We start from the raw sequence: 56,304 nt of genomic DNA on the forward strand, positions 1-56,304 counted from the left end.
ACCCATCACCTGGAGATTGTCGACCGGCGCCCCCGCGGCGGCGAGCAGCGCCAGCGCCTCGGCCTTGGCGTCGAACGCGTCGAACAGGGTCGCCTTGCCGCTCGCCCAACTCTTGGCATTGCGCTCGCCCGCCAGCACCACGCCCAACGTCGCGCGCTCGGCATCGACCAGATAGCGCCGCCCGATCTCGAACAGCCGCACGCCATCGGCGCCGCGCTTCATGTTGCGCGCCGCCGCCGAAAGCAGTCCCGGCAACAGCGACGGGCGCATCACCTTGAGGTCCTCGCTGATCGGGTTGGCGAGGCGCCACGCCCCGCCGCCGAACGGCGCGGCCTCGGCGTCGGACAGGAAGCTCCACGTCACCGCCTCGTTGAGGCCGCGCGCGGCGGCGGCGCGGCGGGCGCGGCGCTCCAGCTTCTGCTCGGGCGTCGCGGTCGGTTTGGCCACGCCGGGCAGGCGGTCGAGCGGCACCGACGGCACCTTGTCGATGCCCTCGATGCGGATCACTTCCTCGACCAGGTCGGCCGTGCCCTCGACGTCGCGGCGCCAGCTCGGCACGCCGACGTTCCAGCCGCCATCGACGGTGAAGCCGAGCCGTTCGAGAATGTCCTTCTGCCGATCGGCCGGGACGGCAAGGCCACCCAAAGTCTCCGCGCGTGCCGGATCATAGGCGATGCTGCGCGCCTCTACCGGCGGGCTGCCGGCACGGGTGATACCGCTCGCCGTGCCGCCGCAATGCTCCAGCACCAGCGTCGTCGCGATGGCGAGGCCATCGTCGAGGAACGCCGGGTCGACGCCGCGCTCGAAGCGCTGCCGCGCATCGCTGGTCAGCGCCAGCTTCTGCCCCGTCCGCGCGATATGGTCGGGGTCGAAAAACGCGCATTCGATGATCACGTCGGTCGTCGCGTCGGACACGCCCGAATGCTCGCCGCCCATGATGCCGCCGATATCGTGCACGGCGATATCGTCGGCGATCACCGTCATCGAGGCGTCGAGCGTGTAGGTCTTGCCGTTGAGCGCCAGCACCTGCTCGCCGTCCCGCGCCTTGCGCGCGACGAGGTCGCCGCTGAGCTTCGCCTTGTCATAGACGTGCAGCGGCCGGCCGAGATCGACCGAGACGAAATTGGTGATGTCGACCAGCGTCGAGATCGGCTTCTGCCCGATCGCGGTGAGGAAATGTCGCATCCATGCCGGCGCGGCGCCGTTGGTCACCCCTGACACGGCCTGCGCGTAAAATGCCGGGCAGCCTTCGGGGTCGTCGGTGCGCACGTCCGGACCCTGACCCGCCACCGGCGCGATCGCGTCGCGGCGATAGGCAGCGGCCAGCGGCTTGAGCGTGCCGAGCCCGGCCGCCGCGAGGTCGCGCGCGATGCCGCGTACGCCCATGCAATCCTGCTTGTTGGGCGTCACCGACACGTCGATCACCGCATCGTTGAGCCCGGCATAATCGGGATAGGGCGTGCCGACCGGCGCATCGCAGGGCAGCTCGATGATGCCGTCATGGTCGTCGCCCAGCTCGAGCTCGCGCGTCGAGCACATCATGCCGTTCGATTCGACGCCGCGAATCTCGGTCACCTTCAGCACCATGCCGTTGGCCGGCACCACGGCACCCGGCATGCCGAACACGCCTACCAGTCCCGCGCGGGCATTGGGCGCGCCGCACACCACCTGCAACGGACCGTCCCCGGCATCGACCGACAGCACCTGCAGCTTGTCGGCCTGCGGGTGGCGCTCGGCGCTCAGCACGCGCGCGACGCGGAACGCCGCCAGCTTCGCACCGGGATTCTCCACCCCCTCGACCTCGAGCCCGACCCGCGTCAGCGTCTCGACGATCGTGTCGAGATCGGCGATCGTTTCGAGATGCTCCTTGAGCCAGTTTAGCGTGAACTTCATGCTAGAATATCCGTCATCCAGGCGCTGTCCGCATTCTTGAGAAGCACGGGCGCGCCATGAAAAAGAGTAGAGGGGTTCGCGCGGAGGCGCGGAGGCGCGGAGGTGCCTCGGCTGGGGCTGCCGTTGCGATTGATCCCGTAGCAACGCCATTGCGTGCTTCGACACAGCAAACGAGCCTTGGCGACGGGTCGCGCGCGTTCAGCGCAAACTGAATCCTCCGCGCCTCCGCGCCTCCGCGCGAACCCTATTCTTCTCTTTCGATGGGCATGTGCTGTCGCACAGGGGCGAGCGCCGAGCTGAGGACCTTGGCTCACGTCCCAACGCCTCCCGACAAGGTCGGCACATCGAGCGTCGCGAAGCCATAATGTTTCAGCCAGCGGATATCGCCGTCGAAAAAGGCGCGCAGGTCGTCCATGCCATATTTGAGCATCGCCAGTCGGTCGATGCCGCAGCCGAACGCGAAGCCCTGCCATTCCTCGGGGTCGAGTCCGCACGCCGCGATCACCTTGGGGTGGACCATGCCGCTGCCCAGCACCTCCATCCAGCCGCCATTGGGGCCGTTCGGGTCGCCGCCGATCACGCGCTTGCCCTTCTCGATCGTGTAGCCGACATCGACCTCCGCCGATGGCTCGGTGAAGGGGAAATAGCTCGGGCGCAGCCGCAGCACGACGTCGTCGCGCTCGAAGAACGCCTTGAGGAAGGTCTCCAGCGTCCATTTGAGATGGCCCAGCGTGATGCCCTTGTCGATCACCAGCCCCTCGACCTGGTGGAACATCGGCGTGTGCGTGGCGTCGCTGTCGGAACGATAGGTGCGCCCGGGCGCGATGATGCGGATCGGAGGCTTCTGGTTGACCATCGTTCTGATCTGAACAGGGGAGGTATGGGTCCGGAGCAGCATCTTCTTCGCGCCGTCCTCACCTTCCGGGAAATAGAAGGTGTCGTGCATCGCGCGCGCCGGGTGCGTCTCGGGAATGTTGAGCGCGGTGAAATTGTGCCAGTCGTCCTCGATCTCGGGGCCCGTCGCGACCGCGAAGCCGAGATCGGCGAAGATCTCGGCCAGCTCGTCCATCACCTGGCTCACCGGATGCACCGTGCCGGTCAGTGCGGTGGCGGCGGGCAGCGTCATGTCGAGCGTCTCGCGCGCCAGCCGCGCATCGAGCGCGGCGCGCTCCAGCGCCGCCTTGCGCGCGCCGATCGCCGCGGTCACGGCCTCGCGCAGTGCATGGATGCGCGGGCCCTCGCTCTGGCGCTGCTCGGGCGTCATCCCGCCCAGTGTCTTGAGCAGCCCGGTCACGCTGCCGGCCTTGCCCAGCGCGGCAACGCGCAAGGCCTCGATCGCCTCGGGCGTCGTCGCAGCATCGACGGCGGCGAGCAGGTCGTCGCGCAGCTGGTCGAGATCGGTCATCGGGGCCTTCCATCTGTGGTGAGGTCGATCGCCCAGAGATTGAGCGGACCGTCCTCGGGGTCGTCGCGCGTGCCGCTTGGCACAAAGCCGTTCTTTTCGAGCACGCGCGGCGAGCCCGGATTGTCCACGCCGGTCGCGGCGGTCAAGCCGCGATGTCCATCGCCGCGCAACATCGGCAGCAAAAGGGCGATCGCCGCGCTCATCACGCCGCGCCCTTCATGCGCCGGCGCGACGCCATAACCGATCTCGTAACGGCCATCGGCGTCGCGCTTCGTGAAGCTGGTCATGCCGACCACCGCGTCGCCATCGGCGATCAGCCAGGCGAGCGGACGATCGTCGGCGGCGGCAAGGCCAGCGGTGACCCCGCGTAGCATCGCCGTCACCTCGTCCGGCGCAATGCCGCCGTCACACAGGCGCAGGCGGTTGCCGCGCGGTGCCTCGCCCAGCAGCCACGCATAGTCCCGGTCGGTCATCGGATGCAGTTCAACCATCATGTCTCAGCCGTTCACCTCGTCGCCGTCACCAGCCGCCCGTGTCCCTGCGCTCGCAAGAACCCAGAGCCATGCGCGCCGCGCCTTACAACCCCTGGGCTCCTGCCTGCGCAGGAGCACGCGACGCAAACGAAAAGGGGCGCGGGTGTTCATACCGACGCCCCGTTCGCTACAATTCTCCTAAGTGCTTGATGCGGCGCGAGCGTGCGATGACCGTCGCCATGACAACATTAGATATCACGACGTTTCAGGCATTTGCCAATCCAGCCAAATAGAAACCGCAGCGGGATTAAGATTGCCAGTAATATGATATAAGTTGCTGCAAACGAGAACAGAAAAGGCGGCGTGAAATCGAGCAATGATGTTGTCGTGCCATCCGGACCGCGACCTAACGAAACAAGATAGCAATAAAAGACGGCGGCGATTAGGGACGGGGCAACGAGCATGACAAGCCATACCGTGGAACGGGCGAGTTTTTCGAGCACGGTATTGTCCCTTCTTGAAGTTTCGCGTGTATCCTCGTCAGCAAGCAGACTCGGAGGGGCTGGCTCACCAGGCATATGGCACCCCGGCGGGCTGATCGGATACACCCGAGGTCGCGAAGGTGACGGACATATCTGCCGGTTGAGTCAAGCGCCGCCGCACATATGCTGTGAATTATCCTGTTCCCATACTCCGCCGGTCCGTAGATCGCGCGTCCTGTACGTGACGCCGCGGAAATCATTGGGCGGGCAATGGTCGGGCAATTCGATCACACACATCACCACCTTGTCACCGACACGGCTGCGGGCGAATGGTGGGGGTTCCTGCTTCGGCCATGTCTGGTCGAAGGGCTGCTCCAGTCCATTGCTGTAGAGAATGTAGCCATTGAATGGAATCGCGATCCGCCCATGGTCACGGATCGGGTTTGCTTCCCAGGCCCAGTCGTCGTCCCAATAGTAACTGCCCTTTTCCAGCGGCTCCCCATCGGGAAATCTTCCGTCACTGATACGTTCATGGTGAATCGCGATCTCTTTGATATGGCTTGCATAGCAGGTCCCGATCTTCGGAAAGGCGTGGCGCGGCGTCGGGAGGACACTGGCCCGCCATCGGTCGAAGCGCTCCGCCTCCCGGTCTTCGCGCACGCGCCGCGCCACTTCTGCTTTACGCTCTGCGGGCGTTAAAACGAACTCCTCGCCACCCTTGACAGCGTCCTCGTTGCTTACAGCAACGTACTCCCCGAGCGCGTTTTCCTGATGTCCCATGTTTGTTGCCGGATCGCCGCAGCCGGATAGCAACAAGCAGCATGCGAGGATCCGCAATTGCATCTACTTCTTCCATCATGCATCGGGCCAACCAACGATAACGTCAGCCATTTGTTCTGTATATGTTCACGAAGCTGGTGCCGCAAGACATTATGGCATTCTGTCGGGCTAAACGCCCCTTCTTGGACAAGTACCGACCGCACTTACGATTAGATAATTTAGATCATTCATAAAAATTGCGTGTCTCGGAGCATGGATCGTCACGATATTTTTCGAAGACGGCATCGCGAGCGATGACCAGATCGGCGGACATGAGATTGTAATCGAACGCCGGCGCCTGTGCCACGCTGATGGTGTAACCGTCGAAATGGGTGACCATAAGGCAAGGATACGAACGCGCCTTCACGAGTGTCCGCCTTATCCAGGCTGGTCCCTCGCGCCAGCTCGGCAGGAGCTCGCGGATCAATCGCACGGCGACCCGGGTCGACTGCGCCGTTTGCTGCCGAGGAATACGCGGATCATCTGACGCCACGGTCAGCACGATTTTGACCGCTTCCACCCGCGCGTTCGGCCGTTTTGGATAGGCCCATATTGCGATGGACCTCGTTTCACGTGCGTGGCAATTGTTTACCCATATCGCGGGTACACCGGGTACGCATATGCCTGTCGCGCGAAGATGTTTCAGCAAAACATCCACCGGTTGTGCTGCTTGATAAACACTTCGCGCTTCGCCTGGCGTCGGGAAACACATAAAGATCAAGCATGCAAAAGCGATACTCGATGATATCAGTCGTCCTATTATGCCCACTGAATTACTCCGTGTCATTTTGTTTTATTGGTGGGCTTTTTAAAAATGTTATATTTATCAAGTATCGGAATTAGATTTATATGAGGTCTAATTTTTGCCTCCGCTTGATCAAGGCCGGGGACAAGGCCTCTAAATGGATTTAAATAACGAACGCTACTCTCATATGCGGCGCGCTTTGCTGCATCACTCCGCACCAAGGGATACACTTCATTGAATATTTTTACAAACGTCGCAAAATTGCCGCGAGCGTTTCCACTCTTGCCGGCATCGTCGCCGGGCAAGGGAAATGATCGCCAATAAGTCGCCAGCGCGGGCATCGCTCCGGCAAAATCACCTGCCTTAATTTTGTCAGTGATACCATAATGTCGCAGGACATACGCCGCGATCATGTCTTGATCGACGGGATGGAATGACTCGATGCCCAGGTTCTGTACGCCGGTGGCGTACATATGAGTTCTTTCTATCTGATATCTGCCGCCAGCAATTTCCCCTATATTGGGAAACCGGCTGAAGTCCGTTATTTTCGGGTCAGTTTTTTTAAGTTTTCCTTGGATTTGAGCGTAGCCATTCGCTCGATCAGGACCTTCATAATAGGCAATCATATGCAACAAGGTGAGCACCACCGGATCGCGCAAATCCGCCTCTGCCCGCGCCCGATTGCTTGCCTGGCGTTTGGGAGACGCCATATTGACTCGTAAGGCAGCCAAGTCGCTGTCTGATATGATCGGCGTTTGATTTTGCGCGGCTTTCGTCCCACTTCGAGTGCCGTCCATTGCCGTCACCCGTCGTTTTGGGGTCACACCATCCGCTGCGACATCGGTCGGATCGGCGGCTTCGACTGGCGGTGTGCGTGGGGTGTTCGTAACCGGTGTGGGCGAAGGTGTGGGCGCTGGATCTGCGGCGTCGACAACGTCGCTGAGATTTCGATCGGAGGCAAATGCTGATCCCGCGCTCTCGTCGCTGGGAAACGAAATGAGGCTGCCGGAAGTGCCGGCGATATTGTCATCAAGTGCGAGCTGCCCGTCGCTTGGCACGGGTGCAAGCATCGTCGCAACACGGCGCTTGTCCACCTCGTTTAGATTGTCGCCAAAGCGCCCATACCAGTCAACGGCGCTCGCCGGATCGCGCGCCGACAGCGCCTCGATCGTGTCGGCATGTACGCCCGACCTGTAGTCGGCGAGCTGCTGGCCGAGTTCATCGTCCGACGTGCCTCCGATCATCGCCTGCTGGCGGATCGCATTCTCGCCGGTCGCCATATGATGGTCGTGGAGGTCGGGTTGATCAGCATGGGCGACGGCGTCACGCGCCGCCGCCACTTGCAGCGCGCTGCTTCGCGATTGCTGCTCGACCACGCCCTGCTGTCGAACATGCGCCGCCGCGCGCGCGACGTCGCTGCGCAGTCGCTCGCCCAGCGCGGGGCCGACGACGGCGCGCTGGAGCGCATTCAGCGGTGCGGTCGCTTCGTCGTGCGAGTCGGCAAGCGCCGCGACCAGCGCCGGAAAAGCGGCATGGGCATCGGCACCTTCGTGGTTGAGGATGCCATTGTCGCCCTGCAACAGCGCCGCCGCCCGATCGCTATAATCGACATAGGCTTTCTTCGCCGCCGCGTCATCGAGGTTGCGCTGGTGGTGAACGTCGAGATGTGCCGCGGCAATCTCGGCCGCCAGTTCGCGCCGCCGCTTTTCGTCGAGCGCCGTCGCGAACTGTTGTCCGCCATCACCCAGCTTAGCCAGCCCCGCGCCGAGCGCCTCGAGCCCGCTGCCTGACATATCCGGCGTGCGGAATTTGGCGTCGGTGGCCGACGCTAGGCCGGAATGATTTTCTTCGATCGGAACAATGATCATGGGTCGCTCCTGCCGGCATCCGCGCGACATGCGCGGGTAGGAGCGGACTACCCATGTGTACGATTTGTTGAATCAGCGCGTGATGCCGCCCGCCCGTGTTCCTGCGCAGGCAGGAACCCAGAGTCACGCGCGCTGCACCTTGCAACCGCCGGGCTCCTGCCTGCGCAGGAGCAGGTGACGCAAAACGAAAAGGGGCGCCGGTGTTGCCACCGACGCCCCGTATCTCTCGCTCGCTACAGGTCGCTCAGGCGGCCTGGGGCAGAGCCGCCTTCGCCTGCGCGATGATCGCGGTAAAGGCCGGACCCTCGTTCATGGCGATGTCGGCCAGGACCTTCCGGTCGAGTTCGATGCCGGCGAGCTTCAGCCCGTGCATGAACTGGCTGTAGGTCAGGCCCTCGGCGCGAACGCCGGCGTTGATGCGCTGGATCCACAGGCCGCGGAACGTGCGCTTCTTAACCTTGCGGTCGCGATACGCATATTGTCCGGCCTTCTCCACCGCCTGGCGGGCGATGCGGATCGTGTTCTTGCGGCGGCCATAATAGCCCTTGGCCGCATCGAGGATGCGGTTGTGCTTAGCCCGGGTGGTTACACCACGTTTGACGCGTGCCATGTCCTAATCCTCTTTCTTACTTCAGACCGTAAGGCGCCCAGGCCTTTACCGTCTTCGTATCGGGATCGGACACGACCGACGTGCCGCGATTCTGGCGGATATACTTGCCGTTGTGGCTGATCAGGCGGTGGCGCTTGCCGGCCACACCGTGTTTCAGCTTGCCGGTCGCGGTCATGGTGAAGCGCTTCTTCACCCCGCTCTTCGTCTTCAGCTTGGGCATTTTGGTCCTTTCGGTTCGGCGATCACCTCGAACAGCCGCGGCAGCCCACACTGGCCGGGCAGTTTTTCACGAGCAATCGCGTCGGAAGCGGCGGCGCATAGCCTCGGGCTGGCCGAAATGCAACCTTAGGGGCGTCCCCGGGGTTATGCCCCCCGATGGAGACGCAGATTTCCCCGCCGCGGGTCGATGATCCGGCGGACGAAGCGGCGCCCGGCGCGGCGTCGTCGCCGCCCGATTCGCCCCCGCCTGCCGCTACGCCGCAGCGCCGCTGGTCGCCCTGGCGAATCGCGCGCAACGTCGTGCTCGGCCTGCTCGCCTTGGTCTTTATCGCCTGGCTCGTGCTCTATATCACCAAGGGCCGCTTCCTGAAGCATGTGTTCGAGCGCACCGTCGCCGCGCAGACTCACCGCCAGGTCAAGGTGGCAGGGGATTTCCAGCTCTATTTCGATCCGCTCAACATCCACTTCGTCGCCGAGGGGCTGACGATCTCCAACCCCGACTGGGCGTCGAAGAAGAACCTGTTCGAGGCGAAGCGCATCGACACGAGCATTGCCACGCTGCCGCTGATCACCGGCCACCGTCGGATCAAATGGCTCGGCATGGTCGATGGCGCGGCCGATCTCGAATGGTCGAAGGACGGCAAGCGCAACAGCTGGACCTTCTCGGAAGGCCCGGCCAAGCCGTTCGACATGCCGACGATCCGCGAGGCGATGGTCGCCGGCACGACGCTGCGTTACGTCGATCCGCGCATGAAGGTCGCGGTCGATCTGGCGTTCCAGACGATTCGCGCCACCGACACGCGCTTTGCCAGCGCGCTGCGCTTCACCGGCACCGGCACCGCGCGCAACACGCCCTTCTCGGTGTCGGGTGCGCTGCTCACGCCCAATGCCACCGCCGTCGGCGGCAAGAACCAGCTGCAGCTTCACGCCAACGCCTCGCGCACCGTGTTCGACGTGTCGGGCACGCTCGACGGCCCGACCGAGATCGAGGGCGCGAACCTGCAGGTCACCGCGCGCGGCCGCAACATCAACGACATGCTCGCGATCCTCGGCATCGCCGTGCCCGATACGCGTGCCTATGTGCTGCACGCCGCGATGACCAAGGTCGGCAACGAATATCGCTTCACGCGCCTCAATGGCCGCTTCGGCGACAGCGATCTCGCCGGCACGCTGACCATCGCCAATGTCGAGCCGCGCATCAAGCTGACCGCCGACCTCGCGACGCGCAGCCTCGACATCATCGATGTCGCGCCGTTCATCGGCTATAATCCCGACGATGCGGCGCAGGGCAAGGCCGGCATCGTGCATCAGGTCGGCGGCACCCCGCGCCTGTTGCCCGATGCCCCGTTGCGCGTCGACGCGCTGCGCAATTTCGACGCCGACCTCCACTACAAGGTGCGCGTTCTCAAGGCGCGCAACGTGCCCGTCTCCAACATCGACCTCAAGCTCGCGCTCGACAACAGCCTGCTCACGCTGTCGCCGCTGACCTTCGACATGGCACGCGGCCATGTTGCGTCCGACATTGTCATCAATGCGCGCCGCCCCATGGTCCATACCGATTACGACATCCGCCTGTCGCCGACGCCGATGGGGGTGCTGCTCGCCGGTTATGGCGTCGACGAGGCCGGGACGACCGGCACCGTCAAGGCGCGGATCAAGCTGTCGGGCGATGGCGACACCGTGCATGATTCGCTGTCGACCGCCAATGGTCGCATCGCGATCATCCTGCCGGCCGGCAGCTTCTGGACGCGCAACGTCCAGCTTGCCGAGCTCGACATCGGCACCTTCGTGCAGAAGTTGGTCCAGAAAAAACTCAAGGAGCCGGTACGGATCAATTGCGGGCTGATCGCCTTCAGCGTGCGCAACGGCGTCGCGGCGGCCGACCCGATCCTGATCGACACGCAGAAAAGCGTCATCGCCGGGCGCGGCGGCTTCAGCTTCAAGAACGAATCGCTCGATTTCGCGGTGCGCGCCGATGCCAAGACCTTCAGCCTGTTCTCGGCGCAGTCGCCGGTCGGGGTGAAGGGTTATTTCGCCAAGCCCGGCATCAACGTCGTCAGCCCGCAATTGCTGACGCGCGCCGGGGCCGGCATCGCGCTGGGGATCGTCGCCAGCCCGCTCGCCAGCATCCTCGCCTTCGTCGATGTCGGCGACGCCAAGAGTGCGCAATGCGGCCCGGTTTTGGCTGGTGCGACGGCGCAGTCGCAGCGCACCACCAAGGGCAAGCCGCGCGACGATGTCGGCCACGGGACGCCCGCCAAGAAATGAAGCGCTGGTGTTCCTGCGAATGCAGGAACCCAGGGCCAGGCGCGCTTCCAGGGCGTTCGGAGCGCCGCGCCAACCCGCGTTACGATGATTCAGTCTTTCGCCAAATGCGTCATCACCGCTGCTGGTCTTTCTCATCGTCGGTAAAATCAACGCGCATGCGCCTGGCGTTCAAGGCACCGACACGCCGGGCGCGGAACGACGCTGCACGAACATTTTCCTTGCAATGCCCGAGGAATTCCCTGCCAACCCCATCGCGCTGACCCGTATATTCCCTGCCAAACCCAACGGCGAAATCGCTAAGTGTTTGGGATATTGAACTTAAGACGGAAGGCGGCCCGCGTCAAAAAATTCCGGCAGGGAAATCGCGCCGGCAGCGCTGGACGATACGGCACCGACCTCAATGCCCGCGACAGGCCAGCGCTTCCAGAACATCCTCGATCCGCGCCGGGTCGCCCGCGGCGATCACCTCGCCGATGCTGTCGGCGGTCAGCGGATCGCCCTGCCAGTCGCACATCCGCCCGCCGGCGCCTTCGACCACCGGCACCAGCGCGGCGAAGTCGTGGATCTTGAGCCCCGCCTCGACAACCACGTCGAGCCAGCCCGAGGCGACACAGGCATAGTTGTAGCAGTCGCCGCCCAGCACCGTGCTGCGCACCGCGCCGTCGAGATGCTCGAAGGCGTGGAGCTGGTCGTCGCCGAACAAGGCCGGCGAAGTGGTGGCGAGCAGCGCGTCCTTGAGTTCGCGGCACGCGCGGGTCGCGGCGGGATTGCCGTTGAGCGTCGTCGGTTTGCCAATGCTACCGAGCCAGCGCTCACCGAGGATCGGCTGGTCGATCACGCCGAGCACCGGCCAGCCCTCGGCGACGAGCGCGATCAGCGTGCCGAAGATCGGCCGTCCGGTGATGAAGGCGCGCGTGCCGTCGATCGGGTCGAGCACCCAGGCGCGCCCGCTGGTCCCCTCGCGCACGCCATATTCCTCGCCGATGATCGCATCCTCGGGGAAGCGCGCCTCGATCAGCCGGCGCATCGCCGCCTCGGCTTCGCGGTCGGCGAGCGTCACCGGCGAGGCGTCGGCCTTGGTCTCGAGACCGTGCGGCGCGCGGAAATAGGGACGGATCGCCGCCCCGGCGGCATCGGCAAGCTGGTTCGCGAAATCGCGGTCGGTCTGGGTTACGCGCATTGCACCCGGTTAGCCGTCCTGCCAAAGCTGCGCCAGAGGCTGTGCCAGGGGGTGATATGCGGGCTCTTTCCATATTTGGCGTCGGTGCCTGCCTGCTCGCCAGCACCGCGCTGTGCGGCGCCACGCCGGCGGCGGCGCAATTGCGCCCGCTGCTCGATCCGCCGGCTTCCGCCGACGCGGCGAAGCAGGGTGTCGAGGTGTTCCTGCTCAACGAGAGCAGTGCCGCCCAGCCCGCCCTGGGGCCCGCCGAGCTCGAGGTAATGGCTCGTGACGGAATGCATCTGCGGCTGGTCGCCGCGCCTGACGGCGAGGGGCCCGTCGCGCCAGGCGCCTTCGCGCGGGTCCACTATCGCTTGGCGGCTGCCGCCCCGACGTCCGCGCCGGTGGCCGTCGCCGCCGTGGCGCCGGGCGCAACCGAGCAGCCGAACCGCACGTCGCGCGGCACGGCGAGCGGCTTTCTCGATCGCCTCCACCCCTATGCGCCGACCTATGGCGTCATCGGCGCCGGCGATGCCGGGGCGAAGCTACAGCTCAGCTTCGATTTCCGGGTGCTCGGCCGCGACGACGGTCCGCGGCTCGACTTCGCCTATACCCAGACGATGTTCTGGGCGATCGACCGCCCGTCCGGGCCGGTCCGCGCCACCGGCTACAGCCCCGAGCTGTTTGTCGATGTGCCGGTTGGCGCCAATGGCGTGATTGGCGGCGGCTATCGCCACGACAGCAATGGCGGCGGCGTCACCAATTCGATTGACGTCAACCGCGTGCTCGTGCGCGCCGCCCGGGCGTTCGATCTCGGCCATGGCTGGCGGCTCGACGTGACGCCGATGGCATGGTTCTACTTCGGCAATCAGGGGATCGCGCCCGACCTCGATCGCTACTGGGGTTATACCTCCCTCGGCGTGTCTCTGGGGCAGCGCGACGGCCTCAAACTCGCCGTCACCGCGCGCGGCAATCCGGGGACCGGCAAGGGCTCGGCGGAGGCGTTTCTATCCTATCCGCTGGTCAGGATCAGTGACACACTGCCGCGTATCTATCTCTTCGGCCAGGCGTACACCGGTTATGGCGAGGCGTTGATCGACTATAACAAGCGCGCGACCCATGTCCGGGCCGGCATCGCCTTCACGCGGTGAACCTGCATTTTGGGGAAGGGGCGACGTGGTCATCGGATTTTAGCCATTGCGGTGTACATATGTTGTGGAAGGGGGCGAATCGCCGCGTGCTTGGGGCCGCGGTAGTGGGGAGTCTGGGTTCGGATGGCCGGAGCAACCGTGTCGCACGGGGCGAAGCAGGAGCATGCGGCGACGCGGCTCTATGACGCGATCGGTGCGTTCCTCCAGCAGCATCGGCTGAGCCCCGATCCGCGTCACTATGATTTCGCCTATCGTGTGTTGAGCGATCCGCGCGGGGTCGTCGCCCAGTCGGTTGCCGCGATGACCGAAGGGGGGATCCGGCTGTCATCGCGCGACATCGAGTCGCTCGGCGGCAAGGTCGCCGGCAACGGGTCGGGGCCGACGCCGAGCGCCGCCGACGGACTCGTCGCCCAGACGCAGATGCAGGTCGACGATTTCAGCGACATGGTAAGGACGATCCGCGCCGAGACACAGGGCTTTGGTCGCGACCTCGCCGCCAGTGCCGATGCGCTGCGCAATTCCGACGCCGCGCTCGGCGTCACCGAAGTGGTGCGTCTGACGGGCGCCATGCTCGACCGGGTGCGCCTCGCCGAAAACCGGCTCGAGGCGGCGACACACGAAGCCAACGAACTCCGCGCCAAGCTGGAGGAAGCGCGCGACAATGCGCGGCGCGATCCGCTCACCGATCTGCCCAACCGCCGCGCCTTCGAGGAAGCCTTTGCCGCCGGCGTCGCAGCGGGCGACACGCTGTGCGTCGCGGTGTGCGACATCGATCACTTCAAGTTGGTCAATGACCGCTTCGGTCATTCGGTCGGCGATCGCGTGCTCAAGGCGATCGCCACCGCGCTGCTCGATGGCTGTCCGGGGCATTTCGTCGCGCGCTATGGCGGCGAGGAATTCGCCGTTCTGTTCAGCGGGGTTTCACGGTCGGAAGCGCTCGCCATCCTCGAAAAGGCGCGCGTGACGGTCGCCAACAAGCGTTACCGGCTGCGCGAATCCGACGAGCCGCTCGGCGCGGTCACCTTCTCGGCGGGCCTGACCACCGCGCAGCCCGGCGAGAATCTCGGCACCGTGTTCGGTCGCGCCGACGCATTGCTCTACGCCGCCAAGGATGGTGGCCGGAATCTGCTCAGGGCGGCGTAGTAATTTCCGCCATCTTTTGGCGCGAAATGCGAGTTCGGCACCCGATATCGGCGCGATGCCGCCGGGATGAAATAATAATATCGATATAATACAATAACTTAAAAAAGTTGGCACGCTTGATGCTAACCTTCGGGCATCGGTCACCAGATGGTCTGGATGACCAAGTTCAGGAAGGTAACATCATCATGTTCGCTCGTATCGAAACCGCCCAGCGCGTCGCCCTCTCGCTCGTCGGCGCCCTGTTCTTCTCCGCCGTGCTGTTCAGCGCCGCCGTCCCCGTCGTTCCGGTCGCATGACCGGAACGACCTTGCAGGGATATATCGTCATGACACGCAGCATCGTCGTCGGTCTCGCCTCGTTCGCGCTGACCGGCCTGTTGATCGTCGGCCAGTTTGCCGGCATCGGCGTCTTCGGCTGAGCCGAACCGCCAGGCTTTGCCTGCCCCGCGCAGGCCGTTAAGCACGCCGGATGGATCCGGCTACCGCACCACAACCGCCCCAGGGTGAATCGTCGCGCGGCGCCGTGCGTCTCAGCGAGAGCTGGGCGACGCCGCTCGCGGACGAATTCGCGCAGCCCTATATGCGCGCGCTCCGGCAATTCCTCGTCGCCGAAAAGGCGGCGGGCAAGCAGATCTTCCCGCGCGGCGCCGAATATTTCCGCGCGCTCGACCTGACCCAGCTCGATGCCGTGCGCGTCGTCATTTTGGGGCAGGATCCCTATCACGGCCCGGGGCAGGCGCATGGCCTGTGCTTCAGCGTGCGCCCCGGCGTCACGGTGCCGCCGAGCCTCGTCAACATCTACAAGGAGATGCGCAGCGATCTCGGCATCGCCCCGGCGCGGCACGGCTTTCTCGAACATTGGGCGCGGCAGGGCGTACTGTTGCTCAACAGCGTGCTCACCGTCGAGCTTGCGCGGGCCGCGGCGCATCGCGGTCGCGGCTGGGAGAGCTTCACCGACGCGGTGATCCGCCTCGTCGCGGCGCGCCCTGACCCCACGGTGTTCATCCTGTGGGGCAATTACGCGCAGAAGAAGGCCGCCTTCGTCACCGACGTCGCGCAAGGGGGGCGGCACCTCGTCCTCAAGGCGCCGCATCCCTCGCCGTTGTCGGCGCATAACGGCTTTTTCGGCAGCCGGCCCTTTTCGCGCGCCAACGCCTTTCTCGTGGCCAACGGCCTCACGCCGATCGACTGGCAATTGCCCGAACTCGATCGCGTCGCCATCGACGGAAACTGATCGCGATCCGTCGCGCCTGGTGTGCGGCGGGAGCCCTCATTTTACGAAACGAAAAAAAGTGCCCGTCGCCATGTGCGGGTTCGGCCGCCCGGCGTCGTCTTCCCCATAATAGCGGGCTTCACTCGAGGGAGGCGAGCGGGTCGGTACGTGGCTGGGGAGTCGACAAGCCGACCCGTCTCTGCGGCGGGATCATGATGGTAATGCAGCGGGTCGGTAGACCGACCAAGGCGATATCTGATGCTGCTTGAGGCGGCGCGCGACATCGACAGTGTCGATACAGGCGAGCAGGCGCACGCGCCGGCACCAGGCCGCGTCGTCCCGTTGTGCGCGGCCCGGTGGTCGGTGATCATTCCCTTCTACAACGAGGTCGATTTCCTTCCCGATACCCTGGCCAGCCTCGCGGCGCAGACGCGCCCGTTGAGGCTGATCCTCGTCGACAATGGCTCGACCGACGGCAGCGCCGCACGGGCGATGGCCTGCTGCGCACTGCTCGGCCTCGACGCGACGCTGCTTACCGAGCGGCGCCCCGGCAAGGTCTTCGCGCTGACCACCGGCCTGGCGCGCGTCGCGACCCCATTGGTGGCGACCTGCGACGCCGATACCTGGTATCCTTGCGACTATCTCGCCGAAGCCGAAGCGCTGCTCGCCGCGCCGGGTAGTGTCGCCGCGGGCGCCTTTTTTGCCGGGCGTGACGATCGCGCCGCGCAGCGCCGCAAGGCGTTGCACATCCGCATCATGCCAAAGCTGTTGCGGCGGCAATGCCATACCGGCGGGGCGGGTCAGGTGTTTCGCACTGCGGCGCTGCGCCGCGCCGGCGGCTTCGATGCGCGGCGCTGGAACTATGTGCTCGAGGATCACGAGATCATTCACCGCGTCCACCACGAGGGCGCGATGAGCTATGGCGCGCGCTTCTGGTGCGCGCCGTCGCCACGCGAACGGAATCGCGAGTCGATCCGCTGGACGCTCGCCGAGCGGATTGTCTATCACGCCATGGCACCGATCGCCGGTGACTGGTTCTTCTACCAATTTCTGGCGCGTCGGCTTGACCGCCGTCGCATGACCAGCGAGCGCATTCGCGAGCGCCCCGTTCAGGCCTTGAGGATCGTCGATGCCCCGGCTGCTGCTATGTGCTGATGACTTCGCCTTCTCGCCCGAGGTCAGCGCGGTCATCGCCAGCCTCGCGACCAGAGGGCAACTGAACGCTACCAGTTGCATGGCCATCATGCCCGGTTGGGAAACCGACAGCGCGCTGCTCCGCGATCTTCCCGCCCATGTCGAGATCGGTCTGCATCTCGTGCTGACCGGCGAGGCGCCGCTCACCGCGATGCCGGGCCTCGTCGATAACGGAACACTGCCGACGATCAATGCGCTGGGGCGCCGCGCCGCGCGGGGAGACCTGCCACTGGATGCCATCGCGCGCGAGGTGGCGGCACAGTTCGATCGCTTCTGCGACGCGCTTGGCCGCCCGCCGTCGTTCGTCGACGGTCATCAGCATGCCCATGCGCTGCCCGGCATCCGCGACATCGTGCTCGCCGCCACCGCGCTGCGCGCGCCGCAGGCATGGGTGCGCGATTGCACCGATCGCGTGGTGGCGATGCTCGCGCGCCCCTTTTTCGGCAAGGCGCTGGGCAGCGCCTGGCATTCGCGCGGCCTGCGTGCCGCGGCGGCGGCGCACGGCCTGCGCTGCAACGACAGCTTTGCCGGTCATTACGGCTTTGCCGGCGACTATGCCGCGCTGTTCCCCAGGCTGCTGCGTTTCCCGGGCGAGATGCATCTGGTGATGTGCCACCCCGGCGCGGGCTCGCGCCCCGGCGATTCGATCGCCGCGGCGCGCATCGTCGAGGCGGCGGCGCTGGAAAGGCTGCCGATTGCCGCGCGGGCGGCGAAACATGGGCTGGCCTTTCCGGGCTAAGCTCGGGCATGGTCTTCGCAATGGTTGGCGCAGCGGCGGAAAGCGGACTGAAGGCGGTGTTCCTGGCGGAGCGCCCGATGCTGGCGCGCCTGCTCGCGGCACGGCTCGGCGGCGCCGACGATGCCGAGGACGCGCTGCAGGACATGTGGCTCAAGCTCGACCAGTTCATCGATCGCCCGGTCGCCGATCCGGCGGCCTATCTGTTTCGCATGGCGGCGAATCTCGCCGCGGATCGCCGGCTCTCTGCGGCACGGCGCGGCGCGCGCGACACCGGCTGGGTCGAGGCGCAGTCGGAGGCCGACGACATTCCCGACATGGAGCGGGTGCTGATCGCGCGCGAGCGGCTGCGGCAGGTCGAGGCGGCGCTGGCTTCCTTGCCCGAACGGACCCAGCGCGCGTTCCGCATGTTCCGCCTCGAAGGGCGGCAGCAGCGCGAGATCGGCGCCGAGCTCGGCATCAGCGTCAGCGGCGTCGAGAAGCTGCTGCAACGCGCCTATCGCCAGATTCACGATTCTGGCGGAGGATAGTGCGGGAATGCGGGCACGGTGACGTCTGTACCAAGTAAGGGGCTTCGAATCGATGACAGAGGGATGTGACATCGTCGATCAGGCAATCGGCTGGCATTTGCGCCAGGCCGTGTTGTCGTCGGCTGAATGGCACGATTTCGTCGCCTGGCTTGAGGCCGACGCCGCCCACGCCGCGGCTTTTGATCGCGTGGCGCTCGATGATGCGCTGCTCGGCGACCTGCCGCGTGCCGCCGCGCCGATCGTCCCCGTCGCACCGGAGCGGTTCGTGCCGCAGCGGTCGCGCCGCTGGGGCTGGGCGGTCGGCGGCACGGCGGTCGCCGCCGGGATCGCCGCGCTCGTCATGCCGCTCGTCATGGTGCCGGGCAGCGCGGCCTATACCGTTCGCACTGCCCCGGGTGAGAAGCGCGTCGTGGCGCTCGCCGATGGCACGCGGATCGAGCTGAACGGCGCGACGACGCTGCATCTCGACCGCAACGACACCCGCGTCGCAACGCTTGATTCGGGCGAGGCGGTGTTCGCGGTGCATCACGACGACGGCAAGGCGTTCGTCCTTCATTCGGGCAATCTGGCGGTACAGGATGTCGGCACGGTGTTCGACGTCTCGCGCAGTGGTGCGCGGCTCGATGTCGCGGTGGCCGAAGGCGCGGTGTCGTTTCAGCCGGGCCGCGAGGCAATCCTGGTCAAGGCCGGCAATGCGCTGGTTGCACATGAGGATGTCGGGCAGGTCGTTTTGTCGAAGATCGCGGTCGATGCCGTCGGCGGCTGGCGCAACGGCCGGTTGGCCTTCAACGCGACGCCGCTCGGCGACGTGGCGCAGGCGATCAGGCGCGTCAACGGCGCCGACCTCCGGTTCGATCCGGACTTGTCGGCGCAAACCTTTACCGGCATGGTTCAGCTGACCGGCGACGCGGCCAAGGACGTTCCGCATATCGCCGCGCTGGTCGGTGCAGGGTGGCGTCGCGATGGCGAGCGGTGGGTTATCTCGCCTGAACACAAGGCCGGCAACTAGCCACATCGTCGCGGCGATGTTGCTGCTCGTCGCGCCGGCCACGGCGCGCGCGGCCGACCCGTCGATCTCGATTTCCGCCACCACGCTCGACATCGCGCTGACCTCGCTGGCACGACAGACGGGTACCGACATCATCAGCACCGAGGCCGGGCTGAGCCGCATCCGCGTCAAGCCGATGCAGGGCCGCATGCCGGTGCGCGCAGCGCTCGACCATCTCCTCGCCGGCTCGGGATTTCGCGCCGTCGCGGTCGACGCGCGCAGCTTCCGCATCGTTCGCGACCGGCGCCCGGCGCCCGTGACGCACGCCACACCGGCGCTGACGCCTGCGAGCGGCGCCACCGAAGAGGTCGTCGTGACCGCCAGCAAGCAGCGGGTGCCGTTGCTGCGCTATCCCGGCACGCTGACCACCGTCACCGGATTGGCGGGCCCAGGCGGCTCGCGGACGACGCCGGATCTGGACAGCGCCGCGCATGCCATGCCCGTGCTGCAGAGCACCGCGCTCGGCGCCGGGCGCAACAAGATCTTCATTCGTGGGGTCGCCGACAGCAGCTTCAACGGGGCGACCCAGTCGACCGCCAGCATCTATTTCGGCGACGTTCAGCTGGCCTATTCAGGACCCGAGCCCGACCTGCGGCTGTACGACATGAAGGCGGTCGACGTGCTCGAAGGGCCGCAGGGCACGCTTTACGGCGCCGGTGCGATCGGCGGCATCATCCGCCTGACGCCCGAAGCGGTCGATCTCGATCGGGTGAGCGGCGCGGTCGAGGCCGGCGCGTCGGCCTCGGCGCACGGCGCGCCGGGCTTCGACGTCGCGGGACGGCTGAACGTGCCGCTGGTCGATCGAATGCTGGGCGTGCGTGCGCTCGCCTATCGCGTGCGCGACGGCGGTTATATCGATGATGTCGGCCAGCGGCGATCCGACGTCAATCGCGTCGATACCGTCGGCGGTCGTCTCGCGGCGCGGCTCGATCCCGGCGGCGGCTGGCAGATCGATGCGAGTATCCTGGCACAGCGCATCGAGGGCCGCGACGCCGCCTATGGCGAAGGCCGCGACACGCTGTCGCGCTTCACCGTCCAGCGGCAACCCTATCACAACCAGTTCATGCTCGGCCGCGCGGTCGTGACCAAGAACTGGGATAGCGGGCTGCAACTGGTGTCGGCGACGGGGGTCAGCGACGTGCATGCGAGCGACCTGTTCGACGCGACGCCTGTCGGTTTCCCGTTCCCGCTGATCTACCGTACCGACGATTCGCGGTTGCTCCTGACCCACGAAACGCGCCTTTCGCGATCGACGCGGCGTGGCAACAGCTGGGTGCTCGGGCTGACGCTGCTCCGTAACCGCGATACCGAGGCGCGCGTCTCGGGCTTCGCCAACAATCCCGCCGACATCATCGGCGTGACCAACGTGACGCAGAGCGCGTCGCTGTTCGGCGAGGGTACGATCGCGCTGACGCGCAATTTGTCCGCGACCGTCGGCGCCCGCCTGACCTATGCGCGGGTCGACAGCGAGCCTTCGACGCAGCCGGCCAGCAACAGTTTCATTCGCGGCCGGTCGACCCGTCGTTTCGACCCGACACTGGCGCTTTCGTGGCGGCTCGCGCCACGCTTCGCCTTGTTCGGTCGCGTCCAGACCGGTTACCGCACCGGCGGCCTCGCCGTGGCGCGGGGCATCGGGCGCGTCGCCGACTTCAATTCGGACTCGATCATCGTCGGCGAGATCGGTTTTCGTCGCCTGCATGACGGCCCGACCGGCGTGACTTTTTCGGGCAGCGCGTCCTACGCACATTGGGTCGACATCCAGGCCGATCTGATCAACCGGCGCGGCGCGCCCTATACGACCAATTTCGGCAATGCGCGGATCTTCACGCTCGAAGGCAATGTCGATTATGTGCCGATTGCCGGGCTGCACGCGACGGGCTCGTTCCTCTTCACCTCCAACACCGTCAGTGGCCCGCTCGCCGATCTGTCGCTGCCGCAGAACCGGCGCCTGCCCGAAACACCGCCTTTCGCCGGCAATGTCGCGCTACGCTATGAATGGCAGGGCGGCAGCGACGCGCAATGGAGCGTCGGCGCGGACGGCAATTATGTCGGTCGTTCGGTGCTCGGCACCGGCGACGTGCTCGACATCAGCCAGGGGAAATATCTCGTTATTGGTCTGCATGGCGGCTGGGAACGGCACGGCACCGCCGTCACGCTGCGCGTCGAGAACCTGACCAACCGCTCCGACAATCGCTTCGCTTACGGCAATCCGTTCACCTTCATAACGCGCTCGCAGGCGACCCCGCTGCGCCCGATCACCGTCAGGCTGGGCGTATCACGGACCTGGTGAGACGCCGGGTGAGACGAAGCTGCGGTCGCGACGGAGCCAGACGATCAGGCGGTAATCGTCGCGCGCGGTGCTGAACACCGGGCGATAGTCACGCGTCAGCGCCCCGTCGACCAACGCGCGGCTGGCGTCATTCCATTCGGCAAGCGGACGGCTGCCGCGCACGATCACCGGGGGACGATGGGCGAGGATCCGCCGCACCTCGGCCGCCTCGTCGATCCCGCTGGCGCCCTGTTCGGGCGCATAGGCGAGCGTCGAGGGAAAGGCATAGGCGGTCGGCAGGCAGGCTTTGGCGAGCAGATAGGTGACCGAATCACCGGTGAAGACATAGGGGCATTCATTCCCGCTATTGGCCTCGACCACCGTCGCCAGGCGGTAGGCGCCCGCCGCGTCGCTGTGGCGGATCGCAGTACGCACAACCAACAGGATCAGCCCGAGGGCGAGCGTCGCGACGATCGCGCGACCATGCCGCGCGAACGTGATCGCGGCGAGCAGCGCAAGCGGGGCGACGAGCGGCAGCGCGTAGTGATCGAAAAAGGTGCCGAGCACGAAATAGCCGGCAATCGCCGCGCCCAGCCAGCCGAACGCCAGCATTCGCCGCTCGTCGCGCCGCCGCCATGCCAGCGCGGCGCACAGTGTGAGGGGCAGGAGCAGCGCGTTGGTTCCGAGCAGGCGGCGCGCGATGAGGTCCGGGGGATAGGCGTAGCGCGAGCGCAGGAAGATCGATTCGAAATTGGCGAACCAGAAGGCGTGGAAGGCGGCGGGGCCGTGCGCCCAATAAAGCAGGACGATCAGCGCGGTCGGTGCCAGGCCCAGGCCGAGCCATAAGGCGGCGACGGCGGTCATCACCGGCCAGCGCGCGCCGGCGCGGTGGAGATAATAGAGGTGAGCGAAACCGAAAAACGCCCCCTCGATCGCCGGCGTGTATTTGGTCTGGATCGCCAGTCCCGCCAGCAGGCAGGCGACCGCCCCGTTGATCACTATCGCGCGCGTCGCCTGTCGCGCCGCGAGCGCGGGCAGGCGCAGCATCAATACCGCCGCGCCGGTGACGAACAGATTGTAGAAGACCGGCGACTGGCCGCCGCGTCCGCTGAGCAGCGGCAACCAGATGAGATAGGCTGCACCGGCGACGATCGCCGCGCGGGGCGTCGCGCCGAGCCGCCGGGCGCCGTGCTGCACCAGCCAGGCGGTGGCGGCGGCGAACAGCGTCGCGATCACCTGATAGGCGAGCACGCCGTCGCCGGGCAACAGCCGGATCGCGGCGAAGATCGCGAACAGGCCGATCGGCTTGCGGTCCCAGATATCGACATAGGGCAGCGCGCCGTGGAGCAGGCGATCCCCGACGAGCAGATAATATTGCTCGTCGACATGGATGACCGGATTGCCGAAATCGACCGCGCGCACGGCGAGCGCTATCGCCAGCAACAGCGCGGCGACGATGGTTTCCGACGAAAGGTCCGCGCGGCGCATCGCGGTGGCTGTGCCACAGCCGGGCGCGCGCTGTCGCGCCTTATCAGGCCATCAGGTTACGGCCGCGCGCCACGTCGGCGCTGTGGCCAACCCGCGCGCCGGTGCCGGGCACGGTGACGCTGTCGACCATCACCCAGTCGCACGTGGCGCGATCGGGTGTCAGCGTCATCGCCATATAGCCGCGCCGGCTGGTGTCGCACCATTTGAGTTCCGGGTTGGCCGCGACCAGCGCGGCGGCGACGGCGCGCGGGTCGACCCGGACGGACGATTCGTAACCCGGCGAAGTCACGCTGTGGCCGGCGAATTCCACCCCGGCGGGCTTGCCGTCCTGCGCGAGATCATAGGCCCAGCCATTATGGCTATCGCCCGAAATGACGATCAGATTGGCGCCGATCGCCTGCGACGCGCGCAGGAAGCGCGCGCGCGCGGCGGGATAGCCGCCCCAATTGTCATAGTTGAACGGCAGCCCGACCTTGGCCGCCGCGATCCCCGCGAGCAGGTAGTTTTTAGCGCGCGGCGAGGCCTTGGGATCCAGCCAGTCCAGCGCCGTCGCGGGCATGACCGTCTGGCCGAGGATCGTGCCGAAGCCGACGATCTGCCAGCGCTGCCCGCCGCGCACCGAGCTGCGCATCGCATGGGCAAGCCAGTTCTCCTGTTGCGACCCCATCATCGTCGCGCCTTGGTCCATCCACGCACCGTCGCGAAACGCCTCGAGCGCGGCGGCCGGGTCGGCCTGTTTGAACAGCGGTGCGATATCGGGCTGTTCGGTGCGCGCGAGCAGGCGCGTCTCGGTGCGGAACAACGTCGCGAGCGTGCCGATGTCATAGGCCTTCCACGGCTCGTCGGACACCGGCATCCACTCGCGATAGGCCTGGATCGAGGCAGCACGGCGCGGATTCCAGTCGCCTTCGCTGTCGGGCTGGTGGTTCTGCGCGCCGCCCTCCCAGCTGTCGTTCGACGATTCATGGTCGTCCCACTGCACGATCATCGGCTGCAACAGATGCAGCTTCTGCAGGTCGCGATCGGCGCGATAGCTGGCGTAACGCAGGCGATAATCGGCGAGGTGGATCAGCTCGCTTGCCGGCTCGGGCCGGCGACCCCCGACGACTTCCTCCGGCGCGGGATAATGGCCGCTGTCATATTCGTAAAAATAGTCGCCGAGATGGACGGTGAGATCGATATCGTCGCGCGCGGCGGCATGGGCATAGGCATTGAAATAGCCGAACGACATGTTCGAGCAGGAAAAGATCGCTGCGCGGAAGCGTGGTGCGTCGCCTTCGGGCAGCGTTCGCGTGCGGCCGACCGGCGAGATCGTGCCGTCGGTGGCGATGAAGCGATAATGATAGGTACGGCCCGGCTGCAGCCCGGCGAGGGTGATCTTGGCGGTAAAATCGCGCCACGGCCCGGTGATCTGCGCGCCGCCGGCGACGACATGGGCAAAATCCGGCGTTTCGGCAATCTCGGCGCGCAGCTCGACCGCGCCCCCGTTGGCGGGGACATAGCGCGTCCACAGCAGCATCGAATCGCTTGCTGGCTCGCCGCTCGCGACGCTGTGGGTAAAGCCGCGTGCCGCATTGATCGCCGGGGCCTGCGCAAAGCCGGGTATGGCGAAGGCACCGAGCCCCAGCGTGCCTGTCAGGAGCAACGAGCGACGGTCGAGCGTGATCTTCATCGGTGGTCTCCGGGTTATCGGAGAGTCGCTTGCCTCAGCGATATGGCGTGCTCATGACAGGTCAGGCGCGCAGCGGCTGTGCCCGTTTCTCGGCGACGCGCGCCGCATAATAATCCATCAGCTCGACGGTGTGCGCGCAATCGCTGCGCACCCGCCCGGCGGCGACCACCGCGGCGCGGCGCAGCATCGCCGCGTCGCGGGCGAACAGCCGCACGATCGCCTCGGCGGCCGACGCGGCATCGCGGGCGATATAAGTCTCGGACGACAGCGGATCGGCGATTTCGGCACAGCCGCCGGTGTCGGGCACGATCAGCGGCAGGCCCGCCGCGATCGCCTCCGACGCGACGAGGCCGAAAGGCTCGGCCTCGGAGCCGTGGATCAGCGCGTCGCAGCTGGCCATGATCCGCGCCAGCCGCTCGCGGTCATAGACCGGGCGGAACAGCCGGATATGCGGGCTGCCGGCCAGGCGATATTCGAGATTGCGCGTCTCGACGCCGGTGCCGAGCAACATCAGGCCGACCGGCATGCGCGCGCCGGCGCGCTCGGCCGCGTCGATCACGACGTCCCAGCGCTTCTCGCGATGATGCCGGCCAAGGCCGAGCAGCAGGCGACCCTCGGGCGGCAGGCCGCATTGCGCGAGCATCGCTGCGCGCAGCCGCTCGTCGCGCAACGTCGGCGAGAAATGGCCACGCTCGATGCCGAGCGGCATCGCCGCATCGATCCGCAGCCCGCGCGCGCGCAGACGCTTTTCGAGCGCCGGCCCGTTGGTCACGACGACGTCGAACTTGTCGAGGAATCGCGCCATGTAGCGCGTGTACCACGCACAGGCGCGCTCGATTCGTTCATGGCTCGCCACGCCTTCGAACCAGCGCTGCGCATAGGCGGCGACATTGTCATTGTGCATGAAATAGGATTTGAGCGCGTCGCCCTGCCAGTTGCCGACGATCCAGGCGGGACGCCAGGGCGAGCAATTCTCGACCACGTCGGGGGCCAGATCGTCGAGCAGCGCGGTGATCGGGGCGCCATCCCAGAACAGGCCGTAATTGCTGTCGAACGGCAGGCGCCGTGCCTTCACATAGATAATCCGCCCGCCGCCCGGACGTTCCTCGACGCTGTCCTCGCGGCCCGGCGCGATCACGATCAGTTCGTGACCAAGCTCGGCCATCAGGCCCATTTTGCGATCGAGATAGGTGCGGACGCCGCCGCCGGTCGGCGAATAGAATTCGTTGACGTCGACGATCCGCATCAGCCTATTCCTTCAACGGGCCGAAACCACTGAAGCCGCGCAGATACTGTGCCCGAATGATGGTCGTGGTGATACCCGGTCCGACATCGATGATCGCCTGGACGAGCTTGGGCTTGGCACGCCCCATCCGCAAATTGCTCGGGAAGCCCGCGCCGTCGGTCCAGAAGTCGAACTTCGACTTGCCGTCGCGATTGTGCGTGAAGAGCAGGGCGTAGCGGCCGGGTGCGGGCACCTTGATGCAGATTTCGACCGGGCCGGATTGCGGGGTGCGCGCGGTCACGCGACGGAAAACCTTGTGTTCCTGGACCAGCAGATAGTCGTCGCGCAGGAAATCCTGTTCGTTGGCCGGGTAGATTTCGAGCTTCACCTCGCCGGCGCGATCCTTCAGGCCGACGATATTGGCCTGGATCGCCGGACCCCGGCCGCTGGCGCACAGCGCGCTGTCCTCGCCAACGACCCCGGCATGGGCCGGTATCGTCAGCGACGACAGGGCGATCGGCATCGCCGCGATTGCCACCAGAACCTTCTTCATCGTCATGCCGCGTCCTCGCATTGTCGCTCCCGCCATATCCTCTATCGCGCATCGCCTTTGCCCTGCGATGAACGGCGCGCGCCGTGCGGGGTGCGTCGAGCCGCGCGGTATATGCGGTGAAACTTGGCCAAAAGAAGGTGCGCTGCGGGCGTATCGGAGACGCTTTGCCGGTGGCCGCCGCTGGGCAAGCGCCGGTTCAACCGCTATCGGCGGACGCGATGAAGACGCTGCTTGCCTCGATCCACGACGTTTCGCCCAAATTCGAAGGGCCGGTCGATGCGCTGGCCGATCGGCTGGCCGGCCATCTCGGCGGGTTGCGCCTGGCGATGCTGGTCGTGCCCGACCATTGGGGGGAAGCACCGCTTACCGCTGGCACGCCGTTCGCGGCGCGGCTGCGCGCCTGGGCCGATGCCGGGGTCGAGATGTTCGTGCATGGCTGGTTTCATCGCGACACCGCGACGCACAGCGGCGCCGATGCCTGGCGCGCCAAACATATGACGGCGGGCGAGGGCGAGTTTCTCGGCCTCGATGCGACCGAGGCGTTGTCGCGCATGACGCGCGGCAAGGCGCTGGTCGAGGATATCATCGGCCGCCCGGCGGCGGGGTTCATCGCGCCGGCCTGGCTTTATTCCGACGCGGCACGCGCTGTGCTGGGCGAGGCCGGCTTCGCGCTGGCGGAGGACCACGCCCGGGTGTGGGCGCCGACGCGCGGCGACGCGGTCGTGGCGCGCGGACCGGTGATCACCTGGGCGAGCCGGTCGCGCAACCGCCAGCTCAGTTCGCTGGCCGCCGCCGCCGCGCTGCGCCTCGTGCTGCGGCCGGCGCGCGTGGTGCGAATCGCGGTGCATCCCGGCGACAATGGCGTGCCGCAACTGCTCGACAGCATCGACCGGACTTTCACCGTGCTCGGTCGTGGCCGGCCGGCGGGGCGCTACGCCGATCTGATCGGCTGACGGCGCGGGCACCCGCTCAGCGCCGTGCGCGCACTCTCACCCACAAGGCGTGGAGCGCGAAGCCGAGCATCAGCGCGGCATGGACGATGAGGATCAGACCGGCGACCAGCGCCAGCATCTGCGCCATTTTGGCATGCTGGCCGACCAGCATGCCGGCGATCGTCGCGAAGACGAGATCCTTGTTCGGCACCATCGGCAGGCGCGCCACCAGCATGCGCGCGGCCGAGAGCAGCAGCCATGTCGCGATCGCGATGCCCGGCAGACCGAAATGCCAGGTGATGGCGAGCAGTACCGCGCCGCCGAGCACCCGACCGCAATGCACCGCGAAGATCCACCACAAGGTGCGCCGGTCGAGCGAAAAAACCCGCTTCGAAAAGACGAGGAATGGCAGCGACATGGCAAAGATGATCACCGCCGACCACATGACCAGCCGCAACTGGCCGGTGTCGAGCCAGCCGATCGCATAGGGCAGCGCGCCGAGCAGCACGGTCAGCGTGATCGCGGCGCCGGAAATGGCCGACAGGATACTGACGTCCTTCACGGCGCCGAAGGGTGCTGCGACCATCGTCGCGCGTTGCCGCGCCCAGGCGTAGAAATAGGCCTCGCCGGAATAACCGATCATGTCGCTGGCGATGCGCTTGCGGATCAGCGCCGCGAAGCCGGCCGCAGGAATGCGCCACAGCCGCCGGAAGATCACATAGTCGCCCACCACCGGCGAGAAATAATAGAGCGTGAAGAACAGGTAGAAGAGCGGGTTGCGCGGCAGCGCATCGACCAGCCCGGCGATGCCGGATTCGAACAGCTGCCGCCCGAGCATCGCGATCATCACCAGCGTGATGACCGCGCCCAGCACCATCGGCCAGCGGCGCTTCAGCGTCTCGATCGGTTCGAGGCCGGCAAGATCGGGTGCGGCCGCTTCGAGCGCCAGACCGTCAGCCCGTGGGGCCGGAGAAATGTTCACGTGGCACGACCTGCGATAAATGCCGGGCGGTGCCGGAACCCGCATGATCTAGGGAGCGTACCCCGGCTTGGCAACGGGCGCCGTCGCGCGGGATGTCCGGGCAAAGCCGGCAGCGGGTGGTTGCCGGAACGTCGCGAATTCGTTGCGATGCCGAGAAACTCTTGCGACAATACGGCGTTACGGCCTGATCATGCTCAGCCCCTTCCCGCCCGCGAATCATATCCTGACCTTCGCGCAATCGCTCCAGGGCGGCGGTGTCGAGCGTGCCATGTTGCGCCTCGCGCGCGGCTGGCTCGCGGCGGGCCACCGCGTCACGCTGGTGCTCGGCGAAGCGGCGGGCCCGTTGTCGGCCGAAATCCCCGCCGGGGTCGAGCTGATCGAACTCGACTGCCAATATGTCGGCCTGCTGGCGGCGCTGCCGGCGATGGTCGCGTCGCTCGCGCCAACCGTCATCTTTTGCCCGGGCAACTATTATAGTTCGATGGCGGCATGGTTGAAGCTCAGGCTGGGCCGCGCCTGTCCGCCGATCGTCGCCAAGGTCTCCAACCGGCTCGATCGCAACGACCAGCATTTTCCGGTCGCGCAGGGTTATCGCGCGTGGCTGCGTTGGCATCCACGCTTTGTCGACCATGTCGTCGCGATGTCGCCGGCGATGCAGGAGGAAACGGTGCGCATGACGCATATCGCGCCCGACAGCGTCAGCGTCATCGCCAACCCGCCGACGCGGGCGCTGGGCGCGCATCCGCCGGGTCCGCCGCCGCTGCCCGGCGCGCGCTTCCTGCTCGGGGTCGGGCGGCTGTCGCCGCAAAAGCGCTGGGACCGGCTGATCGACGCCATGCCGCAGGTCGCCGAGCGCGATACCAGACTGCTGATTCTCGGTGAGGGCGGGGAGCGGCCGGGGCTGGAGTCGCGGGTCGATGCGCTGGGTCTGCGGCGCCGCGTCGATCTGCCCGGTTATGCGCCCGACCCGCAGCCTGCGCTCGCCGGCGCGGCGGCGCTGGTGCTGACCTCCGATTTCGAAGGCGTGCCCGGCGTGCTGCAGGAGGCGCTGGCGCTTGGCACACCCGTCGTCGCGACCGAGTCGAGCGTCGCGATCCGCGAGATCGTCACCTCGCCGCGTCATGGCAGCATCGTGCCCGCGGGTGACCCCGCCGCGCTGGTTGCGGCGCTCGACCATTGGCTCGTCCCCGGGCGTCCGCGCCCCGACCCGGTGCCCGAACGCGGCGCTGATTCGGTCGCGCGCTATCTCGACCTGTTCGACAGGTTGATCTTCGCGCGGCAGCGCGCCTGAACTCAGGCCGGTTTGACGCGATCGGGATGGACCGCCGCGATCGCCGGAAGCGCCTGTCCGGCGGCATCGGCCGCAACGAGTCGCGGCCAGGCGTCGAGCGGCAGTGCGAGGCGCCGCGCATTGTACATTTGCGGGATCAGGCAGATGTCGGCGAGGTTGGGCGCATTGCCGCCCAGAAACGGGCCGACGCCGGCAGTCTTTTCGAGCGCGTCGAACCCCTCGCTGATCCAGTGGCGGTACCAGAGGTCCTTCGCCGCCTGATCGGCGCCGAATTGCTCGCCGAGTCGGTTGAGCACGCGCAGATTGTCGATCGGGTGGATGTCGGCGGCGATCACCAGCGCCTGCGCCAGCACCTGCGCGCGGGCGAGCGCATCGCGCGGCACGAACGGCGGTTCGGGCCAGGTCGCGTCGAGATAGTCGATGATCGCGAGGCTCTGGCCGATCATGATGCCGTCGACCTCCAGCGCCGGCACCAGGCCCTGCGGATTGCGCGCACGAAACGCTGCGCCGCGCTGCTCGCCGGCGGCGAGATTCACCTCGACCGCCTCATAGGCCACGCCCTTGAGCGCCAGCGCGATGCGCACGCGATAGGCCGCCGACGACCGCCAATAGCCGTAGAGCCGCAGCGTCATTGCGGGTGATCCTCGATGTCGCGTTCGGAACTGCGTTCGAGCGCGACCTTGATCATCGCGGTCATCGGATCGGCCAGTGCCAGCCCGACCACGCCGAACAAGGTGCCGGCGAGAATCTGCGCCGACAGCGTCAGCGCCGGGGGCAGATCGACAGTGCGCCGCGCGACCATCGGGATGACGACATAGCCGTCGAAGGTCTGCACGACGAAATAGGTCGCCAGCGCCGCGAGGCCGGTGTGCATGCCGGCGGAGAAACCGACCGCCGTCATCAGCACGCCGGTGACGAAGGCGCCGACATTGGGGATGAAGGCGAGGATCCCGGCGATCAGCCCGAGCACCAGCGCCATCGGCACGCCGAGCACGGTCAGGATGATGAACACCAGCACGCCCTCGATCGCCATGCCGGCGAGGCGGCCGGCGAGCAGGCGGCGCAGCGTCGTCGCCATGCGCTCGATGGTGATGGCGAACTCACTGCGCGCGTCGCTCGGGATCATCCATTGCAGCCCGCGCTCGTAGAGCCGCGGTTCCATCGCCACGAACAGGCCGATCACCAGCACCATGAAGAAGCTGGTCAGCGCGCCGATCGCGGTGCCGACGAACGACGTCAGCTTGCCGACGCTGCCCAGGCCTTCCTTGAGCAGGCTCTGGATGTCGGCGCGGCCCGGCAGGATGCCCATGCCCGATGCCCAGGCACTCAGGCGATCGGCCTGCGTGACCAGCGTCGCCTGGAGCTGTTCGAACTGCGCGGCGAGCTGCACGCCGGTGAGATAGAAGGTGCCGAGGATGAAGGCGGTCGCCGCGATCACGACGATCGCCAGCCGCCAGCCGCGCCCGATCGGCAGCACGCGGCCGAGCAGGCGCACGCCGCCGTCGAACATCGCCGCGGCGACCACGCCGCCGAAGATGATCAGCAGCGGCTGGATCAGCAACACGACCAGCGCGATCGCGCCGCCAATGCCGAACCACACCGTGGCGCGCTTCATCTCCTGGCGAATGAAGGGGTCGCGCAGCTCGTTCGGGCCTGGCTCGACGACCAGCTCGTCGGGCCGCGCGTCGCTCATTTGCCGCCGCTCGGATGCAGTGAGGTGCCGGCGCGGCCGCCGCGGAACCATTCGCCGATGGTCAGCGGATTCCAGCTGCCGTTACCGCTCTTGGAAAAGGTGATGAACTCGGCGCGGCCGCCGATATATTCCCACGGCACCGGGCCACCCAGACCCTGTTCGTCGAGCGAAAAGCGGCTGTCGGCGCTGCGATCGCGATTGTCGCCCATCAGGAAGACGCTGTTTGCCGGGATGGTGACGGGACCATAATTGTCGCCCCCGCTGTAACCCAGCTCCACCGTATCATAGCTGCGCCCATTGGGGAGTGTCTCGGTGACGATCGGGATGCGACAGAAATGACGGCCATCCGCGCCAGTACGCAGCGCCGCCGCGCCATAATCTTTGGGGTCGCAGGTGACCTTGTCCGGATCGTTCGGCTCCGGGTTCGGTACGCCGCCATAATTGGCGATGTCGATATAATGTAGCGGCCCACGCTGGACCGCCACGCCGTTGAGCATCACCACGCCGCCGATCACCTGCAGCCGGTCGCCGGGCAGGCCGATGACGCGCTTGATGTAATCGGTGTTGCGGCCGGGCGGGGTGACGATCACGACGTCGCCGCGCTTCGGCAGTCTTCCGAACAGCCGGCCGCTCATATGCGGCAGCTGGAAGCCCCAGCTCTCGACCTCCTGGTGAAACAGCGCGCCGCGCACGATCGCGACCGGGTTGGGGATGGTTGGCGAAACGAACGACCAGCCAAAGGCGAACTTGGTGACCACCAGCTGATCGCCGACCAGCAGCCCCGGCAGCATCGATTCCGAGGGGATGTAGAAAGGCTTGGCGATGAAGCTGTGAAAACCGAGCACCGCGAGCACGAGCCAGGCGATGCCCTTCAGCTCGGCCTTCCAATCGGTCCCGCGCTTGGCCTCCGCCGGCGTGGCGGCGTCGGGGGCGCTCGTCGCTTCGGGTTCGCTGTGCAACGCATACTGTTCGCTCATCAACTCGTCCTGTCGCCCTCGGCGGCGATTGCCTCGATGACGACGAACGCCTGTGCCCAGGGATGATCGTCGGTCAGCGTCAAATGGATTCGTGCGACGTGGCCGCGCGGCGTCAACGCGTCAAGCCTCGCCTTGGCCCCGCCGGCCAGCGCGAGCGTCGGCGCACCCGAGGGCGCGTTGACCACACCGATGTCCTTCATGAACACCCCGCGGCGGAAGCCGGTGCCGACCGCCTTGGAGAAGGCTTCCTTCGCGGCGAAGCGCTTGGCCAGCGTTCCAGCCTTGGTGAAGGGGCGGCGATCGCCCTTGGCGCGCTCGATCTCGGTGAAGACGCGTTGCTCGAAGCGTGTGCCGAAACGGTCCAGCGACGCCTGGATGCGCTCGATATTGCACAGGTCGGAGCCGAGCCCGATGATCATGACGTTTTTGCCGCGTGCGCGGAGGCGGTGCCGGCCCGCGCCCCCACCCGACCTCCCACAGAATATGCTGGATGGGAGGTCGGGTGGGGGAGCGGGCCGGCACCGCGCGCTTCGACGCACATCATCTTGCCGCATCCATCGCCGCGCGCATCATGCGGACGCTTTCGCTTAGGCCGACGAACAGCGCCTCGCCGATCAGGAAATGCCCTATATTGAGCTCGCGCACCTGCGGGATCGCGGCGATCGGCGCGACATTGGCATAGGTCAGGCCGTGGCCGGCATGGACCTCGATGCCGTTGCGGGCGGCGAGCGCGGCGGCATCGCCCAGGCGGCGCAGCTCGACGGCCTGCGCCTCGCCCGACAGTTCGGCATAGCGGCCGGTGTGCAGCTCGATGACCGGGACGCCGAGCCGCAGCGCCGCGTCGATCTGCTGCGCATCGGGCTCGATGAACAGCGACACGCGGATCTTCGCCGCGCCCAGCGCAGCGACGAGATGCTGCAGTTCATTGTGCTTGCCGGCCGCGTCGAGCCCGCCCTCGGTGGTGCGCTCCTCGCGCTTCTCTGGCACGATGCAGGCGGCGTGGGGCCGATGGCGCAGCGCGATCGCCAGCATTTCCTCGGTCGCGGCCATTTCCAGGTTGAGCGGGATCGTCAGCTGATCGGACAATCGAGCGATATCGTCGTCGGTGATGTGGCGGCGATCCTCGCGCAGATGCGCGGTGATGCCGTCGGCGCCGGCCGCGGCCGCCATCAGCGCGGCGCGCACCGGATCGGGATAACCCGCGCCGCGCGCATTCCGCACCGTGGCGACGTGATCGATATTGACCCCGAGCCGCAGGAAATCGCTCATGCCGCGCGGCTCCCGGGCTTCACCGGCGGGATCGCCGCCAGCTCGGGCGGCAACGCATCGGCTTCATAGGTCGGCACGTCGAGTCGCAGCAGCGGGAAGAAGGGCACGCCGAGATCGGCGGTGCCGCCCGAGCGATCGACCAGCGCGGCCGCCGCCACGACCTCGCCGCCGGCATGGCGAATCGCGGTGATCGCCTCGCGCGACGACAGGCCGGTGGTGACGACGTCTTCCATCATCAGCACATGCGTGCCCGGCGCGAGGCGGAAACCGCGGCGCAGCTCGAACACGCCCGCGGGCCGCTCGAGGAACATCGCATCGACGTCGAGTGCGCGCCCCATCTCGTGCCCGGCGATCACACCGCCCATTGCCGGCGAGACCACCGCCTGGATCGAGCGCCGCAGCGCGTGCGGCAGGCTCTCGGCGAGCGCGGTGGCGAGGCGCGCGCCGCGCGCCGGGTTCATCAACACCCGCGCGCATTGCAGGTAGCGCGACGAGCGCAGGCCCGAGGACAGAATGAAATGCCCTTCGAGCAGCGCATCGGCGGCGCGGAACTCGGCGAGAATTTCGTCTTCGGTCATCGTTGCGGCCTTCTGCCCAAGGTGCTGGCCGGCTGCCTGATAGGGGGGGTGGACACCCCGCGCAACGGGGCGCCTAATGCTGCGGTGCCAAAAAAGCGCGCCGACACGCTTGAGACAAGGGGATGTGCCGCGTATAGGCCCACCCCAAGCAGGCGGATTCCCGCCTTGGGCCGGATCAATCGGCGCTATCGCAAAGGTAGTAAGAGCGCATGCGTATGACGGGACTCAGGACGTTCGCACTGGCCATCGGGCTGGCGGTGGCGAGCATCGGCCAGGCCGCTTCGGCACAGCCGGCGGCGCCGGCCGCCACTGCCGCGCCGGCCCCGGTTGTGGCCACCGCACCGGCCGCGGCTGCCGCGACCGATCCGATGCTGGCGATGGACGGTGCGCCTGCCATGTTGCCGAAGGCCGGCATCGGCCAGCCGATCGACGGTTCGTACCAGCTCCAGCAGCAGTTCACGCCGACCGGCAGAAGCGCGCTGAAGTTCCATGACTATATCCTGTTCCCGGTCATCACCGTCATCACGCTGTTCGTGCTGCTGCTGCTGATCATCGTTGTGGCGCGCTTCCGCCGCGCCGCCAATCCGGTCCCGACCAAGACCGCGCACAACACCGCGCTCGAAATCGCCTGGACGCTGATCCCGGTGCTGATCCTCGCCGGCATCGCCGCGCCGTCGATCGGGCTGCTGCAGGCGCAGTACAAGGCGCCGCCGGCCAATGCCGTGACGCTCAAGGCGATCGGCAACCAATGGTATTGGAGCTACGAATATCCCGGCAATGGCGGCATCCAGCTGACCTCGAACATGCTCAAGGAGCATGATCAGGTCGCTGCCGGCGAACGCGCCCGCACCGAGGCCGACGGTCCCCGCCTGCTCGCCACCGACCAGCGCGTCGTGCTGCCGGTCGGCGTGCCGATCCGCCTGATCACCACCGCCAAGGACGTGATCCACAGCTGGTCGATCCCGGCTTTCTGGGTCAAGCTCGACGCCATTCCCGGCCGCCTCAACGAGACCAGCTTCACGATCGAGAAGGAAGGCGTCTATTTCGGCGTCTGCTCCGAACTGTGCGGCGCACGCCACGGCTTCATGCCGATCACCGTCGAGGCGGTGAAGCCTGAAGTGTTCGCGGCCTGGGTCAAGGCCAAGGGCGGCACGATGCCCGGCGCAGCCCCCGCCGCCGTGACGGCCAATGCCAGCGCCCCGGTCGACAACGCGACCGCCGCCGCTCCCGAGACCAACCAGACTGCGACCGCCAATTCGGCCGCCGCCGGCAACACCGGACAGTAAGATCATGACCGATACCGCCCTTTCGTCGCACGCCTTCGAGGCGCATCACGATCACGCGCATCACGATGCCGATCACAAGCCGAGCTTCTTCGCGCGTTGGTTCATGTCGACCAACCACAAGGACATCGGCACGCTGTACCTGATCTTCGCGATCTTCGCGGGCATCGTCGGCGGCGCGATCTCCGGCCTGATGCGACTCGAACTGGCGCATCCCGGCATCCAGTATCTCGGCCAATGGGCGAGCTATCTGCCGGGCGGCGAGCAGGGTCTCGATCACTCGCTCCACCTGTGGAACGTGCTGATCACCGCGCACGGCCTCATCATGGTGTTCTTCATGGTCATGCCGGCGATGATCGGCGGCTTCGGCAACTGGTTCGTGCCGATCATGATCGGCGCGCCCGACATGGCCTTTCCGCGGATGAACAATATCAGCTTCTGGCTGCTTATCCCGTCGATGATCCTGCTGTTCGCCTCGCCCTTCTTCGGCGGCGCGGGCAATGGCTGGACGCTCTACGCGCCGCTCTCGACCTATGGTGAGCCCGGGCCGTCGACCGACATGGCGATCCTCGCGCTGCACCTTGCCGGCGCGTCGTCGATCCTCGGCGCGATCAATTTCATCACCACGATCTTCAACATGCGCGCGCCGGGCATGACGCTGCACAAGATGCCGCTGTTCGTGTGGTCGGTGCTGGTCACCGCCTTCCTGCTGCTGCTCGCGCTGCCGGTGCTCGCCGCGGCGATCACCATGCTGCTCACCGACCGCAATTTCGGCACGACCTTCTTCGATCCGAACGGCGGCGGCGATCCGGTGCTGTACCAGCATCTGTTCTGGTTCTTCGGCCATCCTGAAGTGTACATCATGATCCTGCCGGGCTTCGGCATCGTCAGCCAGGTGATCTCGACCTTCTCGAAGAAGCCGGTGTTCGGTTATCTCGGCATGGCCTACGCCATGGTAGCAATCGGCGTGGTCGGGTTCATCGTGTGGGCGCACCACATGTTCACCACCGGCCTCAGTGTGAACACCAAGATGTACTTTACCGCCGCGACGATGGTCATCGCGGTGCCGACCGGCATCAAGATCTTCTCGTGGATCGCGACGATGTGGGGCGGCTCGCTGAGCTTCAAGTCGCCGATGCTGTGGGCGATCGGCTTCATCTTCATGTTCACCGTCGGTGGCGTGACCGGCGTCGTGCTCGCCAATGGCGGCGTCGACGACAATATGCAGGACACCTATTACGTCGTCGCGCACTTCCACTATGTGCTGTCGCTCGGCGCGGTGTTCAGTCTGTTCTCGGGCTTCTACTACTGGTTCCCGAAGATGTCGGGTCGGATGTACAACGAACTGCTCGGGCAGATCCATTTCTGGGTGTTCTTCGTCGGCGTGAACGTCATGTTCTTCCCGATGCACTTCCTCGGGTTGCAGGGCATGCAGCGTCGCGTGCCCGACTATGCCGACAATCTCGCGCACTGGAACACGGTCGCCAGCGTCGGCTACATGATCATGGCGCTCGGCATGATCGTATTCTTCGTCAACCTGTTCTGGTCGCTGTTCGCGGGCAAAAAGGCGAGCGACAACCCCTGGGGTGAGGGTGCGACGACGCTCGAATGGACGCTGTCGAGCCCGCCGCCTTATCACCAGTTCGAAACGCTGCCGCGGATCGACTGACCTTGATTTGGCCCCTCCCGCTTGCGGGAGGGGTTGGGGTGGGCGCCCGGCATCCGCCGGTCGCTGCGTTCGTTGAGAGCGGCAGCCCACCCCCAGCCCCTCCCGCACGCGGGAGGGGAGGAAGAAGAAAATGACGACGACGACCGTTCCGACGACAATGATGGTACCGGCCGACTGGCGCGACTTCCTGGCGCTGACCAAGCCCCGGGTGATGACGCTCGTCGTCTTTACCGCGCTGTGCGGCATGCTTGCCGCGCCCGGCCATGCCGATCCGGTGATCGGCTTCACCGCGATCCTGTGCATCGCGCTGGCCGCCGGCGCGGCGGGTGCGCTCAACCAATGGTATGAAGCCGGCAGCGACGCGCTGATGAAGCGCACGCGCAACCGGCCCTTGCCGGCCGGCCGGATGGATCGCCAGGCGGCGTTGCATTTCGGCGTCGGGCTGGGCAGCTTCGCGGTGATCTTCATGGGGTTGATGGTCAACCTCGTCTCGGCCGTGATCCTCGCCGTGTCGATCCTGTTCTACGTGCTGGTCTATACCGCCTGGCTCAAGCCGCGCACGCCGCAGAACATCGTCATCGGCGGCGCCGCCGGGGCCTTTCCGCCGTTGATCGGCTGGGCGGCGGCGACGGGCAACGTCACGTTGATGCCGGTGCTGCTGTTCGCGATCATCTTTCTGTGGACGCCGCCGCATTTCTGGGCGCTCGCGCTGTTCATGAAGACCGATTACGCCGCCGCGGGTATCCCCATGCTCCCGGTCGTCGCGGGCGAGCGCGTGACGCGCCAGCAGATCGGACTCTACACCATCCCCATGGCGGTCGCCGCAATCGCGCCCTGGCCGCTCGGGCTGGCCGGCGCGCTCTACGGCGTGGTCGCGACGCTCTCGACGCTGCTGTTCGCGCTGTTCGCGGCGCAGGTGGCGTTTCGCACCGCGACGCCGGGCAGCGATGCGATGCGGCCCGAAAAGCGGCTGTTCAAATATTCGATCCTGTACCAGTTCATCCTGTTCGGCGTGCTGGTCGTCGACCGCTGGGTGATGGCATGATTCCGGACGATCAGGACCTCATCCGCCGCCGCCAGCGCGGGCGTTCCATCGTGATGGCGCTGCTGCTCGGCGCGCTGGTCGTGCTGGTGTTCGCGGTGTCGATCGCCAAGATCAAGGCGGGCCACGCGGCATGACGCGCACCGGACGCACCGCGATGCTCGCCGTGCTCGGCATCTGCTTCATGACCGGTCTCGCCTGGGCGAGCGTCCCGCTTTATCGGCTGATCTGCCAGGCAACCGGGCTCAACGGCACGACCAATCGCGGCCTCAAGGCGCCGGGCGCGACCAACCACCGCATCCGGATCGATTTCGACACCAATGTCGATCCCAAGCTGCCGTGGAAGTTCACGCCCGAAAATCCCAGCGACACCGTCGATATCGGCGGGCGCGACCTCGCGTTCTTCACCGCCACCAACACCTCGAACCATCCCGTCACCGGCACCGCGACGTACAATGTCACGCCGGCGCAGGCGGGCAAATATTTCACCAAGATCCAGTGCTTCTGCTTCACCCAGCAGACGCTCAAGCCGGGCGAGACGGCCCGGATGCCGGTGATCTTCTTCGTCGATCCCAAGATCCTCAGCGATCCCGACGCCAACGATATCCAGACGATCACCCTCAGCTACACATTTTACCCGGTGGATTCCGCGAAAGCCGCAAGCTAGAGCGCTACCGACAGACCACAGGAAGCATGACGATGGCCGGCGCCAAGAACCACGATTATCACATCCTCGCCCCGGATATCTGGCCGATGGTCGGCGCGTTCTCCGCGCTGACGATGGCCATTGGCGGCATCATGTGGATGCATGGCGGCCATGTCGGCCACCCCAATGGCGGGGGCATCATCTTCTTCGTCGGTGTCGCCGCCGTGCTGACGACGATGCTGAGCTGGTGGACCAACGTGATCCGCGAAGCGCATCAGGGCTTTCACACCCCGGTCGTGCAGCTCCATCTGCGCTACGGCATGATCCTGTTCATCGCCTCCGAGGTGATGTTCTTCGTCGGCTGGTTCTGGGCGTTCTTCGACTTCTCGCTCTTCCCCGCCAACATCACCTGGGATGCTGCGTCGAAATCGGTCAACATCATCGCCGACACCGCAACCGCGGTCGGCCAGTGGCCGCCCAAGGGCATCGAGGTGCTCAACGCCTTCGAATTCCCGCTGCTCAATACGATGATCCTGCTGCTCTCGGGCACGACGGTCACCTGGGCGCATCACGCGCTGATCCATGGTGAGCGTGGCGGCGAGAAGAAGGGCCTGTGGGGCCTGATCGGCGTCGGCGAGAATGACGGCGTGCTCAAGGGCCTGTGGCTCACCATCCTGCTCGGCCTCACCTTCAGCTCGATCCAGGCCTATGAATATATCGGCGCGCCCTTCCCCTTTGCCGGGCTGAACTATGGCGCGTCCTTCTACATGGCGACGGGCTTCCATGGCTTCCACGTCATCATCGGTACGATCTTCCTTACCGTCTGCCTGATCCGCGCCTATCGCGGTGACTTCACGCCGAAGCAGCATTTCGGCTTCGAGGCAGCAGCCTGGTACTGGCACTTCGTCGATGTGGTGTGGCTGTTCCTGTTCGTCGCGATCTATGTCTGGGGTGGCTGGGGCGCGCCGGTTCACGCCGGATGACCGATCAGCGGGAAGGTGGCGCTAGCGCGCCGCCACCCGTCCAGGCCGCGGTGCGGGGATTGTGCCCGCGCTGCGGCGCGCCCGCGCTGTTCGCCGGCATGATCGCCTTCGCGCCGAAATGCCGCGACTGCGGCCTCGATTTCGGCATGTTCAACGTCGGCGACGGACCGGCGGCGTTTCTCACGCTGATCCTGGGGACGATTATCGTCGGGCTGGCGGTCTGGCTGCAACTCGCCTTCGACCCGCCCTTATGGGTGCAGATGGTGGTGTGGATCCCGGTGGCGCTTGCGCTGACCATCGCCGCGTTGCGCATCGCCAAGGCGGCGCTGATCGGCGCTGAATATCGCAATGCCGCGCGCGAGGGCCGCATCAGCGACCGCGAAGCATGAAACGCGTCCCGCTCCTCGCGACGGCGATCGTCGGCCTGGCGATCGTGACGATGATTGCGCTTGGCATTTGGCAACTCCAGCGCCGCGACGAGAAGGAAGCGCTGCTCGTGCAGGTCACCGCCAACCGCCAGCTCGCGCCGATCGCCTTTCCGGCAATCCCGATCGGCGACACGCTGCTGTTCCGCCGCGCCAGCGCCTTCTGCCTCAAGCCGGTGTCGTGGCAATCGCGCGGCGGCCGCGATGCCGCCGGCAAGCCCGGGTGGCGCCAGATTGCCAGCTGTTCAACCGGCGCCGAAGGGCCGGGGGTGATGATCCAGATCGGCGTCGCGCAGACCGCCACGGCCCGCCCGGACTGGAAAGGCGGCAAGGTCAGCGGTTATATCAGCTATGCGCCCAGCACCGCGCCGATGATCGTCGCAGCCTTCACCCATGCCCCCAGAACGCTGATGCTGGTCGCCGATCCGCCACAGGCGGGCCTCGCCGCGAATCCACCCGCCGATCTCTCCGCGGTTCCCAACAATCACCTGGCTTATGCCGTGCAATGGTTCCTGTTCGCCGCCATCGCCGCGATCATCTATGCCATCGCGCTGCGCCGCCGATGGCGCGCCGTTTAGGCATCGCGCTTGTGCGGTGCGGCAAGCGCGGCTAACCGCCCTCGCCATGCGGTATGTCAGCACCAGGGGTAAAGCGCCGGTCCTCGGTTTCGAGGGCGTAACGCTCGCGGGTCTCGCCAGCGATGGGGGGCTGTATCTGCCGGAGGTATGGCCGACGCTGTCGCCCGACGACATCGCCGCGCTGCGCGGCCTGTCCTATGTCGACACCGCGGTGGCGATCATGGCGCCCTATGTCGCCGACGCGCTGAGTCGCGAGGAACTTCGCGACCTGTGCACCCAGGCCTATGGCCGCTTCTCGCACGATGCCGTGACGCCGCTCGTCCAGCTCGACCACCAGCATTGGCTGCTCGAACTGATCCATGGGCCGACGCTCGCCTTCAAGGACGTCGCGCTGCAACTGCTCGGCCTGCTGTTCGAGCGTTTCCTCACCGGCACCGACCGGCAGCTGACCGTGGTCGGCGCGACCTCGGGCGATACCGGCTCGGCGGCAATCGACGCGCTGGCCGGGCGTGCCGGGGTCGAGGTGTTCATGCTCCACCCGGAAGGCCGCGTGTCCGACGTGCAGCGCCGCCAGATGACGACGGTGCTCGCGCCCAATATCCACAATATCGCGATCCAGGGCAGCTTCGACGACGCGCAGGCGCTGGTGAAGGCGATGTTCAACGATCGCGACTTTGCCGGCCGGTTCACGCTGTCGGCGGTCAATTCGATCAACTGGGCGCGGCTGATGGCGCAGGTGGTCTATTATTTCTACGCCGCGGTCAGGCTCGGCGCGCCCGAGCGGCCGGTCGCCTTTTCGGTGCCAACGGGCAATTTCGGCGACGTCTTCGCCGGCTATGTCGCAGCCAGGATGGGCCTGCCGGTGGCGAAGCTGATCGTCGCGACCAACGTCAACGACATCCTCCACCGCGCGCTCTCGGCCGGCGACTATTCGCAAGGCACCGTCGTCGCCACGCCGACCCCGTCGATGGACATCCAGGTGTCGAGCAACTTCGAGCGTTTGCTGTTCGATCTCGGCGGCCGTGACGGCATCGCGCTGGCGGAGCAGATGCACGGCTTCGAGTCGTCGAAGGCGATGCGGCTGACCAATGCCCAGCGCGAGGGGCTGTCGCCGCTGTTCGCCAGCGATCGCATCGATCTCGACGACATGTCGCTGGCGATGCGCTGGGCGCACGAACGGGCCGGCGAGGTGATCGACCCGCACAGCGCGATCGGCCTGTCGGCCGCGCGCCGCGCCGGCCTCGCCTCCGATATTCCCGTGGTGACGCTGGCCACCGCGCACCCGGCAAAGTTCGGCGACGCGGTCGAGCGCGCGACCGGCACGCGCCCGCCCTTGCCGGCACGGCTCGGCGATCTGTTCGAACGGCAGGAGCGCTATGACGTGCTGCCCGCGACCTTCGACGCGGTCACCGGCTTCATCGCGGCAACAGCCGGGGCGTGAAGCTCGACACGCTGATCGGCGAGCCCTGGGCGGACTATGGGCTGATCGATTCGGGTCATGGCCGCAAGCTCGAGCGCTATGGCCGATTCCGCTTCATCCGCCCCGAGGGGCAGGCCTTGTGGGCGCCGGTCAGCGACGCGTGGCGCGCGCATGCCGAATTCGTGCCGGGATCGGACGAGGAAGGCGGCGGGCGCTGGGATTATCACGAGGCCGTGCCGCGCGACGGCTGGCCGATGGCGTGGGACGATGTGCGCTTCACCGCGCAGACCACGCCGTTCCGCCATCTCGGCTTCTTCCCCGACATGGCGCCGGTATGGCGCTGGATGCGTGAGCGCATCGCCGGCATGGACGCGCCCGAATGCCTCAACCTGTTCGGTTATACCGGCGTCGGCACGCTCGCGCTGGCGAGCCAGGGCGCGCGCATGGTCCATGTCGATGCGTCGAAGAAATCGGTCGAGGCCGCGCGCGCCAACGCCGCGCTGGCCGGCCTCGCCGACAAGCCCGTTCGCTGGATGACCGACGACGCCACCAAGTTCATCGCGCGCGAGGTGCGGCGCGGGCGGCGCTATGACGGTATTCTGCTCGATCCGCCCAAGTTCGGCCGCGGGCCCGAGGGAGAGGTGTGGCGGCTCGAGGAAGGGCTGCCCGGCCTGATCGCCGACTGCCGTCGCCTGCTCGATGCCGAGTCGCGCTTTCTGTTCCTCACCGTCTATGCGGTGCGCATGTCGGCGCTGGCGATCGGCGAACTGCTGTCGCAGACCTTCGCCGATCTCGGCGGCACGATCGAGGCGGGCGAACTGGCGGTGCGCGAGGAAGCGCGCGGACTGCTGCTGCCGACCGCGATCTGGGCGCGCTGGAGTCGTGACTGACGGCGGGGCCGTCGTTCGCGACGGTCAAAACGGCGCGATTCAACCTTTGTGAAATCGGTTCACGGTGCAGCGATCCGGCGCGGCGCAAACCGGCGTGCCATCGCCCTTTCACAGGGTTTGTCGAAACGAAAATTGCCCGCTGCATGGCGGGCACATCTCCCCTGCTTGCGCATCTTTCTCCCCTGCTTTTTCGGAGCAGGGGAGCCGCTCTTCAAGGCGTTGAAATAGTGCTGAAAAACTCCAGAGAAAATCGCGCAAAACCGTCCATTTTTCCCTTGCTGCGCCGGAGCAGGGTAGAGACCGCAAATATTTCGCGCCAGCGGCCCGACCAATCGACGACAGGGAGGGGTTTCATGTGCAGGAAACACTCCAGCCCGTTCGTTTCGAGCGAAGTCGAGAAACCTGGCATAGCGATTTTAGCCGTTTCTCGACTGCGCTCGAAACGAACGGGCCGAGGGTAAGTTATCCCGCCCTAGCCCAGCTTGCCGAACGCAGCCTCATAGCCGGCGCGATCGCCGGCGACGAGCAGCCTGGCCTGTTCGATCCAGCGATCACGCGTCATGCGGCCCTGGAAAGTGCCGAGTTGCGCATCGAGCTCGCTGGCCTGTTCCGGGGTCAGCGCGGCAATCTGGTCGAGCCGGGTATAGCCGAGCTGCGCGAGCGTCGCGGCGAGCTTGGGCCCGAGCCCCTTCAGCTGGGTGATGTCGCCTTCGGTGGGCGCCGGCGGCGTCGCGACGGTGGGTGCCGTGTCGACGGGCGGCGGTGCGACGGGCGGTGCCGCCTCGGTCACCACGGCCGGGGCCGTGGCAGGTTCGGTCGCTGGCAGCTCGTCGACATGCGCCGCCTCGCGCCGCGCGATCAGTTCCTTCTCAGCGGCGATACGCTGTCGTTTAAGCCGCATGCCGAAGATGATCACGGCAACGGCGAGCGCCATGCCGATCACGATCATGACGATGGTGGTGGCGCCAAGGATGTTGCTGGCGGCGTTCGATGACATGCGGTCGCTCCGGTGGTTCGCGCGTTCTTAGCCTTGGCGTGCCACCTCACGCCAGCCGATATCGCGGCGGCAGAAGCCGGTCGGGAAGTCGAGCCGGTCGACCGCGGCATAGGCCACAGCCTGTGCGGTAGCGACATCGCTCGCCGTTGCGGTGACGGCGAGGACGCGGCCGCCCGCCGCGACGAGCTGGCCGTCATCCAGCGCTGTGCCGGCCTGGAAGACCTTGGCGCCCTCCGCCTCGGCAGCGGCGATCCCGGCGATCGCGCCGCCGGTCTGCGGCGTACCGGGATAGCCCTGCGCCGCCATCACCACCGTCAGCGCGGTCGCCGCGGCGAAGCGCGGCGCGGCATGCACGGCAAGCGTCCCGGTCGCCGTCGCCATCAACAGGTCGAGCAGGTCGTCGTCGAGCCGGGTCATCAGCACCTGGCATTCGGGATCGCCGAACCGTGCGTTATATTCGATCAGCTTTGGCCCCTCGGGCGTGAGCATCAGCCCGGCATAAAGCACGCCGGAAAAGGGCATGCCGGCGGCGCGCATCGCCGCCACGGTGGGCGCGACGATGTCGTCGAGCGCCTGCTGCTCCAGCGCCGGGGTCAGCACGCGCGCCGGGCTATAGGCGCCCATGCCGCCGGTATTGGGGCCGGTATCGCCGTCGCCGACGCGCTTATGGTCCTGCGCCGAGCCGAATGGCATGATCGCGCTGCCGTCGGTCAGCACGAACAGGCTGGCTTCCTCGCCGGTGAGGAATTCCTCGATCACCGCCTCGCCGCCGGGCTCGGCGAACAGCGCGGCGATCGCTTCATCGGCCTCGGCGCGGGTCATCGCCACCGTCACGCCCTTGCCCGCGGCAAGGCCGTCGGCCTTGACCACCACCGGCGCGCCGAAGCGGTCGAGCGCCGCCTGCGCCTCGGCCAGCGAGCGCGCGCGGACATAGCCGGCGGTCGGAATGTGGGCGCGGGCGCACAGATCCTTGGTGAAACCCTTCGATCCCTCGAGCTGCGCCGCGGCGCGCGACGGGCCGAACACCGCCACGCCGGCATCGCGCAGGCTGTCGGCGAGACCGTCGACCAGCGGCGCCTCGGGGCCGATCACCACCAAGCCGATGGTGTTTTCCCGCGCAAAGGCGACGACGGCATCATGGTTGCCGATATCGAGCGCGACGAGCGCGGCATGCGCCGCGATGCCCGGGTTTCCGGGCGTTGCGAACAATTTCGTCAGGCCGGGCGATTGCGCCAGCTTCCATGCCAGCGCATGTTCGCGGCCCCCCGATCCGACCAGCAGGACATTCATGGCCGACCCCTTCTCCGACACCTACCACAGCGACATGGCCGGGCGGCTGGTAGCCGAGCCGGTGCCGGGCGACAACGCCGCGCCGGTGTCGGTCGGCGAACTGGCGATGAAGCTCAAGCGCGTGGTCGAAAGCGAGTTCGGCCATGTAAGGCTGCGCGGCGAAATTTCGGGCTACAAGCGCGTCGCCTCGGGCCATGCCTATCTCAGCCTCAAGGACGACAGCGCGGTGATCGACGGCGTGATCTGGAAGGGCCAGGTCAACATGCTGCCGTTCCAGCCGCGCGACGGCGTCGAGGTGATCGCGACCGGCAAGGTCACCACCTATCCCGGGCGCTCCAAATATCAGATCATCATCGAGCGCATGGAGCTGGCGGGCGAGGGCGCGCTGATGGCGCTGCTCGAGAAACTGAAGGCGCAACTGGCGGGGGAGGGGCTGTTCGCTGCCGAACGCAAGAAAGCCTTGCCCTATTTGCCGCGCGTCATCGGCGTGGTCACCTCGCCGACCGGCGCGGTGATCCGCGACATCCTTCACCGGCTCGAGGATCGCTGCCCGACGCATGTGCTGGTGTGGCCGGTCAAGGTGCAGGGCGACGGTGCAGCGGGCGAGGTGGCGGCGGCGCTGCGCGGCTTCGATGCGTTGGTCCCGGGCGGCCCGATCCCGCGCCCCGACCTGGTGATCGTCGCACGCGGCGGCGGTTCGATCGAGGATCTGTGGGCGTTCAACGAGGACGTCGTGGTGCGCGCCATCGCTGCCTGTACCATCCCGGTCATCTCGGCGGTCGGGCATGAGACCGACACGACGCTGGCCGACTATGCCGCCGACCGGCGCGCGCCGACGCCGACCGCGGCGGCGGAAATGGCCGTGCCGGTACTCGCCGAGCTGCGCCTGACCATCGCAGGCTATGGCCAGCGCACCGAACGCTGTGCGCGGCGCTATCACGAACGTGGTCGCGAGAAGCTCGATGCGCTGGTCCGCGTCATGCCGAAACGCGATGCGCTGCTCGCCCCGCAGCGCCAGCGCGCCGACGAGGCCGGCGCGCGGCTCGATCGCGGGCTGGAACGGCGCGTGACGCAGGCGCGCGGGATGCTCGACCGCGCGGTCGGCGCGCTGCGGCCCGCCTTGCTCGAACAGCGTCTGGCGCGGGCGAGCGACCGGCTGACGGCCATCGAGCGCCTGCTCGTCGCCGCGCATCCCGAGCGCCCGCTCGAACGCGGCTATGCCTGGGTCGCGGCGCGGCCGGGCGGCGCGGTGGTCGGCAGTGCCGCTGCGGCGCGCGCCGCCGGCGCCGTCACGCTCCACTTCCGGGACGGCCAGGTCGACGCCAAGGTTGAGCGCGCGGCCGGCTCGGCATATGACAAGGCCAAAGGCCCCGGCCCCGAGCAACCCAGCCTGCTCTGATCCGCCCGCCGCCAGCTTCGAAAGCCCGTTACCATGTTGATGTCGAATTCTGATCGTACCGCCCGGCTCCATTACATGGCCAATGGCTTTCGCGTGCTGGCGAGCGGCGATCATGTCGTCTGCGCGGTCTCGGGCGAGCGCATCCTGCTCGACGAACTGCGTTACTGGAGCGTCGCGCGGCAGGAAGCCTATGCCAGCGCGGCGATCGCCACCGCGGCGATGACACCGGAATGAGGAAGCTGGCGCGCTGGAGCTTCGGCGTTCCCGCGATGATCGTGCTCGGCAGTTGCACGACGCCGCTCGCCGCATCGCAGGTCCAGCCCGCCGCGCGTGCCCAGCGCCCGCCTCCACCGACGGCGACGGTGGTTGCTCCACCGCATCGCGCGCCCGATCGCACCACCTTCAGCTATGCCGGCAGCATGATCCAGGGCGGTGTGGTGATCGGCATCGCGCCATCGTCGACCAGCCTGTTGTCGTTCAACGGCATGACCATCCCGGTCGCGCCCGACGGCCGCTTCGTGATCGCTTTCGACCGTGACGCGGGGCCGGTGGCGAGTATCGTCGCGACGCTCGAAGATGGCCGGCAGGTCCGCGACACGCTGACCGTCGCGCCGCGCCAATGGGATATCTCGCGGCTCAACGCGCTGCCCAAATTTCCCGTACCGCAACCCGAATTCGAACGCCTGCGTCCCGCCGAACTGGCCCAGATCAACGCCGCGCGCCGGCTGGTCACCGATGCCGCCGGCTGGCGCCAGCCGTTCCTGTGGCCGACGACGGGGCGCATCTCGACGCTGTTCGGCTCGCAGCGCATCTACAAGAATGGCGAGGCGGGATCGTACCATAGCGGGCTCGATGTCGCGGTGCCGCAGGGCACGCCGGTGCTGGCGCCGGCCGATGGCGTGGTGATCCTCGCCGCCGACCATCCCTTCACGCTCGAGGGCAATCTGCTGATGATCGATCACGGCATGGGGCTCAACAGCGCGTTCCTCCATCTGTCGCGCATCGCGGTGCATGTTGGCGAACATGTCCAGCGCGGCGAGACGATCGGTTTTTCGGGCATGACCGGCCGCGCGACCGGGCCGCATCTCCACTGGAGCATGAAGTGGCGCGAGGCGAAGATCGATCCGCTGCTCGTCGCCGGCCCGATGCCGCGCACCGAATAGCGTCCGTAGCGGTCCCGTCCGATTGTGGCATTTTGGCTACAGGTGCTTGAAAAGCCGCCGACGCCGCCCCGGTCGGCTTTACAGCAACGCGCACTAGGGCCATTCCGGTATCAGGTCGAAAAAGGCGGCGCGCGCTCGCGCGCCATTTTTTGAGACGAGCATTTGTAGATGCTGGGGGCCCGAAATCGGGCGAGGCAAAGGGGACTAATTCGTGAAAACAGCAAAAATCATTCGCGCGCTCAGCTTGGGCTCGGCGCTTTCGGTGCTCGCGGTAGCCAGCTTTGCAACGTCGGCGTCCGCGCAGACGGCGCCTGCCGCGCCTGAGGCACAGCCGGAAACGACGTCGGACGTCATCGTCACCGGTACGCTGATCCGCAATCCGAACCTGACGTCGTCGACCCCGGTCAGCGTGGTCAGCAGCGCCGAAATCGAGAAGCGCGCCTTCAACACCACGGAAGAGCTGCTCCGCACGCTCCCGGGCGTGTCGCCGGGCGTCGGTAGCCAGGTCAATAACGGTTCGAACGGCACCAACACGATCGATCTTCGCGGCCTCGGCGTGCAGCGCAACATCGTGCTGCTCGACGGCAATCGTCTCGTTCCCTCGCTCGCCAACGGCGCGACCGACCTCAATGTCATCCCGCTGGCGCTCGTCTCGCGCGTCGACGTGCTGACCGGTGGTGCGTCGACGACCTATGGCGCGGACGCCGTGTCGGGCGTCGTCAACTTCATCACGCGCCGCGATTTCACGGGTATCGATTTGCGGGCCTCGAACAAGGTGCTCCAGAGCGGCGACGGTTATTCGTTCCGTGGCGACCTCACGGTCGGCGCCAACTTTGCGGATGATCGCGGCAATGCCGTGCTGAGCATCGGCTACACCAAGGTCAACCCGGTGTATCAGATTCAGCCTTTCGCGCTCTTCGGCATCAGCAGCACCAGCGGCAAGGCGTCGGGCGCCTCTTTCACTTCGGTTCCGACGACCATTTCTTTCGCGACGCAGGATCTGCAGGTCAGCGCGTCGGGCGCAAGCCTGGTGCCGCAATATCAGGGCTTTAACTTCAATCCATACAACATCTTCCAGACCCCGCTGGTCCGCAAGAGCGCCTACGCCGCGACGCATTATGATGTTGCTGACGGCGTCGAGTTTTATGCGCGCGGCATGTTCTCGTCGAACACGATCAAGTCGATCATCGCTCCGTCGGGCGTGTTCGGTAACGCTCTGACCATTCCGGCGAACAACCCGTACCTGAACTCGACCATCCGCGATCAGCTTTGCACGGCGAATGGTATCGCACTCGGTGCGGCCTGCAACACCAACACCGCGATCCCGCTGCCGGGCGTGTACCGCCGCCTCGTCGAACTCGGGCCGCGCCAGAGCGAGTATGTCAACAACCTGTATGACGCGCGCGTCGGCCTCAAGGTCGACATCACCAAGTCGATGACGCTCGATGTGTCGGCATCCTATGGGCGCAGCGAGCAGACTTCGACTCAGTCGGGCTATGTGCTCAATCCCCGCGTGCAGCAGGCGCTTAACGCAACCAACACCACGACGTGCATCGACCCGACCGGCAATTGCGTGCCGTTGAACCTGTTCGGCGCCGCGGGCAGCATCACCCCTGCGCAGGTTGCCTTCATCCAGGGCCAGAGCACGATCCGCGTCAACACCGAGCTTTCGCAGGTTCATGCGGTGCTGTCGGGCGATTTCGGTTCGCCTGTGTTCGGCGCTAGCCAGCCGATCAGCTACGCGGTCGGTGCCGAATATCGCAAGTACACCTATGATCGCATCCCTGATGCCTATGCGCAGGACCCTTCGACGCTTGGTGGCGCCGGTGGTGCCACATTGCCCTTTACCGGTAGCTACAACGTCAAGGAAGCGTTTGGTGAAATCATCGCTCCCCTGATGAGCGACAAGCCCTTCTTCAACGAACTGACCGCTGAAGCCGGCGTGCGTTATTCGTCCTACAACATCAACGCGCCTGGCAGCCCGCATTTCAACACGACTACATATAAGGCGGGTCTCACTTGGGAGCCGACCGGCGGCATTCGTTTCCGCGGTAACTACCAGCGCGCTGTCCGGGCGCCGAACATTGGCGAGCTTTTCGCTCCGGTCGTTACCGGCTTGACGAACCTGACGCTTGATCCGTGCGCGGGCGCTGCCCCCGTCGGAAACGCCAACCTAACGGCAGTTTGTCTCGCCCAGGGCGCGCCGGCGGGCTCGATCGGCGCGATCCAGAACCCTTCGGCTGGCCAGGCAAATGCTACTGGTGGTGGCAACCCCAATCTGTTGCCCGAAAAAGCTGATACCTTTACGATCGGTGCGGTATTTACGCCTCACGACCTTGTTCCGAACCTGACGATCACCGTCGATTATTATAACCTCAAGGTTAACAACGCGATCACGGCGGCGGTTCCCGGTGATGTCATGGATGCCTGCTTCAAGAACATTACGGCAGCGTCAGCCACGTCGCCGGCGTGCACGAGCATTCGCCGCAACCCGGCCAATGGGCGTTTGAGCGGTCCGGCGGCCACTACCTTTGGTTTGCCGACGCCACTGACGAACAATGGGCGCTTGGCGACCGACGGTATCGATGTGACGATCAACTGGAACCACAAGTTCGGCGATGTTAGGCTTGACCTTGGTTTCCTCGGCAACTGGACCGATCACCTCCGCTTCCGGGCATCCCCGAGCTCGGTAAATCGTGATTGCGTTGGCTATTACAGCTCTAACTGTGGTCCGAGCCTCGGTCAGATTCAGCCGAAATTCTCGTGGCAGCAGCGGACGAGCCTGTCGGCTTATGGCGTGACCGGATCGCTTCTGTGGCGTCACATTGACAAGGTGAGCTACGAGCCAGCCGCCGGCACGCTGTTCAGCGGCACCGTGGTGAACTCGGGCGCAGCGACGTCGGCGCTGGCGGGGACGACCCAGAACTTTAATCGTATCCCGGCGTACAACTACTTCGACTTCTCGCTGCAGTTCGAAGTGCAGAAGAAGTTCCTCTTGACGCTCGGCGTGCAGAACCTGTTCAACAAGCAGCCGCCGGTTGTCGGTGGTCAGGCCGGCACGACTACCGCGAACAGCGGTAACACCTTCCCGTCGACCTACGATCCGCTCGGCCGCTCGTTCAGCGCAGCCGTAAAGGTCGCCTTCTAAGAAGGTCGATTTGGTTCATGCATCTTGGGGCGGCCTTCGGGCCGCCCTTTTTTTGCCTGTGCTTCACGCGGCCGCATTGCGCGGCCGTCGCTGATCAGCGCGATATCAAGGGCGCGGGCAGCATCATGCCGATGCCCGCCTGTTGTGCGACGGTTGCCGCCCAGGACGACACCATCGTCAACTCTTCACCGTGGACTTCCGTCGCGGCCTGTCGGTTGCGCTCGCGGTCCGCAGCGTCGAATGCGCCGCCGAACTTTGCGTGTCGGGTGAAGATGCTCGACACCACCTTCTGCCGACCAGCAGCGGTGTCGTCGACACCGAATAGCTGGTCGATGGCGGCCAGCGCGCCTGCGGGATCGGCAAGGAGCGCATCGCTGCCAAGCGTCCTGACCCGATCAGGCCAGGCTGTCGCCAGTTTGGCGAACAGGACATGCTGCGCCAGCCAGCCGACCGCCGCCACCTGCAGGTCGGACTGCAAAAACACTTCCTGCGGACCGAAGCCCAGATCGACCAGCCCCTCCTTGAGGAATTTGGCGAGCAGGTCCCGAACCCAGAGCCGCCCCCACAGGCCCTTGTTGGCGATCGAGCCCAAAAAGGCGTCGAGCGGCGCATAGAGCAGCAACGCCGCAGCGTCGGGCCGGCCCGCCATCATCACCGGCGCCAGCCCGTTAACCACATTGGACGGCTTCACCACGCAGACTTCCTGCGGCTCGAAGGGGCGGGCGAGAAGGGTCAGTCCGTCGATCAGCATGTCCCGGATCTTGCCGGGGTCGCCACCGCGATGGCGCCAGCCGACCAGATCATTCAGGAGCACGGGTTCCTTGAAGCTCGTGCTCCTGCCTGGCCGATCATAGGCATTGGCCAGCAGCGTCGAACAGCAATAGGCGGAATGGAAGATGAAGTTGATGCGCCGGGCCGTTCCGGTCCGCGCGATATCTGCGCGCCGTGCCACGACCGGGTTGACCGCCCCCGGCAAATGCTCGTCGGTCAGGAACGCTGCCGCGCGACGTGATGCCCGGTCGGCGAGGACGAAATGGAGCGCGTCATGGTCGGGGTCATAGCGATGGGCCAGCCATTCAGGCGCCATCACATGCGGGTCAGCCGGAGCCATCATCGTCAGGGTCTGCCGAAAAGCGGTTGAGGGATCAAGGGTAGGAACTTGCACGACTTGGGATGCTATGCTTTCACGCGGTCATGATCGAACACAATGGGGCCGTCGAGCCACTCCTCCGGGAAGCAGGTATGCTGCGGCAGCGCGGGGAAGCCGATCAGGCGCGCCTGCTGCTCGATCAGGCCGTGGCGCGTTTTCCGGGCGATCCACAGGCGCAGAATGCACGCGGCATGCGCGCCTTGGCGGATGGCGACGTGGCGCTCGCGATCACAAGCTTTGCCGCAGCAGCGAAAGCGGATCCCGGCGAGGTCGCGTTGCTGCTCAACCTCGCCAGCGCCTACCGCGCGAAAGGCGATACGGCCGGTGAGAACCACACGCTCGAAGCAGCGCTCGCACTCGATCAACTCCACTTCGTCGCGCAACTGCGGATGGCCGAATTGTTTCAGCGGCAGGGGCAGATATCTCAGGCCGCACCGCACTGGAGCGCCATCGTCCAGCTTGCCGCGGGCATGGAGGGAACGCCGCCCGCCGTCGTCGATGCCACCGCCCGCGCCCGCGCTCACCTCGCCGAGCACAATGCCGCGTATGAAAAGGCATTGAACGCCGAATTCGGCGGCGACTTGCCGGACGAACAATCAGCGCGACGGTTTCGCGCCTGTGTCGACCACATGCTCGGCCGCCGCAAAATCTTTCAGAATCAGTGCGCGGGGGTGCATTACCCATTCCTGCCCGCTGACGAATTCTTCGAGCGAGGGCATTTCCCGTGGTTTGCCGAGCTCGAAGCCGCCGCCCCGGCAATTCGCCGTGAAGCGCTGGCCTTGGTCGAACGCGGTGACCCGGCGATCAGGCCCTATGTCCGGCTGGACTCCGGGACACCGGAAAACAAATGGAGCGATCTCGACAACTCGCCCGAGTGGAGCGCCTGCTTCCTGTGGGAATATGGCGTCGAAAACGAGGCGGTATGTGCGCTCTGCCCGGAAACGAAAGCGGCGCTTGCCCGGGTCCCGCAGAACAACGTGCCGGGCAAGGCGCCGACGGCATTTTTCTCGCTGCTCCGACCTGGCGCGCGGATTCCACCGCACACCGGCGTCACCAACACGCGGGCCATCATTCACCTTCCCCTTGTCGTGCCTGACGGCTGCCGCTTCCGCGTCGGGGGCGCAACCCGCGTCTGGCGCGAGGGCGAGGCGTTCGCTTTTGACGACACGATCGAGCATGAGGCGTGGAACGACAGCGAAGAACTGAGGATCGTGCTGATCTTCGACGTGTGGAATCCGCACCTGACTTCGGCCGAACAGACTCAGCTCAGCAAGCTGTTTTCCGTCGCTGATCGCGGCATCGTCGCGCCCAAAGGCTGAAGGGGCGGCCTCAGTCAGAGTCGCGCATTTCCCGGATCGTCGCCATATGGCGCGCATAATGACGCCATCGTCCCGACGACCGGGTGTGTAGCGGCGCGCGGACCTGCCATGCGCTGGCGGTTCGAACGGCACCGTCGGTTGCACCGGCGGCGAGGCACTGGTCTTCCCAGCGCAGATCGAGAAATCGCATGATGCGCGCCATCTCGCTGCGCGGGTCGGCGACGAGCCGGTCATAATCCAGCGCCGCAATGTCGTCCGGATACAGATTGGTCCAATGCGCCATCAGGCGACGATATTGACGGAAGTAATGCGCTGCGTTGCGCAAATCGTCGCCATAGGACACGGCATCACCGAAATGCAGGAAATAGATCGATAGCAAATTGTCGAGTGGTTGCCGTACCGTGTGCACGATTTTCGCGCCAGGAAAGAGCGACTTGATCAGTCCGATGTGGAGAAAATTGTCGCACCGCTTGTCGGTCGTCACGCCGCCTGCCGCACCTTCGGCAAGGTAGCGAGCGCGTAGCGCGGCGGCCTGGTCCGCCGACATTGCGGCAGCCGCTTCGGGATACGGGTCGAGGCTGCGAACGATGGCAGGGATGTCCTCGCGCTCGCCCGCCGCATGCACCGCGCTATGGCGTCCGAGAATCTGCTCGGCAAGCGTCGACCCCGAACGGAACATGCCGCAGATGAACACGGGTGAAGCGATGCCTCCAGCATCCTGTGCAACCGCTGCAACGGGGTGCGGATAGGCGGCGATCAATCGGTCAACCAACCGTTCCTGCGCCTCAGGATCGTAGCGGTGCTGGGCAAACGATGCCGCGAACCAGTTGGCCGCCTCATATGCCTGAAAGGCGTCGTCAAACTGCGCCGTTGCGTCGAGCGCACCGCCCAGCGCGAAGAGAATTTCCGCGCGGTCCTCGGCTGTCGGTGCCTGATCGAGCAGCTGCTTGAGATGCGATACCACCTCTTCCGCCCGACCAGCCGCGGTCTCGATTACCGCGAGGCGTGCGTGCCCTCGTCCAGCGCGCGGCGCGATCGCGACTGCGCGACGATATGCTGCCTTTGCACCATCGGCGTCGCCACGCTCTTCGGCGATGTTGCCCAGGTTCAACCACGCCTGGAGGAAGTCGGGATTCAATCGCAAGGCGGCGTTGAGTTCGCCAATCGCCAGGTCCGTTGCCCCCAGATGGTCATAGAGGATTGTCGCCCGGTTGAGGCGCGCTTCCTCAGGGCGTACGATGCCGTGCGCGATCGCCTGTTCATAGGACTGCAGTGACGCCGCAAAGTGCCGCTCGGCACGCTGCGCCCAGGCCAGGTTGAACCAGACGTCGGCAAGATCGGGGCGCGCTTCAACTACCGACCTATAGGCGTCAATCGCGTCGGCGAACCTGCCTTGCCGCAGATGGTCGTCACCGACCGCAATGAGCTGTGCTGTCATAGGGGAGGACTGCATGGCGCGGACCTACAGGTACCGGCCGGTCAAGGGAAGTTCGCCTTGACGCGCGGGCATTTGCAAAGGAAGTATCCAGCCGCAATTCGGAATGGGGTCCCTATGATGTTTGGCATCGCGATTGCCCTTGTTATGCTGAGCGGGTCTCCGGCCGCAACGGAGCAGCCTGCGCCGGCGGCGACGGCTGCTGCCGTCGATCCGGAGCAGCGCGTCCGCTGCAAGACCGAGGAGATTACCGGTTCGCTTGCAGGCCGCCGTCGCGTTTGTCACACGGTCGCCGAGTGGCGCCGCATCACGGACGCGGCCGTCCAGGCGCTCAGCAGATGGTCGATCACCGTACCGTCTCTTGTGGCGACTGCCGCCGAGACTAAAGCGAGCTGCGCATAGGTGGAATCCGGCTATTCGCGATCAAGCACGCGATCACGAAGCATCTGGAGCGCGCTGCGTTTCCGTCGAAACGCAGCGCGCTCCAGCCCGCGAAATCGTGCCGGGTTGGCCTTTGGCCGATGACCGGTTCCTTTCCGCGAGACCGCGCGGCGGCCAGGTGGTCCATGGCGCTTTCACTCATCACGCGCTTCGGCTCCGACACGAGGCCAGCGGCTGGCTGCCACTGACGAAGCCGCGCCTTCGCGGCGATCAGCCCGGGCGCTTGACGAATGCCGCTATGGCGGCCGCGATCGTCGGGCTGATCGGCAGCGTCGCGTCGCCATAGGTGGCGATATTGGCGGCGCGATCCGCGCTCTCCACCGGACGCAGCACGTGGTTGACGCCGGGCACAATCGTCAGCGTCGCCTTTGGCTGTGCCTTTTTCAGCGCCTCGGCATCGACCAGCGACACCTGGATGTCGCGGTCGCCCTGCAGGATCAACACTGGCAGCCGGACGCCGGCAATCAGCTTCGCCGGATCGTGCGAGAAAAGATCGATCAAATAGGGCTGGAGCTTTTCGGCGAACAATGGCTGGATGACCGCTGGCAAGGACGCCATATCGACCCGGCGGCCGGCTTCCAGCGCGTCGATCGCGCCAAGCGCCGCGTCGAGGATCGGCGCATTGGCCGGGTTCGCGCGCAACTGTTCGCGCATCACCGCGCCGATCGGCCGCCCGCCCGCCGAGAGCAGGATGAGCCCGCAAATGCCCTCGGGTGCCTGCGCGGCCTGCAGGGCGACCAGCCCGCCTTCGCTATGGCCGAGCACCCAGACACAGCGCCGGCCGCTGCGCTGGCGCAGCATCTTGACCCAGGCATGGGTGTCGGCGGCATAGCCGGCGGTGGTCGAAGCATAAGGATCGGCAAGCGCCGCCTTGCTCCCGAACAGGCCGCGCTTGTCGACCCGCAGCGTGGCGATACCGTCGGCGGCGAGCGCTTCGGCCAGCTGACGATAGGGACCGCCGGCAACCCCGCCGCGGTTGTTGCCGTCACGGTCGGTCGGACCCGATCCGGGCAGGATCAGCACCGCCGGGGCCTTGGGGTCGGGGTCGATCAGCGTGCCGGCCAGCGGCCCTTCCGGGCCCGGTGCGGTGACCTCGACCGGCACGGCGTTCGCCGGTGGCAGCGCGGCGGCGGCGACCAGCG

At 66.3% G+C, this 56,304-nt stretch carries 54 protein-coding genes (2 of these 54 only partly in view); 28 read left to right on the forward strand and 26 right to left on the reverse strand.

The genetic code is table 11. The annotated features are described in order from the left end of the window. The 9 genes from pheT to rpmI all read right to left on the reverse strand — a co-directional run. Positions 1-1,893, reverse strand: the 5' portion of a protein-coding gene (pheT, locus tag U1839_RS13145) for a phenylalanine--tRNA ligase subunit beta (RefSeq protein WP_332804060.1). It extends 474 nt beyond the left edge of the window; 1,893 of the gene's 2,367 nt are visible here — the first part of the coding sequence; the start codon lies at positions 1,891-1,893; its stop codon lies beyond the left edge, outside the window. 310 nt (positions 1,894-2,203) lie between these two features. Further along, positions 2,204-3,298 carry a phenylalanine--tRNA ligase subunit alpha gene (gene pheS, locus U1839_RS13150; protein WP_332804061.1) on the reverse strand — a complete coding sequence of 365 codons (1,095 nt, stop codon included), beginning with the start codon at positions 3,296-3,298 and terminating at the stop codon, positions 2,204-2,206. Further along, a complete protein-coding gene (locus U1839_RS13155; protein WP_332804062.1) occupies positions 3,295-3,792 on the reverse strand; it encodes a GNAT family N-acetyltransferase in 498 nt (165 codons plus the stop codon). The genes pheS and U1839_RS13155 overlap by 4 nt, the downstream gene beginning before the upstream one ends. A gap of 227 nt (positions 3,793-4,019) precedes the next feature. Further along, positions 4,020-4,274 (reverse strand): hypothetical protein, encoded by a 255-nt coding sequence (locus U1839_RS13160; RefSeq protein WP_332804063.1) that lies wholly within the window; start codon positions 4,272-4,274, stop codon positions 4,020-4,022. 144 nt (positions 4,275-4,418) lie between these two features. After that, positions 4,419-5,096: a hypothetical protein gene (locus U1839_RS13165; protein WP_332804064.1), complete on the reverse strand. Its 678-nt coding sequence runs from the start codon at positions 5,094-5,096 to the stop codon at positions 4,419-4,421. 160 nt (positions 5,097-5,256) lie between these two features. Beyond that, positions 5,257-5,592 carry a hypothetical protein gene (locus U1839_RS13170; RefSeq protein ID WP_332804065.1) on the reverse strand — a complete coding sequence of 112 codons (336 nt, stop codon included), beginning with the start codon at positions 5,590-5,592 and terminating at the stop codon, positions 5,257-5,259. A 263-nt stretch (positions 5,593-5,855) separates the two neighbouring features. Beyond that, the gene (locus U1839_RS13175) at positions 5,856-7,685 is read right to left on the reverse strand and encodes a lysozyme family protein (protein ID WP_332804066.1); all 1,830 of its coding nucleotides are present in this window, start codon (positions 7,683-7,685) and stop codon (positions 5,856-5,858) included. A gap of 244 nt (positions 7,686-7,929) precedes the next feature. After that, a complete protein-coding gene (rplT, locus tag U1839_RS13180; protein WP_281127426.1) occupies positions 7,930-8,295 on the reverse strand; it encodes a 50S ribosomal protein L20 in 366 nt (121 codons plus the stop codon). A gap of 16 nt (positions 8,296-8,311) precedes the next feature. After that, on the reverse strand, positions 8,312-8,515 hold the full coding sequence (gene rpmI / locus U1839_RS13185; protein ID WP_281127425.1) for a 50S ribosomal protein L35: 204 nt from the start codon (positions 8,513-8,515) through the stop codon (positions 8,312-8,314). Positions 8,516-8,670: 155 nt separating this feature from the next. On the opposite strand from rpmI, the gene U1839_RS13190 reads away from it, so the two are divergent. Further along, positions 8,671-10,782, forward strand: coding sequence for an AsmA family protein (locus U1839_RS13190; protein WP_332804067.1), 2,112 nt, complete (start codon positions 8,671-8,673; stop codon positions 10,780-10,782). A gap of 397 nt (positions 10,783-11,179) precedes the next feature. Here U1839_RS13190 and hisN read toward each other — a convergent pair whose 3' ends face one another. Then, positions 11,180-11,962 carry a histidinol-phosphatase gene (gene hisN / locus U1839_RS13195; RefSeq protein ID WP_332804068.1) on the reverse strand — a complete coding sequence of 261 codons (783 nt, stop codon included), beginning with the start codon at positions 11,960-11,962 and terminating at the stop codon, positions 11,180-11,182. 56 nt (positions 11,963-12,018) lie between these two features. Between hisN and U1839_RS13200 the strand changes: the two genes are divergently transcribed. The 10 genes from U1839_RS13200 to U1839_RS13245 all read left to right on the forward strand — a co-directional run bounded on the left by U1839_RS13200 (position 12,019) and on the right by U1839_RS13245 (position 21,245). Then, positions 12,019-13,092 carry a phospholipase A gene (locus U1839_RS13200; RefSeq protein ID WP_332804069.1) on the forward strand — a complete coding sequence of 358 codons (1,074 nt, stop codon included), beginning with the start codon at positions 12,019-12,021 and terminating at the stop codon, positions 13,090-13,092. Between the two features lie 123 nt (positions 13,093-13,215). Then, a complete protein-coding gene (locus U1839_RS13205; RefSeq protein ID WP_332804070.1) occupies positions 13,216-14,235 on the forward strand; it encodes a GGDEF domain-containing protein in 1,020 nt (339 codons plus the stop codon). Positions 14,236-14,351: 116 nt separating this feature from the next. Further along, complete coding sequence (locus U1839_RS13210; protein ID WP_332804071.1) at positions 14,352-14,531, forward strand: hypothetical protein; 180 nt, start codon at positions 14,352-14,354, stop codon at positions 14,529-14,531. Then, a complete protein-coding gene (locus U1839_RS13215; protein WP_332804072.1) occupies positions 14,528-14,653 on the forward strand; it encodes a hypothetical protein in 126 nt (41 codons plus the stop codon). The genes U1839_RS13210 and U1839_RS13215 overlap by 4 nt, the downstream gene beginning before the upstream one ends. 50 nt (positions 14,654-14,703) lie before the next feature. Continuing rightward, complete coding sequence (gene ung, locus U1839_RS13220; protein WP_332804073.1) at positions 14,704-15,468, forward strand: uracil-DNA glycosylase; 765 nt, start codon at positions 14,704-14,706, stop codon at positions 15,466-15,468. 237 nt (positions 15,469-15,705) lie between these two features. After that, positions 15,706-16,602, forward strand: coding sequence for a glycosyltransferase family 2 protein (locus U1839_RS13225; RefSeq protein ID WP_332804074.1), 897 nt, complete (start codon positions 15,706-15,708; stop codon positions 16,600-16,602). Next, positions 16,577-17,380: a ChbG/HpnK family deacetylase gene (locus U1839_RS13230; protein ID WP_332804075.1), complete on the forward strand. Its 804-nt coding sequence runs from the start codon at positions 16,577-16,579 to the stop codon at positions 17,378-17,380. Before U1839_RS13225 ends, U1839_RS13230 begins: the two co-directional genes overlap by 26 nt. 8 nt (positions 17,381-17,388) lie before the next feature. Then, positions 17,389-17,907, forward strand: coding sequence for an RNA polymerase sigma factor (locus U1839_RS13235; protein ID WP_332804076.1), 519 nt, complete (start codon positions 17,389-17,391; stop codon positions 17,905-17,907). Positions 17,908-17,959: 52 nt separating this feature from the next. Then, on the forward strand, positions 17,960-18,916 hold the full coding sequence (locus U1839_RS13240; RefSeq protein ID WP_332804077.1) for a FecR family protein: 957 nt from the start codon (positions 17,960-17,962) through the stop codon (positions 18,914-18,916). 16 nt (positions 18,917-18,932) lie between these two features. Further along, on the forward strand, positions 18,933-21,245 hold the full coding sequence (locus U1839_RS13245; protein ID WP_332804078.1) for a TonB-dependent receptor: 2,313 nt from the start codon (positions 18,933-18,935) through the stop codon (positions 21,243-21,245). Here the strand turns inward: U1839_RS13245 and U1839_RS13250 are convergent. From U1839_RS13250 to U1839_RS13265, 4 genes are all read right to left on the reverse strand, one after another. Beyond that, positions 21,231-22,712 (reverse strand): ArnT family glycosyltransferase, encoded by a 1,482-nt coding sequence (locus U1839_RS13250; RefSeq protein WP_332804079.1) that lies wholly within the window; start codon positions 22,710-22,712, stop codon positions 21,231-21,233. The two genes, U1839_RS13245 and U1839_RS13250, sit on opposite strands and share 15 nt — an antisense overlap. A gap of 43 nt (positions 22,713-22,755) precedes the next feature. Further along, the gene (locus U1839_RS13255) at positions 22,756-24,384 is read right to left on the reverse strand and encodes an alkaline phosphatase D family protein (RefSeq protein WP_332804080.1); all 1,629 of its coding nucleotides are present in this window, start codon (positions 24,382-24,384) and stop codon (positions 22,756-22,758) included. Between the two features lie 61 nt (positions 24,385-24,445). Then, entirely contained in the window at positions 24,446-25,630 is a 1,185-nt protein-coding gene (locus U1839_RS13260; protein ID WP_332804081.1) for a glycosyltransferase, read from the reverse strand. Positions 25,631-25,634: 4 nt separating this feature from the next. Further along, a complete protein-coding gene (locus tag U1839_RS13265) occupies positions 25,635-26,162 on the reverse strand; it encodes a DUF2141 domain-containing protein (protein WP_332804082.1) in 528 nt (175 codons plus the stop codon). 218 nt (positions 26,163-26,380) lie between these two features. Here U1839_RS13265 and U1839_RS13270 point away from each other — a divergent pair, with 218 nt between their 5' ends. After that, a complete protein-coding gene (locus tag U1839_RS13270) occupies positions 26,381-27,115 on the forward strand; it encodes a DUF2334 domain-containing protein (RefSeq protein ID WP_332804083.1) in 735 nt (244 codons plus the stop codon). A 16-nt stretch (positions 27,116-27,131) separates the two neighbouring features. Here U1839_RS13270 and U1839_RS13275 read toward each other — a convergent pair whose 3' ends face one another. Then, positions 27,132-28,076 carry a hypothetical protein gene (locus U1839_RS13275; RefSeq protein ID WP_332804084.1) on the reverse strand — a complete coding sequence of 315 codons (945 nt, stop codon included), beginning with the start codon at positions 28,074-28,076 and terminating at the stop codon, positions 27,132-27,134. Positions 28,077-28,266: 190 nt separating this feature from the next. On the opposite strand from U1839_RS13275, the gene U1839_RS13280 reads away from it, so the two are divergent. Continuing rightward, positions 28,267-29,367, forward strand: a complete 1,101-nt coding sequence (locus tag U1839_RS13280; RefSeq protein ID WP_332804085.1) for a glycosyltransferase — start codon at positions 28,267-28,269, stop codon at positions 29,365-29,367. Positions 29,368-29,369: 2 nt separating this feature from the next. Here the strand turns inward: U1839_RS13280 and maiA are convergent, their stop codons facing one another. The 6 genes from maiA to pyrE form a co-directional block, all read right to left on the reverse strand. Then, positions 29,370-29,999, reverse strand: a complete 630-nt coding sequence (gene maiA, locus U1839_RS13285; RefSeq protein WP_332804086.1) for a maleylacetoacetate isomerase — start codon at positions 29,997-29,999, stop codon at positions 29,370-29,372. Next, positions 29,996-31,060 carry an AI-2E family transporter gene (locus U1839_RS13290; RefSeq protein WP_332804087.1) on the reverse strand — a complete coding sequence of 355 codons (1,065 nt, stop codon included), beginning with the start codon at positions 31,058-31,060 and terminating at the stop codon, positions 29,996-29,998. Before U1839_RS13290 ends, maiA begins: the two co-directional genes overlap by 4 nt. Further along, entirely contained in the window at positions 31,057-32,037 is a 981-nt protein-coding gene (lepB, locus tag U1839_RS13295) for a signal peptidase I (RefSeq protein ID WP_332804088.1), read from the reverse strand. Before lepB ends, U1839_RS13290 begins: the two co-directional genes overlap by 4 nt. Then, the gene (acpS, locus tag U1839_RS13300; protein ID WP_332804089.1) at positions 32,037-32,456 is read right to left on the reverse strand and encodes a holo-ACP synthase; all 420 of its coding nucleotides are present in this window, start codon (positions 32,454-32,456) and stop codon (positions 32,037-32,039) included. The genes lepB and acpS overlap by 1 nt, the downstream gene beginning before the upstream one ends. A gap of 121 nt (positions 32,457-32,577) precedes the next feature. Continuing rightward, the gene (locus tag U1839_RS13305) at positions 32,578-33,306 is read right to left on the reverse strand and encodes a pyridoxine 5'-phosphate synthase (RefSeq protein ID WP_332804090.1); all 729 of its coding nucleotides are present in this window, start codon (positions 33,304-33,306) and stop codon (positions 32,578-32,580) included. After that, complete coding sequence (pyrE, locus tag U1839_RS13310; protein ID WP_332804091.1) at positions 33,303-33,884, reverse strand: orotate phosphoribosyltransferase; 582 nt, start codon at positions 33,882-33,884, stop codon at positions 33,303-33,305. Before pyrE ends, U1839_RS13305 begins: the two co-directional genes overlap by 4 nt. A gap of 209 nt (positions 33,885-34,093) precedes the next feature. Here pyrE and coxB point away from each other — a divergent pair, with 209 nt between their 5' ends. The 10 genes from coxB (at position 34,094) to U1839_RS13360 (ending at position 42,820) form a co-directional block, all read left to right on the forward strand. Further along, complete coding sequence (coxB, locus tag U1839_RS13315; protein WP_443030616.1) at positions 34,094-35,170, forward strand: cytochrome c oxidase subunit II; 1,077 nt, start codon at positions 34,094-34,096, stop codon at positions 35,168-35,170. Between the two features lie 4 nt (positions 35,171-35,174). After that, the gene (gene ctaD, locus U1839_RS13320; RefSeq protein ID WP_332804092.1) at positions 35,175-36,836 is read left to right on the forward strand and encodes a cytochrome c oxidase subunit I; all 1,662 of its coding nucleotides are present in this window, start codon (positions 35,175-35,177) and stop codon (positions 36,834-36,836) included. 130 nt (positions 36,837-36,966) lie between these two features. Further along, entirely contained in the window at positions 36,967-37,881 is a 915-nt protein-coding gene (locus U1839_RS13325) for a heme o synthase (protein WP_332804093.1), read from the forward strand. After that, entirely contained in the window at positions 37,878-38,015 is a 138-nt protein-coding gene (locus tag U1839_RS13330) for a cytochrome c oxidase system small membrane protein (protein ID WP_332804094.1), read from the forward strand. Before U1839_RS13325 ends, U1839_RS13330 begins: the two co-directional genes overlap by 4 nt. Next, positions 38,012-38,545 carry a cytochrome c oxidase assembly protein gene (locus U1839_RS13335; protein WP_332804095.1) on the forward strand — a complete coding sequence of 178 codons (534 nt, stop codon included), beginning with the start codon at positions 38,012-38,014 and terminating at the stop codon, positions 38,543-38,545. Before U1839_RS13330 ends, U1839_RS13335 begins: the two co-directional genes overlap by 4 nt. Before the next feature lie 32 nt (positions 38,546-38,577). Further along, positions 38,578-39,507: a cytochrome c oxidase subunit 3 gene (locus tag U1839_RS13340; protein WP_332804096.1), complete on the forward strand. Its 930-nt coding sequence runs from the start codon at positions 38,578-38,580 to the stop codon at positions 39,505-39,507. After that, positions 39,504-39,896, forward strand: a complete 393-nt coding sequence (locus tag U1839_RS13345) for a DUF983 domain-containing protein (RefSeq protein ID WP_332804097.1) — start codon at positions 39,504-39,506, stop codon at positions 39,894-39,896. The genes U1839_RS13340 and U1839_RS13345 overlap by 4 nt, the downstream gene beginning before the upstream one ends. After that, positions 39,893-40,510, forward strand: coding sequence for an SURF1 family cytochrome oxidase biogenesis protein (locus U1839_RS13350; RefSeq protein WP_332804098.1), 618 nt, complete (start codon positions 39,893-39,895; stop codon positions 40,508-40,510). Before U1839_RS13345 ends, U1839_RS13350 begins: the two co-directional genes overlap by 4 nt. A gap of 46 nt (positions 40,511-40,556) precedes the next feature. Next, positions 40,557-41,951, forward strand: coding sequence for a threonine synthase (gene thrC / locus U1839_RS13355; RefSeq protein ID WP_332804099.1), 1,395 nt, complete (start codon positions 40,557-40,559; stop codon positions 41,949-41,951). Continuing rightward, positions 41,948-42,820: a class I SAM-dependent methyltransferase gene (locus U1839_RS13360; protein ID WP_332804100.1), complete on the forward strand. Its 873-nt coding sequence runs from the start codon at positions 41,948-41,950 to the stop codon at positions 42,818-42,820. Before thrC ends, U1839_RS13360 begins: the two co-directional genes overlap by 4 nt. Before the next feature lie 472 nt (positions 42,821-43,292). Here the strand turns inward: U1839_RS13360 and U1839_RS13365 are convergent, their stop codons facing one another. Both U1839_RS13365 and purD read right to left on the reverse strand, forming a co-directional pair. Next, positions 43,293-43,817 (reverse strand): helix-hairpin-helix domain-containing protein, encoded by a 525-nt coding sequence (locus U1839_RS13365; RefSeq protein WP_332804101.1) that lies wholly within the window; start codon positions 43,815-43,817, stop codon positions 43,293-43,295. A 27-nt stretch (positions 43,818-43,844) separates the two neighbouring features. Then, positions 43,845-45,107 (reverse strand): phosphoribosylamine--glycine ligase, encoded by a 1,263-nt coding sequence (gene purD / locus U1839_RS13370; RefSeq protein WP_332804102.1) that lies wholly within the window; start codon positions 45,105-45,107, stop codon positions 43,845-43,847. Between purD and xseA the strand changes: the two genes are divergently transcribed. From xseA to U1839_RS13390, 4 genes are all read left to right on the forward strand, one after another. Continuing rightward, the gene (gene xseA / locus U1839_RS13375; RefSeq protein WP_332804103.1) at positions 45,106-46,506 is read left to right on the forward strand and encodes an exodeoxyribonuclease VII large subunit; all 1,401 of its coding nucleotides are present in this window, start codon (positions 45,106-45,108) and stop codon (positions 46,504-46,506) included. The genes purD and xseA overlap by 2 nt on opposite strands. 33 nt (positions 46,507-46,539) lie before the next feature. Then, the gene (locus tag U1839_RS13380; protein ID WP_281128346.1) at positions 46,540-46,740 is read left to right on the forward strand and encodes a DUF2093 domain-containing protein; all 201 of its coding nucleotides are present in this window, start codon (positions 46,540-46,542) and stop codon (positions 46,738-46,740) included. Beyond that, on the forward strand, positions 46,737-47,669 hold the full coding sequence (locus U1839_RS13385; protein ID WP_332804104.1) for a M23 family metallopeptidase: 933 nt from the start codon (positions 46,737-46,739) through the stop codon (positions 47,667-47,669). The genes U1839_RS13380 and U1839_RS13385 overlap by 4 nt, the downstream gene beginning before the upstream one ends. Before the next feature lie 211 nt (positions 47,670-47,880). Next, complete coding sequence (locus tag U1839_RS13390) at positions 47,881-50,817, forward strand: TonB-dependent receptor domain-containing protein (RefSeq protein ID WP_332804105.1); 2,937 nt, start codon at positions 47,881-47,883, stop codon at positions 50,815-50,817. A 94-nt stretch (positions 50,818-50,911) separates the two neighbouring features. On the opposite strand, the gene U1839_RS13395 is transcribed toward U1839_RS13390, so the two are convergent. Next, positions 50,912-51,931: a hypothetical protein gene (locus U1839_RS13395; RefSeq protein WP_332804106.1), complete on the reverse strand. Its 1,020-nt coding sequence runs from the start codon at positions 51,929-51,931 to the stop codon at positions 50,912-50,914. 80 nt (positions 51,932-52,011) lie between these two features. Here U1839_RS13395 and U1839_RS13400 point away from each other — a divergent pair, with 80 nt between their 5' ends. Next, positions 52,012-53,286, forward strand: coding sequence for an aspartyl/asparaginyl beta-hydroxylase domain-containing protein (locus tag U1839_RS13400; RefSeq protein WP_443030617.1), 1,275 nt, complete (start codon positions 52,012-52,014; stop codon positions 53,284-53,286). A gap of 10 nt (positions 53,287-53,296) precedes the next feature. On the opposite strand, the gene U1839_RS13405 is transcribed toward U1839_RS13400, so the two are convergent. Both U1839_RS13405 and U1839_RS13410 read right to left on the reverse strand, forming a co-directional pair. Continuing rightward, positions 53,297-54,724: a tetratricopeptide repeat-containing sulfotransferase family protein gene (locus U1839_RS13405; RefSeq protein ID WP_332804108.1), complete on the reverse strand. Its 1,428-nt coding sequence runs from the start codon at positions 54,722-54,724 to the stop codon at positions 53,297-53,299. A gap of 648 nt (positions 54,725-55,372) precedes the next feature. Then, a protein-coding gene (locus tag U1839_RS13410) for an alpha/beta hydrolase (RefSeq protein WP_332804109.1) crosses the window boundary here: on the reverse strand, positions 55,373-56,304 show its 3' portion. The gene runs 52 nt beyond the window's last position; only the last 932 of its 984 coding nucleotides appear in the window; its start codon lies off the right edge, out of view; the stop codon is at positions 55,373-55,375.

The organism is Parasphingomonas halimpatiens (assembly GCF_036663795.1).
GTDB lineage: Bacteria > Pseudomonadota > Alphaproteobacteria > Sphingomonadales > Sphingomonadaceae > Sphingomonas.

Bases quoted from the DNA above. Each gene is read 5' to 3' on its own strand.
- pheS (WP_332804061.1), bottom strand. From the start codon at position 3,298: ATGACCGATCTCGACCAGCTGCGCGACGACCTGCTCGCCGCCGTCGAT.
- U1839_RS13155 (WP_332804062.1), bottom strand. From the start codon at position 3,792: ATGATGGTTGAACTGCATCCGATGACCGACCGGGACTATGCGTGGCTG.
- U1839_RS13165 (WP_332804064.1), bottom strand. From the start codon at position 5,096: ATGCAATTGCGGATCCTCGCATGCTGCTTGTTGCTATCCGGCTGCGGC.
- U1839_RS13175 (WP_332804066.1), bottom strand. From the start codon at position 7,685: ATGATCATTGTTCCGATCGAAGAAAATCATTCCGGCCTAGCGTCGGCC.
- rplT (WP_281127426.1), bottom strand. From the start codon at position 8,295: ATGGCACGCGTCAAACGTGGTGTAACCACCCGGGCTAAGCACAACCGC.
- rpmI (WP_281127425.1), bottom strand. From the start codon at position 8,515: ATGCCCAAGCTGAAGACGAAGAGCGGGGTGAAGAAGCGCTTCACCATG.
- U1839_RS13190 (WP_332804067.1), top strand. From the start codon at position 8,671: ATGGAGACGCAGATTTCCCCGCCGCGGGTCGATGATCCGGCGGACGAA.
- hisN (WP_332804068.1), bottom strand. From the start codon at position 11,962: ATGCGCGTAACCCAGACCGACCGCGATTTCGCGAACCAGCTTGCCGAT.
- U1839_RS13200 (WP_332804069.1), top strand. From the start codon at position 12,019: ATGCGGGCTCTTTCCATATTTGGCGTCGGTGCCTGCCTGCTCGCCAGC.
- U1839_RS13205 (WP_332804070.1), top strand. From the start codon at position 13,216: ATGGCCGGAGCAACCGTGTCGCACGGGGCGAAGCAGGAGCATGCGGCG.
- U1839_RS13215 (WP_332804072.1), top strand. From the start codon at position 14,528: ATGACCGGAACGACCTTGCAGGGATATATCGTCATGACACGCAGCATC.
- ung (WP_332804073.1), top strand. From the start codon at position 14,704: ATGGATCCGGCTACCGCACCACAACCGCCCCAGGGTGAATCGTCGCGC.
- U1839_RS13225 (WP_332804074.1), top strand. From the start codon at position 15,706: ATGCTGCTTGAGGCGGCGCGCGACATCGACAGTGTCGATACAGGCGAG.
- U1839_RS13230 (WP_332804075.1), top strand. From the start codon at position 16,577: ATGCCCCGGCTGCTGCTATGTGCTGATGACTTCGCCTTCTCGCCCGAG.
- U1839_RS13235 (WP_332804076.1), top strand. From the start codon at position 17,389: ATGGTCTTCGCAATGGTTGGCGCAGCGGCGGAAAGCGGACTGAAGGCG.
- U1839_RS13240 (WP_332804077.1), top strand. From the start codon at position 17,960: ATGACAGAGGGATGTGACATCGTCGATCAGGCAATCGGCTGGCATTTG.
- U1839_RS13245 (WP_332804078.1), top strand. From the start codon at position 18,933: ATGTTGCTGCTCGTCGCGCCGGCCACGGCGCGCGCGGCCGACCCGTCG.
- U1839_RS13250 (WP_332804079.1), bottom strand. From the start codon at position 22,712: ATGCGCCGCGCGGACCTTTCGTCGGAAACCATCGTCGCCGCGCTGTTG.
- U1839_RS13255 (WP_332804080.1), bottom strand. From the start codon at position 24,384: ATGAAGATCACGCTCGACCGTCGCTCGTTGCTCCTGACAGGCACGCTG.
- U1839_RS13260 (WP_332804081.1), bottom strand. From the start codon at position 25,630: ATGCGGATCGTCGACGTCAACGAATTCTATTCGCCGACCGGCGGCGGC.
- U1839_RS13265 (WP_332804082.1), bottom strand. From the start codon at position 26,162: ATGAAGAAGGTTCTGGTGGCAATCGCGGCGATGCCGATCGCCCTGTCG.
- U1839_RS13270 (WP_332804083.1), top strand. From the start codon at position 26,381: ATGAAGACGCTGCTTGCCTCGATCCACGACGTTTCGCCCAAATTCGAA.
- U1839_RS13280 (WP_332804085.1), top strand. From the start codon at position 28,267: ATGCTCAGCCCCTTCCCGCCCGCGAATCATATCCTGACCTTCGCGCAA.
- maiA (WP_332804086.1), bottom strand. From the start codon at position 29,999: ATGACGCTGCGGCTCTACGGCTATTGGCGGTCGTCGGCGGCCTATCGC.
- U1839_RS13290 (WP_332804087.1), bottom strand. From the start codon at position 31,060: ATGAGCGACGCGCGGCCCGACGAGCTGGTCGTCGAGCCAGGCCCGAAC.
- lepB (WP_332804088.1), bottom strand. From the start codon at position 32,037: ATGAGCGAACAGTATGCGTTGCACAGCGAACCCGAAGCGACGAGCGCC.
- acpS (WP_332804089.1), bottom strand. From the start codon at position 32,456: ATGATCATCGGGCTCGGCTCCGACCTGTGCAATATCGAGCGCATCCAG.
- U1839_RS13305 (WP_332804090.1), bottom strand. From the start codon at position 33,306: ATGAGCGATTTCCTGCGGCTCGGGGTCAATATCGATCACGTCGCCACG.
- pyrE (WP_332804091.1), bottom strand. From the start codon at position 33,884: ATGACCGAAGACGAAATTCTCGCCGAGTTCCGCGCCGCCGATGCGCTG.
- coxB (WP_443030616.1), top strand. From the start codon at position 34,094: ATGCGTATGACGGGACTCAGGACGTTCGCACTGGCCATCGGGCTGGCG.
- ctaD (WP_332804092.1), top strand. From the start codon at position 35,175: ATGACCGATACCGCCCTTTCGTCGCACGCCTTCGAGGCGCATCACGAT.
- U1839_RS13325 (WP_332804093.1), top strand. From the start codon at position 36,967: ATGACGACGACGACCGTTCCGACGACAATGATGGTACCGGCCGACTGG.
- U1839_RS13330 (WP_332804094.1), top strand. From the start codon at position 37,878: ATGATTCCGGACGATCAGGACCTCATCCGCCGCCGCCAGCGCGGGCGT.
- U1839_RS13335 (WP_332804095.1), top strand. From the start codon at position 38,012: ATGACGCGCACCGGACGCACCGCGATGCTCGCCGTGCTCGGCATCTGC.
- U1839_RS13340 (WP_332804096.1), top strand. From the start codon at position 38,578: ATGGCCGGCGCCAAGAACCACGATTATCACATCCTCGCCCCGGATATC.
- U1839_RS13345 (WP_332804097.1), top strand. From the start codon at position 39,504: ATGACCGATCAGCGGGAAGGTGGCGCTAGCGCGCCGCCACCCGTCCAG.
- U1839_RS13350 (WP_332804098.1), top strand. From the start codon at position 39,893: ATGAAACGCGTCCCGCTCCTCGCGACGGCGATCGTCGGCCTGGCGATC.
- thrC (WP_332804099.1), top strand. From the start codon at position 40,557: ATGCGGTATGTCAGCACCAGGGGTAAAGCGCCGGTCCTCGGTTTCGAG.
- U1839_RS13365 (WP_332804101.1), bottom strand. From the start codon at position 43,817: ATGTCATCGAACGCCGCCAGCAACATCCTTGGCGCCACCACCATCGTC.
- xseA (WP_332804103.1), top strand. From the start codon at position 45,106: ATGGCCGACCCCTTCTCCGACACCTACCACAGCGACATGGCCGGGCGG.
- purD (WP_332804102.1), bottom strand. From the start codon at position 45,107: ATGAATGTCCTGCTGGTCGGATCGGGGGGCCGCGAACATGCGCTGGCA.
- U1839_RS13380 (WP_281128346.1), top strand. From the start codon at position 46,540: ATGTTGATGTCGAATTCTGATCGTACCGCCCGGCTCCATTACATGGCC.
- U1839_RS13385 (WP_332804104.1), top strand. From the start codon at position 46,737: ATGAGGAAGCTGGCGCGCTGGAGCTTCGGCGTTCCCGCGATGATCGTG.
- U1839_RS13395 (WP_332804106.1), bottom strand. From the start codon at position 51,931: ATGATGGCTCCGGCTGACCCGCATGTGATGGCGCCTGAATGGCTGGCC.
- U1839_RS13400 (WP_443030617.1), top strand. From the start codon at position 52,012: ATGATCGAACACAATGGGGCCGTCGAGCCACTCCTCCGGGAAGCAGGT.
- U1839_RS13405 (WP_332804108.1), bottom strand. From the start codon at position 54,724: ATGACAGCACAGCTCATTGCGGTCGGTGACGACCATCTGCGGCAAGGC.